Raw genomic sequence first — 57,140 nt, 5'->3', positions numbered from 1 at the left:
GCTCGCTGTCCGGGCCGCGGTCGGTCAGAGCGCGGCCGAGTAGCTCTCGCGCAGCCGCCAGGCGTGGGAGGCGAAGCGCAGGTCGCCGGTGATGGAGCCGATCAGGTCCAGCTGACCGGCGTTGACGCCGTGGTACTTGTCCGTGCCGATCTCGGGATAGAGCAGCCCGTAGCTCGACGGCTTGCCTGTCCGCTCGAGGCGGGGGGCGACCGACAGCGTGGTCGTCAAGGCGCCGTCGAGGAGGCGCTTGGCCTCCGCGCTGCCGGTGAGCCGGGCGTAGGAGTCGATACCGAACGCGGCGAAGTTGTGGCCGTTGAAGGTGAGGTCGCTCGTGCCGCCGGGCAGCGGGTACTCCGCGAGCCACAGGTCGCCCTCGTGCACGTGCACGACCCACGGGCGGGAGTCCGACGGCGGCAGCACGAAGCTCGCGAACGTCGCGTCGGCCGCCTCCCGCCAGCGCGCGTCCTGGGTGGCGCGGTGCAGCCGGACGAAGAGCCCGAGCGCCATGCCCTGCGCCATCGCGCTGAACCACGGCGCGTGCATGGTCTCGTCGACCTTGCCGGCGTGGAGCGGGAAGTCGTAGTCGAAGGGGAAGAAGAGGGCATCTCCCGACGGGCGCGCCCGGGTCAGGATGCGCTCCGCCTGCGCCGATGCCCGGTGCAGGAACCGCACGTCACCCGTCCGGGAGTGCGCCGCGAGGTTCGCCTGCCCCCAGCTGGCCTGGGCGGTCGGGTGCTCGCGCAGCTCGCCGTGGACGCGGACCAGCCGCACGCCGTGCTCGTCGTGCGGCTTCGGGTCCTCCCACGCGGCCGGCCCGATGACCGGGCCCTCCGGGGCGCCCGGGACCGAGCCCAGCCCTGACGTGCGGAAGGCCAGCGGCAGCGCCGGCGGGGGAGCGTCCGCCACCGGTCCCGGCCCGCCCGGCGCGGCAGCCGCGTCGGCGGCGCGCCGGACAGCGACGGCCAGCGGGACGCCCGTCAGCGTGAGCGCCGACGCCCCCGCCAGCGCCAGCCACCGCCGTCGGGTGGTGCGGAGGGCAGGGCCCTCCTGCGGGTCGGTCACCGAGCCGGCGCCGTCGGGAAGCGGGGTCACACCTGATGGACGTCCGGGCGGCCGGGAAGGTTGCGCCGGCCCGTTCGCCGTGGCCGCGGAGTCATCCGGCCCAGCCGAGCAGCCGCGCGCCGACCGCCGCGGTCTGCAGGGCGTACCGCTGCACCGGGTCGTCCAGCGAGTACGCGGTGAGCGCCTCGATGCGCTCGAGCCGATAGAGCAGTGCCCGGTTCGACAGGTGCAGCGAGCGGGCCGCCTCGGCCTGGTTGCCGCCGGCGTCCGAGAGCGCGAGGAGCGTCTCGACGAGCGGGCCGGCCCCGCCCCGCGCGGCGCGCAGCGGGGCCAGCACGTGCTCCACGAGGTCGGACAGGGCCTCGCGATCACGGAGCAGGGCGCGGTGGGCGAGCAGGTCGTCCGCGTGGACGAGCCCGGGCTCGAGGCCGAGCCGGCCCGCCACGTCGAGCGTCTCCAGTGCCTCCTGCCAGCCGTCGCGTACGCCGGTCACTCCCGGCCGCGCCCGGGTGGCGACGATCTGCCACGGCGTCCCTGGCTCGCCGGCGCGCAGCCGCTCGAGCAGCACCCGGGCGGACGAGCCGTCCTCGACGGCCGGCACGACGCAGGCCAGCAGCCCGTCCTTGCTGGTGACGAGCACGTCCCCGGCCCCCGGCCGCAGCCGCAGGGCCGTCTCGGCCAGCCGGGCGACGCGGCCCCCGTCCACGAGCGGGGCGTCGCCGCGCACGGCCAGGACGCGGTGCGGGGTCACGAGCCGCAGCCCGAGCACCTCGATGCGCTCGGCCAGCACGGTGGCGTCCCCGCTGCCTCCGAGCAGGTCGTCGACGAGCTCGCGGCGCAGCGCCTCCTCACGACGCGCGGCCTGACGCCGCGCCTCGTCGTAGCCGAGCGCCACGGCCTGGACCACGTCGTCGGATGCGCGCAGCACGCCGAGGGCGACGCCCTGCACCGCGGCGGCGTTGCCCGTGGAGACCGCGGCCTGCAACGGCGGCAGCAGCGGCCACACCCGCCAGGCGGCGGACAGGTAGAGGTCGACCAGGTCGCGCAGCGGCGCGCCCTCCTCGGCAGCGCGTGCCCCGAGCCCGCGGAACGGCTCGATCTCCTGCGGCGTGGGCCGCCGCGCCTCGCGGGCGGCCGTGACCAGCAGCGGCAGGAAGTCGCCCAACAGCCCGACCCGGAGGGACGCGTCGTCGCCCGCCGCGGCCAGGGCGGCGGCCAGCTCGGCGGCGGTCGTGCCGTCCTCGCTCATGGCGCCCCTCCCGAATCGCGCAGGCGTGGCGCCGGTCGGCTGCGCACTCCACGCAGTCTATCCGTCGGCTGCGCGATCAGCGCAGCGAAACTCCACCACCTCGTCGTGATCACGCCCGTGGCTGCGCGGTCCGCGCTGGCGAATATGGATGCAGACGCCGTTCCCGAACTATCTGGAGGATCGAGTGGACGTCCCCACCTGGGCGTGGGCAGCTTTCGGGCTCTTCGTCCTGGCGATGCTCGCCATCGACCTGCTCGCACACCGCAAGGCGCACGTCATCGAGTTCAAGGAGGCCGCGCGCTGGAGCATCCTCTGGGTGTCGATCGGGCTCGGCTTCGCGCTCGTCGTCTGGGCGTCCTTCGGCGCGACCGCCGCCGGTGAGTACACCGCCGCGTACCTGCTCGAGAAGAGCCTGTCGGTCGACAACCTGTTCGTCTTCGCGCTGATCTTCGCCTACTTCAAGGTGCCGGCGCAGTACCAGCACCGCGTGTTGTTCTACGGCGTCATCGGCGCTCTCGTCATGCGCGCGGTCCTGCTGGGCGTCGGCGTCCAGCTGCTCGACACCTTCCACTGGCTGCTCTACGTCTTCGGCGCCTTCCTCATCTACACCGCGATCAAGATGGCGCGCGACGGCGGCGAGCCCGACGCCGACCCGGGCAAGAGCTTCGCCGTCCGGATGCTGCGCAAGCTGACGCCGGTCAGCGACGAGTACGACGGCCAGAAGTTCTGGACCCGCAGGAACGGCATCCGGATGGCCACCCCGCTGCTCGCGGTGCTGGTAGCGGTCGAGGCGGCAGACCTCGTCTTCGCGGTCGACTCGATCCCCGCGGTCCTGGCGATCAGTGACGAGACGTTCATCGTCTACACCTCGAACGCCTTCGCCATCCTCGGTCTGCGTGCCCTCTACTTCCTGCTCTCCGGGATGATGGGCAAGTTCCACTACCTGGGCATGGGCCTGGCGGTCATCCTCGGCTTCATCGGCGTCAAGATGCTCATCACCGACATCTGGCACATGCCGATCTGGCTCTCGCTGAGCGTCATCGCCGTCGTCCTCGCCACCGCCGTGGTGGCCAGCATCAAGCGCCCGCTGCCGGAGGACGAGGCCAAGGACCCGGCCACCCTGGCGGCCGAGAAGGAGCTCGACCCGTCGAAGGAGCACACGGGCGCCTAGTCTCGGTCCCATGACCGCCCGCCGCGTCATGGGGACCGAGACCGAGTACGGCATCAGCGTGCCGGGTCATCCGACCGCCAACGCCACGCTCACGTCGTCCCAGATCGTCAACGCGTACGCCGCGTACCTCGCCGCAGGAGCGAGGGCGCGGCGTGCGCGTTGGGACTTCGAGGAGGAGAGCCCGCTGCGCGACGCGCGCGGGTTCGACCTCTCCCGGGAGGCCGCCGACGCCTCCCAGCTGACCGACGAGGACTCCGGGCTGGCGAACCTCATCCTGCCGAACGGCGCCCGGTTCTACGTCGACCACGCCCATCCCGAGTACTCCGGCCCCGAGGTCACCGGCCCGCGCGACGCGGTGCTGTGGGACAAGGCCGGAGAGCGCGTCGTGGCGGCCGCCGCCCGGCTCGCGGCGACCGTGCCGGGCACGCAGCCCGTCACGCTCTACAAGAACAACACCGACAACAAGGGCGCGTCCTACGGCGCCCACGAGAACTACCTGATGCCGCGATCGACGCCGTTCGCGGACATCGTCCGCCACCTGACCCCGTTCTTCGTCTCCCGCCAGGTCGTCTGCGGTGCCGGCCGCGTGGGGATCGGCCAGGACGGGCGGGGCAGCGGGTTCCAGGTGAGCCAGCGGGCGGACTACTTCGAGGTCGAGGTCGGCCTGGAGACCACCCTCAAGCGCCCGATCATCAACACCCGGGACGAGCCGCACGCCGTGGCGGAGAAGTACCGCCGGCTGCACGTGATCATCGGTGACGCCAACCTCTCGGAGATCTCGACCTTCCTCAAGGTCGGCACGACGTCGGTGGTGCTCGCCATGATCGAGGCGGGCTATCTGGAGGGGTCCGACCTCGCGGTCGCGCGGCCGGTCACCGAGCTGCACGAGGTCTCCCACGACCCCTCCCTGCGCCACCTGGTCACCCTGAGGTCCGGGCGCCGGCTGACCGCCGTGCAGCTGCAGATGGAGTACGCGGAGCAGGCCCGCAAGTTCGTCGAGGACCGTTTCGGCTCCGACGTGGACGACGACACGCGCGAGGTGCTCGAGCGCTGGGAGTCCGCGCTCACCCGGCTCGAGGCGGACCCGATGTCGCTGTCGCGCGAGCTCGACTGGGTCGCCAAGCTGACGCTGCTCGAGGGCTACCGCTCCCGGGACGGGCTGGCGTGGGAGTCCCCCCGGCTGGAGGCGGTCGACCTGCAGTACGCCGACGTCCGCCCCGAGCGCGGCCTCTACAACGTCCTGGTGGCCAAGGGCCGGTTCGAGCGCCTGCTCGACGAGGCCGAGGTCGAGCGGGCGGTGGCCGAGCCGCCCTCCGACACCCGGGCGTACTTCCGCGGGCGCTGCATCGCCAAGTACTCCGAGTCGGTCGCCGCCGCCTCGTGGGACTCGGTGGTGTTCGACCTGCCCGGCCGCGACTCGCTGCAGCGGGTGCCGACCCTGGAGCCGCTGCGGGGGACCCGGGCGCACGTCGGCGGGCTGCTCGACCGCTGCGACACCGCGGAGGAGCTCGTCGAGGCCCTCACCGGCGGCTGAGCCGCGGCGCCGCGCGAACGCGTCGGTTCCTCTGCGGGTGAACGCCCGTGTCTTCGGGCAGGCACCGGCGGACGACCTGCCTAGGATTCGGGCAGGGACGCAACTCGGGAGGGTCCATGAGCACGCGGGACACGGGTGGTCAGCGCCGGGAGGCCCGGCGCAGCGACGACGACGAGCAGGTCGAGGAGACGGCTGAGGCAACGGCGTCGGTCGCCGAGCGCAAGGCCAAGCTCGACGACGACATCGACGCGATCCTCGACGAGATCGACGAGGTCGTGGAGTCCAACGCCGAGGACTTCGTCCGCGGGTTCGTGCAGAAGGGCGGGCAGTAGCCCCGATGGCCGACCCGATCACCACGGCCGGCGCCGGCCGGCTCCCTGCTGCCTTCCTCACGCCCGGCAGCTCCTCCTTCACGGACTTCCTCGGGTCGTACGCGCCGGAGCTGCTGCCCGGCCGGCGGACGCCGCCGGCGGTGCCCGTCTCCTCCGAGGCGCCGCACGGCACCACGATCGTGGCGGTGACCTTCGCCGACGGCGTGGTCATGGCGGGCGACCGGCGCGCGACGATGGGCAACCTCATCGCCCAGCGCGACATCGAGAAGGTCTTCCACGCCGACGAGTACTCCGCGGTGGGCATCGCGGGCGCAGCCGGCCTGGCCGTCGAGATGGTCCGGCTCTTCCAGGTCGAGCTCGAGCACTACGAGAAGCTCGAGGGCACCACGCTCTCGCTGGACGGCAAGGCCAACCGGCTCGCGACGATGATCCGCGGCAACCTCGCGCTCGCCATGCAGGGCCTGGCCGTGGTGCCGATGCTCGCCGGCTACGACCTCGAGTCGGGCCTGGGGCGCATCTTCAGCTACGACGTCACCGGCGGGCGCTACGAGGAGCACCGTTACCACTCGGTGGGCTCGGGCTCGCTGTTCGCGCGCGGGTCGCTGAAGAAGCTGTTCCGCGACGCGCTCTCCGCCGACGAGGCCGTGACCTGCACGGTCCAGGCGCTCTACGACGCGGCCGACGACGACACCGCCACCGGCGGGCCGGACGTCACCCGCCGGATCTTCCCGGTGGTGGCCCTGGTCACGGCCGAGGGCTACCGCAGGCTGTCCGACGACGAGGTCGGTGAGGTCGTCGACCGCGTCGTCTCGGCCCGGATGGAGCGGCCCGGAGGGCCGCAGGCCCCGCTGACCTGACACAGCTGATCCGCGTCTCGCGAATCCCACTGCACCCCTGACGCACGCGACATTTCGAGGACGAGGAGCCCGGTGAGCACGCCGTTCTACGTATCTCCCGAGCAGGTCATGAAGGACAAGGCGGACTACGCCCGCAAGGGCATCGCCCGCGGCCGCAGCGTCCTCGTGCTCGCGTACGCCGACGGCATCCTGTTCGTCGCGGAGAACCCCTCCCGCGCCCTGCACAAGATCAGTGAGATCTACGACCGCATCGCCTTCGCCGCGGTCGGCAAGTACAACGAGTTCGAGAACCTCCGGATCGCCGGCGTGCGCATCGCCGACTTCCGCGGCTACGCCTACGACCGGCGCGACGTGACCGGCCGCGGGCTGGCCAACGTGTACGCCCAGACACTGGGCACGATCTTCACCGAGACCTCCAAGCCGTACGAGGTCGAGCTGGCGGTCGCCGAGGTGGGGGACACCGCCGAGGAGGACCAGCTGTACCGGCTGACCTATGACGGCTCGGTCGCCGACGAGCAAGGCTACGTCGTGATGGGCGGCCAGGCCGACTCGATCACCTCGACGCTGCAGTCGCGCTACACGCCGGGCCTGCCGCTGCGCGACGCCCTCCGCCTGGCCGTCGAGATGCTCGCTCGCGACCCCGCCGGCGGGCAGTCCCGCGAGCTGCCGCCGGCCCAGCTCGAGGTCGCCGTGCTCGACCGCAACCGGCCCCGCCGCAAGTTCCGCCGGGTCGTCGGCGCGGCGCTCGCGGCGCTGCTGAACGGCGAGGTGAGCGACGTGACCGTCGCCGCGGACGACCCTTCCCTGCGCGAGACGCCCGGGCCGACGAAGCTCGCCGGCGGCGCGCACGAGCCGCCGGGGCCGGCGGCGGGGGAGTAGCCCTGTCCCTTCGGGGATAGTCGGACGTCCCACGGGTAGACGGCTGCTTCCGGCCCGGTGCGGAAGGGGTTGCCCATGGCGCAGCCGAGCCCGGCGACGGCCGGCGCAGGGCCGATCTTCCTGGTCGGGACGATGCGGTCGGGGACCACCCTGCTCCGGCTCGTCCTGGACTCCCACGAACGTCTCGCGATCGCCGACGAGTCCGGCTTCCTGCGCGCTGTGGCGGCGGCCAAGTGCATTCCCGACCAGCACGACGGGGACGGGTGGTACCGACGGCTCGGGCTCTCCGACGAGGAGATGAACGAGCGCCTGCGGGCCTTCTACGACGATCTCTTCTCCGGCTTCGCCGCGCGGCAGGGGAAGCCGCGGTGGGGCGACAAGACCCCGTTCCACATCAACAGCATCGCCCTGCTGGCCGAGGTCTTCCCCGACGCCGCCGTCATCGGGATCGTGCGGCACCCCGGCGCCGTGGTGGCCTCGCAGCTGCGCCGGGGCATCGGCTTCGACGCCGCGCTGCACGGGTGGCTCACGCAGAACGCCCGGCTGCTGCGTGCGGTCAAGCGCGGCGAGCCGGCAGCGGTCACGGTGCTGCGGTACGAGGACCTCGTCGCCGCCCCCGAGCCGACGCTGCGCGCGCTGCTGGGCTTCCTCCACGAGACCTGGTCGCCGCGCCTGCTCGCCCACCACGAGGTCCAGCGCAGGCAGGGCGCGCCCCGCGTCGTCGAGGGCGGCACGCGGGCATGGGACCCGATCAGCACCGGGCGCAACGACCGCTGGCGCGGCGAGCTCACCCCCGCCCAGCTGTCCGAGCTGCTCGAGTCCACGGCGGCGCTGCGCACGCTGCTGCGCTACGAGGAGTCCGGTGCCGCCGCGCTACCCGGCCCGCTGCTGCGCGGGGCCGACCTGACCGGCCGCGGGCTGCCCGCGATCGGGCGGGGCGGCGACCACGCGCGCACGCCTGCCGCGGCCCGCGCCGCCGCCCCGCGTACCTATGCCGGCGCGGTCAGCCACTTCCTGCGCATGGCGCGCACCGACCCGGCCTACACCGCCCGTCGGCTCCCCGTCGTCCTGCGCTCCCGGCTCCGCCGGCTCTGACCCGCGCAGCTGGTGGGAGAGTGGTGCCATGGCATCGCGACGCTTCGTCATCGCCGGTGGGCACGGCCAGGTCGCCCTGCGGCTGGGCCGGCTGCTGGCGCAGGGCGGCGACTCCGTGGTCGGGCTGGTCCGCAACGCCGCCCACGCCGATGACCTGCGCGCCGCCGGCGTCGAGCCGGTCGTGCTCGACCTGGAGCAGGCCCGGGCGCACGAGGTCGCCGAGGTGCTGGCGGGGGCCGATGCGGCCGTCTTCGCCGCCGGGGCCGGGCCGGGCAGCGGGACCGCACGCAAGGACACCGTCGACCGGGGCGCCGCGGTGCTCCTCGCCGACGCCGCCGAGCAAGCGGGCGTCCGCCGCTACCTGCTGGTCTCGTCGGTCGGGGTGGAGGCGGTGCGGGACGGGGCGACGCCGGACGGGGTCGACGAGGCCTTCGTGGCGTACCTGCGGGCCAAGCTCGCCGCCGAGGAGGACCTGCGCCGGCGGGACCTGGACTGGACGATCCTGCGCCCGGGACGCTTGACCGACGACGCCGGCTCCGGGCACGTCCGCCTCGAGCCCTCGGTGCCTCGCGGCGACGTCCCCCGCGACGACGTCGCCGCCGTTCTCGCCGCCCTGCTGGACGACCGCGCCACCGCGCGAGCGGTCCTGGAGCTGGTGAGCGGGGAGCTTCCGGTCGAGGAGGCCGTCCGCCGCGTCGTCCTCTGACGGCCGCCCTGCGCGGGTAGCCCGGTCGCCAGCGGGAAGGCTCCGCTGCGACGAGACGGAGGCCGCCATGCCCGCACGTGAAGAGCTGCCCTCGACCCTGGAGCGGTCGTCGAGGAAGGCGCAGGACACCTGGCTCAAGACGCACGACTCCGCCGTGGAGACCTACGGCGAGGGCGAGCGCGCCCATCGCACCGCCTTCGCCTCGCTCAAGCATTCCTTCGAGAAGGTGGGCGACCACTGGGAGGAGAAGGAGTCCAAGGGCCCGAGCGACGACCAGGCCGCGCGCTCGGTGCAGCAGGGCTCGCGCGAGAGCCGCGGGACCGCCGGTGGCGTCGACGCCAACGCCTCGAAGCGCCACCTGATGGACGTGGCCAGGCGGCTCGAGATCTCCGGCCGGTCGACGATGACCAAGGACGAGCTGGTCGAGGCCATCGGCAAGGCGAACGACCGGGAGACGCGCCAGGCACGGGAGCGGGGAGACTAGCCCGGCGCGCCCGTGCCGCGACCCCGGCCGGTCGACCGGCGCTCAGCCCTCGACGGGCCGCGCCTCGTGGCCGGGCAGCCCGTGCGTGCGCCGGTCCTCCTTCATCTCCGCCTCGTAGATGTGCCGCTGGCCACCGAGCAGGGCCTCCCGCACCTCGCGCTCCAGCCGCCGGGCGGTCGACCAGTAGCCGTCGTCGTAGTCCTCCACGATCTGGAAGGTCCAGCGGCCGGAGATCACGTTGCGGCCGACGAGCTCGGTGTCGACCCGCTCGGCCAGCTCGACGTGGCCTGCCTTGCGCAGCAGCTCGACCGCGTCACCGGCCTTGATGTCCGCCTCGCCGGTCAGCTGGTGGAAGTCGAACAGGCGCCCGCGGGCCCGCTCGACGGTCTCCAGTGCCTCGGTCAGCCGGCCGACCGCCTCCACCGTGGCGTCGTCGACGCCCTCGGGGCGGCGGTGGTCGTCGAGCATGCGCTCGGAGCGGGGCAGCGCGTCGGTCACGGTGCTTCCTTTCGCGGGACGGCGGTTCGGGCCGCTTCCTACCCCGCGATCGACGCCATGCCTCCCACCGGCGCAGCACGGCTCACGGGCGCTGCGCCACCCAGCCGGCCGGCGAACTCGTCGGGCGGGAGCGGGCGGCTCCACAGGAAGCCCTGCGCCCGCTCGCAGCCCAGCCGGCCCAGCGCCTCGGCCTGCTCGGCCGTCTCGATGCCCTCGGCCACGACGAGGAGCCCCAGCGCCCGGCCCAGCCCGGTGATCGCGGACACGATCGTCTCGGACCTGTCGCCCGTGCCCAGCGCCCGGACGAACGAGCGGTCGACCTTCAGGACGTCCACCGGCAGCCGGCTCAGCCGGCTGAGGGAGGAGTAGCCCGTCCCGAAGTCGTCGATGGCCACCCGTGCCCCCAGCTCGCGCAGCGCGTGCAGGGAGCGGGTCAGCTGCGGGTCGTCGGACTCGGTGCTGCTCTCGGTGACCTCGACGACGAGCGACGACGCCGGCAGCCCGGTCTCTCCGAGCACCTGGGCGACGCGGTCGGCGTAGCCCGGGTCGGCCAGCTCGCGTGCCGACACGTTGACCGCGACCGGCCGCGGGCCGTCCGGGCCGGGGGCCCAGCCGGCTGCGGCCACGCAGGCGCTGTGCAGGACGTGGAGGCCGAGGTCGGTGATGAGCGAGCGCTCCTCGGCGTACGGGATGAAGTGCAGCGGCGGGACGAGCCCTCGGGTCGGGTGCTGCCAGCGGACGAGCGCCTCCGCCCCGGTCACGGTGCCGGGGTCGACGACGCTCCCCGCGAGCGGTGCGCTCCGCAGCCCCAGGTGCAGGGCCCGTTGCAGGTCGATGAGCGGCTGGTAGTGCACCACGATCTCCCCGGCCGCCATCGCGCGGAGCAGCTCACGCCCCCGGCCGTCCTCGCCCGCGTGCCGGTGGGCGCGGTTGCGCCCGGCGCGCTTGGCGGCGTACAGGGCGACATCCGCGCGGTTGACGAGCATCGACGCCGAGTCTCCCGGCTCCCACTCGGCGAGCCCCGCCGAGCAGGTCCGGCCGGCCGGCAACGCTGCCCGCAGGCCCGCGACGAGCGCCTCGGCCCCCTCGGGCGGGCAGCCGGGCAGCAGGACCGCGAACTCGTCCCCGCCGAAGCGGGCGAGCACCTGTCCCGGGCGGAGCCGCTCGCGCCAGGCCTGCGCGGTGACCCGCAGCAGCCGGTCCCCCGAGGCGTGGCCGTCGGTGTCGTTCACGGACTTGAAGCGGTCGAGGTCGAGCAGGGCGAGGGTCAGCGGCGCCGACGAGCGTTCGGCGTCGGCCATGGCGGCGGCAAGCCGGCGGTCGAACCCCCGACGGTTCAGCAGGCCGGTGAGGCTGTCGACACCCGCCCCCGCCGCGGCCCGGCTGAGGCAGGCCGTCATGACCGATACCGCGAGGAACATCCCGTCCAGCACGATGGCCTGGGCCACGCTGGCCCCCGGCAGGACGGCGAAGGCGCAGACGCACGCCAGAAGGACGACCGCGAGGTGTGCCGCAGCTGCGCGCCACGCGAAGATGAGGAACACGTCCACCGCGATGAAGCCGAACAGCGACGCGTACGCGACCGAGGCCACGCCGCCACCGGCGAGCAGCACGGCCGCGGTGATGTACGCCGTGGCCCCGAGCCCGATGGCGTGATGCACCCAGCCCGCCCGGCGCGGCAGGACCGTCGCGTTCGCGACCCCGAGCACGATGACGGCGACCGCCATCGCGCGGAGCGCGCCGACGTGGACCTCCGGCGCCTGGGGGAAGGCGAGCGCGGCAAGGGAGATGATGCCCCCGGCCGCCATCAGCGCCCCGGTCAGGAGCGCGAAGGCCTCCGGCCCGGCGATGGCCGGCACGTCGGTGGCCGCCAGCAGCGCGCGCAGCCGGGCCCGCCTCCTGCCGCCGATCACCCGTGTCCCGTGCACTGCCAGAGCCCTTCCCCGTGAGGCCGCCGGCGTCGCCCGGGCGGAGTCGTCCGGCCTGCCATTCGTCAATTCGGCGCCGGAGCTGAGCCGGATCGGCGGGTGTGCGGATGTCGTGACCGCGAGCGCCGTCGGCGCGAGGCGCCCGCGGGTACGCTGGCGGCGGGTACCGCAGCAGGACGCGCAGCGCCCTCGCACGGCGCCCCGGGCGCCCGGCCTGACCTGCGACGATGGAGACCGACATCGACCGGCGGATCTTCGGCATCGAGAACGAGTACGGCGTCACGTGCACCTTCCGCGGGCAACGGCGCCTCTCCCCGGACGAGGTGGCCCGCTACCTGTTCCGGCGGGTCGTCTCGTGGGGCCGCAGCAGCAACGTCTTCCTCGCCAACGGCGCCCGGCTCTACCTCGACGTGGGCAGCCACCCGGAGTACGCCACTCCCGAGTGCGACTCCATCGACGACCTCGTCACCCACGACAAGGCCGGCGAGCGCGTGCTCGAGGGGCTGCTGGTCGACGCCGAGCGGCGGCTCCGCGAGGAGGGCATCGCCGGTGACGTCTACCTGTTCAAGAACAACACCGACTCGGCCGGAAACTCCTACGGCTGCCACGAGAACTACCTCGTCGGGCGGCACGGCGAGTTCAGCCGGCTGGCCGACGTGCTCATCCCGTTCCTCGTCACGCGGCAGATCGTCTGCGGCGCGGGCAAGGTGCTGCAGACCCCGCGCGGCGCGGTCTACTGCGTGAGCCAGCGGGCCGAGCACATCTGGGAGGGCGTCTCGTCGGCCACCACCCGCAGCCGCCCGATCATCAACACCCGCGACGAGCCGCACGCGGACGCCGAGCGCTTCCGCCGGCTGCACGTCATCGTCGGCGACGCCAACATGAGCGAGACCACGACGATGCTCAAGGTCGGCGCCACCGACCTGGTGCTGCGGATGATCGAGGCCGGCGTCGTCATGCGCGACCTCACGCTGGAGAACCCGATCCGCGCGATCCGCGAGGTCAGCCACGACCTGACCGGCCGGCGCAAGGTCCGGCTGGCCAACGGCCGCGAGGCCAGCGCCCTGGAGATCCAGGAAGAGTACTTCACCCGTGCCCGTGACTTCGCCGCGCGGCGGGGGCTGGACGACCCGGTCGTCAAGCGGGTGCTCGACCTGTGGGAGCGCACGCTCGAGGCCGTGCGCACCGAGGACCTCGACCTCGTGGGACGCGAGATCGACTGGGTGATCAAGCTCAAGCTCATCGAGCGCTACCGGGCCAAGCACGGCCTGGGGCTCTCCAGCCCGCGCGTCGCGCACCTTGACCTGGCGTACCACGACATCCGCCGCGGCCGGGGCCTCTACTACCTGCTGGACGCCAAGGGGCTGGTGGAGCGGGTCACCCGCGACCTGGACGTCTTCGAGGCGAAGTCCCGGCCGCCGCAGACCACCCGGGCGCGGCTGCGCGGGGAGTTCATCAAGCGCGCCCAGGAGCGCCGCCGGGACTTCACCGTGGACTGGGTGCACCTCAAGCTGAACGACCAGGCGCAGCGAACGGTCCTGTGCAAGGACCCGTTCCGCAGCGTCGACGAGCGGGTGGACAAGCTCATCGCCAGCATGTGACCGGTCAGGGGCCGAGCAGCAGCGCGGCCGCGTGCCGTCCGGCGGCGGCCGGGGAGAGGAACGCGGCCGGGTCCGCCGCGTATCCGCGCCCCATGGACGACAGCGGGGCGGGGGAGGCCGCGAGGGCCTCCGGCAGCCCGGTGCAGGGGACCTCGACGAGCCGGTGCCGTGCCCCGAGGGCCGTGGCGTCGGCGAGGACCCGGTCGGCGAGCCCGCCGGGCCGCGTGTCGGCCAGCACGTCGCCCAGTCGGGGCACCACGACGTCCGCAGGGGCGAGGGCCACCCGGCCGTACGCCGTCAGGCTGTGGTGGGACACCCCGCGGTGGCGCTCGCGCGGGTCCGCGCCCGAGACGCGTAGCGCGGCCACCGGGCGGCCGCCGAGTACCGCGACGGCGTTCACCGCCTCGCCGGCGGCCACTCCGGAGAAGCCCCAGCGGGTTCCCGTCCCGAGGTTCCCCGGCCCCTGCGCGACCACGGCCACCTCGGCGCCGAGGACGTGGCGGGCCGCGAGCAGGCCGGTGTGCAGGGTGACCGCCTCCACGTCGCCGCCGTAGGCCTGCCCGACGGTGACCGAGGCACCCAGCCAGCCCGCCGCGCGCAGCGCCGCGACGGCGCGTGAGAACCACAGCGGCAGCGCCCCGCCGTCGGTCATGACGTACGCCACCGCCGGCGCCGCGCCTCCGGCCCGCAGCCCGGCGAGCACGGCCGGCAGCGCCGAGTGCAGGTCGGCCACGACGACGGGCATCCCCCCGAGGTCGTCCGCGTCGGCGAGCAGCGCGTGGTGGGGGCTGTCCTGCTCGTCCACCCCGAGGACCACCGCCTGCGTGGGGGAGTAGCGCGCCTTGACCAGGTGCCCGGGGCCGGGCGGGGGGTCGACCGGCAGCCGGTCGGGCAGCGCGACCACGAGGGCGTAGCCGCCGGTGCCCAGCCCCAGCTCCAGGGCGGAGACGTTGAGCAGCACCCGGTCCCCCGGCAGGGGGTCCCCGACGAGCTGCGGGTACGCCAGGGCGCGCACCGTGCCGGCGCCGCCCTCGAGCGCCACCTGCAGCTCGACCGCCCCCGGCCACGCGCGGCCGCGGGACACCACCTCACCCGCGCGCCACCGGATCACGGTCGGCACCCTATGCAGTCGGGGGCCGGCGGGCGCAGCCAGTAATCTCGCCGGAGCCGGCCGCAGCTGCGCCCGGCGCCGTCCCGCCCGACCCTGGGCGGGCATGACGAGGAGGCGTACGTGAGCGAGAAGCCCGAGGTCGACTTCCCCGGCGGCGAGCCACCGGCGGACCTCGTCATCGAGGACATCACGGTCGGCGATGGCGACGAGGCCCAGCCGGGCCAGGACGTCACCGTCCACTACGTCGGCGTCGCCTTCTCCTCCGGCGAGGAGTTCGACGCGTCGTGGAACCGCGGCGAGGCGTTCACCTTCCCGCTGGGCAAGGGCCGTGTCATCGCCGGATGGGACCGCGGCGTCGCCGGCATGAAGGTCGGCGGGCGACGCCGGCTGGTGATCCCGCCGCACCTGGGCTACGGCAACCGGGGCGCCGGCGCGGTCATCAAGCCGGGCGAGACGCTGATCTTCGTGGTGGACCTGCTCCGGGTGGGCTGAGGCACGGACGTCACCCCCGCCCCGACACCGGCCGCCGGGCCCGGCGAGGACGCCATCGAGGAGCTTCCCGCCGCCCCGGCCCAGACGGTGTCCCGGCGCAAGACCGAGCGCCTGCTCAACCTGCTGCTGGCGCTGCTCGCCACCCGGCGCCCCCTGGCCAAGCAGGAGCTGCGCGGGCTGGTCCCGGGCTACCCGGACGCCGACGAGGCGTTCGACCGTGCCTTCGAGCGCGACAAGGACGAGCTGCGCGAGATGGGTGTGCCCATCGAGACCGGCGCCGTGAGCGGCAGCTCGCTCTTCGAGGACGAGGTGGGCTACCGCGTGCGCCGCGAGGCGTACGCGCTGCCCGAGGCGTCCTTCACCCCGGACGAGATGGCCGTGCTGGCCCTGGCCGCGCGCGCCTGGCAGTCGGCGGCGCTGTCCGGGGCCGCGTCACGGGCGCTGCTCAAGCTGCAGGCCAGCGGCGCCCAGGTCGACGAGGTCGCGGTGGCCGGGCTCGAGCCGAGGGTGGAGGCGAGCGAGCCGGCGTTCCTGCCGCTGGTGCGGGCCGTCCGCGACCGGCGGGTGGTGCGGTTCGCCTACCGCACCCGCGGCGACGCCGAGCCCCAGCGCCGGGAGGTCGAGCCGTGGGGCGTCGTGTCCTGGCACGGCCGGTGGTACCTCGTCGGCCACGACCGGGGCCGGGCGGCGACCAGGGTCTTCCGGCTCGGCCGCGTGGTGGGGGACGTGTCCCTGACCGGGCGCCCAGGCGCCGTCAGGGTGCCCGACGGTGTCGACCTGCGCGAGGAGGTCGCCTCGCGGGCCGCCGCGCGCTTGCCGGGCGGCACGGCGGTGGTCCGCCTGCGGGCGGGGCACGGCGGCTGGCTGCGCCGGCAGGCCGAGCCGGTCACCGGCCATCCCGCACAGGCCGAGGGCTGGGACGTCGTGCGGCTCGCGTACTCCGACGTCGAGATGCTGGCCGACGACGTCGCCGGGCTGGGGCCGGACGCGGTGGCGCTCGAGCCGGAGGAGCTGCGGGCCGTCGTCGTACGCCGGCTGGAGGCCGCGTTCGCGGCCGCCCCACCGGGCCAGGAAGAGGTGCCGTCATGAGCGCGCAGAGCGCGTCCACCCGTCTCGCGCGGCTGCTCGCCCTCGTGCCGTACCTGCTGTCCCGGCCGGGGTCGCGGGTGGAGGACGTCGCGCAGGCCTTCGACATCGCCGAGGAGCAGCTCCTCGACGACCTGCAGCTGCTCTTCGTCTGCGGGCTGCCCGGCCACATGCCCGACGACCTCATCGAGGCCAGCTTCGAGGGCGGCGTCATCCACGTCGGCAACGCCGACGCGATCGCCCGCCCGCTGCGGCTCGGGGCCGACGAGGCGCTGGCCCTGCTGGTCGGGCTGCGCACGCTCGCCTCGGTCCCCGGGCTCGTGCCGGGGCTGCAGGACCGCGACGCGCTGGACCGCGCGCTGGCCAAGCTCGAGCAGGCGGCGGGGGACGCGGCGGCCGCCGCCGAGAACGTCGCGGTGGACGTCGAGCCCGCCCCGGGGGCGCTGCCCGTCGCGCGCGCGGCGCTGGAGCGCGGGCGACGGCTGCACCTGCGCTACTACGTGCCTGCGCGCGACGAGGTGACCGAGCGCGACGTCGACCCGATGCGCCTGCTCGTCGTCGACGGCCGCACGTACCTCGAGGGGTGGTGCCGGCGGGTGGAGGACGTCCGGCTCTTCCGGCTGGACCGCGTCGTGGAGGCCGTGGAGCTGGACGCGGCAGCGCAGGTCCCGGCGCAGGCCGAGCCGCGCGACGTGGGCGCCGGGCTCTTCCAGCCCGGGGAGGCCGACGTCGCGGTCACGCTCGAGCTCGAGCCGGCCGGGCGGTGGGTCGCGGAGTACTACCCGTGCGAGGACGTGGAGGAGCTGCCGGGCCGGCGGTTGCGCGCCCGGCTGCGGACGGCCGAGACGGCGTGGGTCGTCCGGCTGGCGTTGCGGCTCGGGGGCTCGGGCCGCGTGGTGGACCCGCCCGAGCTGGCCGAAGCGGTACGCAACCGGGCGAAGGCGGCGCTGGACGCGTACGTCTGAGGGCGGCAAACCCTCCAGAGGAGTGACGGCGAAGCCGGGGCGTCAAGTCGTCGCGGGCGATGCCGAAGCACTGGGTGTCGCTCCCGCACCACGGCGGGGCTCCACCCCTCCGGAGGATCGGATGACCACGATCAAGGCCTCGTGTCCCGTCTGCGGGGACGTCGAGCTCAAGCCCGCGCAGCTGCGTCTCGTCGTCTGCTCGCGCGCTGACTGGTCCTACTACGCGTTCACCTGCCCGGGCTGCCGGGACGAGGTCCGCAAGCCGGCCGACGAGGAGATCGTCGCGCTGCTGGTCTCCGGCGGCGTTCCCGCGGAGCGCTGGCACGTGCCGGCCGAGGCGTTCGAGGAGAAGGCCGGCGCGGCGATCTCCTACGACGACGTCCTGGACTTCGTGCTCAACCTCGACCAGCTGGACGTCGAGGCCTCGACCCTGTTCGGGTGACCTCCGGCCGCGTTCGCCTGCTCCTGTCGCTGCCGAGGCTCCGCCGCCCGGAGCGCCCGCCCCGCACCCGGCTAGGGTGATGCCCCGTGTGGGCATGGGTGGCGCTCTGGGCGGTGCTGTTGGTGGGCGCCGCCGTCGTGCTGGGGCTGCTCGCGCTCTCGCTCTGGGGCAAGTCCAGGGCGCTGCTGCGCGAGGCCTCCGCGGCGAGCCGCCAGCTGTCGGCCATCCGGGCGTCGGCAACCGGCAACGTCACGGACCGGCCTCGTTCCTACCCCTGAGGCGGTTCCTCGTCGTAGCATGGCCGAGTCAGTACGCGTCGAACTGAGTGGGTCTCAACATGAGGAATCTGCAGGGCTGGGAGATCTTCGTTCTCCTCGCTGTCGTGGTGCTGCTCTTCGGCGCCAAGCGTCTTCCCGACACCGCGCGCGGCCTGGGTCGCTCGCTGCGCATCTTCAAGGCCGAGACCAAGGGCCTGCGCGAGGACGACGCCAAGGACAAGGACGCCACCGTGACGACCGCGGCCGCCGAGCCCGCCGTCGTGGTCGAGCCGCGTCCGATCGAGAGCGGCGTCGTCCAGACGACGCCCGCCGCGGGTGCGCACGCCGCGCAGCGCGACGCAGCCGACCGCTGATCTCTCCTCCTCACTTCTAGGGACGGCGCCTCGTGCCCAGTGTCGACGAGGCGGTCAGGGTGAACGGCGCGGCCCGCCGCGGGCCGCGCCTTCGCCGCAAACCGCGAAAGCCCCGTGAGCCGCAGCTCACCCAGGGGCAGATGACGCTCGTGGAGCACCTGCGGGAGCTCCGCTCGCGTCTGGTCAAGTCGCTCATCGCCGTCGTCCCCGGCGTCGTGCTCGGCCTGGTCTTCTACCGGCCGATCTCGGACTTCCTCGTCGAGCCGATGTGCAAGGCCGACGTGGACCGGTTGGACGCGGACAGCTGTGGCGTGCTGGTGGCCAACGGGCTCACCGCACCGTTCAACACGGCGATCGCGATCGCCTGCGTGACCGGGCTGCTCATCGCCTCGCCGGTCTGGCTCTACCAGCTGTGGGCGTTCATCACCCCCGGGCTGCACAAGAACGAGCGCCGCTGGAGCATCGCGTTCCTGTGCACCTCGTTCCCGCTGTTCCTCGCCGGCGCGGTGGTCTGCTACCTCGTGCTGCCCAAGGCGATCGACGTCCTGCTCAGCTTCACGATCAACGACGCGCAGAACCTCGTCGACGTCAACGAGTACCTCAACATCCTGTTGCGGCTCATCCTCGTCTTCGGGATCGCGTTCGAGATCCCGGTCTTCGTCGCGATGCTCAACGCGGTGGGCATCCTGCCGGCCAAGAAGCTCACCCAGTGGTGGCGGGGGATCGTCCTCGGCGTCTTCGTGTTCGCGGCGGTCGCGACCCCGACCGGCGACCCGTTCACGATGCTGGCCCTGGCCACACCGATGCTCGTCCTGTTCGTCCTGGCCTACTTCTTCTGCCGGTGGAACGACCGACGGCGGCTGCGCAGCCGAGGCGAGCCGGACTACGACAACCTCGACGACGACGAGGTGTCTCCCCTGGACATGCGTCCCAGCACCATCGACGACTGACCCGCCAGCGCGTACCGAAGGCCGGCCCCTCCGGGGGACCGGCCTTCGGCTCGTCCGGAACGTGACACGTAGGCTGATTGCATGAGCTCTCCGGCCGAGCGGTACGCCGCGGCCCGGCGCAGGCAGGCGGACGAGCGCACCGAGCTCGGCCGCTTCCAGGCCGGCTATCCCTTCGGCCTCGACCCGTTCCAGCTCGAGGCGTGTCGCGCCCTGGAGGCCGGTCACGGCGTGCTCGTCGCGGCGCCGACGGGGTCCGGCAAGACGATCGTCGGCGAGTTCGCGGTGCACCTCGCGCTCGCCGAGGGGCGCAAGTGCTTCTACACGACCCCGATCAAGGCACTGTCGAACCAGAAGTTCCACGACCTGGTCGAGCGCTACGGCGCGGGCAGCGTCGGGCTGCTGACCGGCGACAACACGATCAACGGCGAGGCGCCGGTCGTCGTCATGACGACCGAGGTCCTGCGCAACATGCTCTACGCCGGCAGCGCCACGCTCGCCGGGCTCGGGTTCGTGGTCATGGACGAGGTGCACTACCTGGCCGACCGATTCCGCGGTGCGGTGTGGGAGGAGGTCATCCTCCACCTGCCCGAGTCGGTCCGGCTGGTCTCGCTGTCCGCGACGGTGAGCAACGCCGAGGAGTTCGGCGACTGGCTGGTCACCGTACGCGGGGACACGACCGTCGTGCTCGAGGAGCACCGGCCGGTACCGCTCTGGCAGCACGTCATGCTCGGCGACCGGCTCTACGACCTCTTCGTCGACGACGAGCAGCGCAAGGTCAACCCCGAGGTGGCCCGGGTCGCCCGCGAGCAGCAGCAGCGCCTGTCCGAGCGCGGCTGGTCCCGCGGCGGCCGAGGCGGCGGCCCGGGACGCGGGCGCGGAGCCTCGCCGCCGTCCCGGGTCGAGGTCATCGAGCGGCTGCGCGCCGAGGGCCTGCTGCCAGCGATCACCTTCATCTTCAGCCGCGCCGGCTGCGACGCGGCGGTGCAGCAGTGCCTGCACGCCGGCCTGCGGCTCAACACGCCGGCCGAGGCGCTCGAGGTGCGCACGATCGTCGAGGCGCGCAGCTCGATCATCCCGGACGAGGACCTCAACGTGCTCGGTTACGCCGACTTCGTCGAGGCAGCCGAGCGGGGGATCGCCGCTCACCACGCGGGACTGCTGCCGACGTTCAAGGAGATCGTCGAGGAGCTCTTCGTCCGCGGGCTGGTGAAGGCCGTCTTCGCGACCGAGACGCTCGCACTCGGGATCAACATGCCGGCGCGGTCGGTGGTGCTGGAGAAGCTCGTCAAGTGGAACGGCGAGGCGCACGTCGACGTGACCCCGGGGGAGTACACCCAGCTCACCGGCCGGGCGGGGCGCCGCGGGATCGACGTCGAGGGCCACGCGGTCGTGCTCTTCACCCCGGGGCTCGACCCGGCGGCCGTCGCCGGGCTGGCCTCGACGCGCACCTACCCGCTCCGGTCGAGCTTCCGCCCGTCGTACAACATGGCCGTCAACCTGGTCCGGCAGTTCGGCCGCGCCCGCTCCCGCGAGCTGCTCGAGACCTCGTTCGCACAGTTCCAGGCCGACCGCGCGGTCGTCGGCCTGGCCCGCCAGGTGCAGCGCAACGAGGCCGCGTTGGAGGGCTACCGCGCCGCGATGACCTGCGACCTGGGCGACTTCGGCGAGTACGCGGCGCTGCGCCGCGCTCTGAGCGACCGGGAGGCGGAGCTCGCCCGCCGCGGCGCCGCCAACCGGCGCGCGCAGGCGGCCGACGCGCTGGAGAAGCTCAAGCCCGGGGACGTGATCCTCGTGCCGAGCGGGCGGCGCGCCGGGCTCGCGGTCGTGCTCGACCCGGGGCTGGTGGGGGGCTTCGAGGGACCGCGCCCCACGGTGCTCACCCTCGACCGGCAGGTCCGCAAGCTGTCCGCCGCGGACTTCCCGGTGCCGGTCGAGGCGCTCGACCGGGTGCGCATCCCCAAGGGGTTCAACCCGCGCAGCCCCCAGGCGCGCCGTGACCTCGCCTCGACGTTGCGCAACTCAGGCGTCGCGAGCGAGGGCGGCCGCCCCGTCCGGTCCCGGTCGCTCGCGGCCGACGACCCGGAGATCGCGCGGCTACGGACGGCGATCCGGGAGCACCCGTGCCACCGCTGCCCCGACCGGGAGGAGCACGCCCGGTGGGCGGAGCGCGCCACCCGGCTCGAGCGCGACACCTCAGCCCTGCAGCGCCGGGTCTCCTCGCGCACGCACACGATCGCGCGGACGTTCGACCGGGTCTGCGACCTGCTGGAGAGCCTCGGCTACCTGGAGGCGGAGCGGGTCACGCCGGCCGGCGAGCGGCTCGGCCGCCTCTACACCGAGCTCGACCTGCTGGCCGCAGAGTGCCTGCGCGCCAAGGTCTGGGAGGGGCTCTCGGCCCCGGAGCTGGCCGCCTGCGCCGCGGCGCTCGTCTACGAGTCGCGCTCGTCCGACGACCTGGGCGCGCCCCGGTTGCCCGAGGGCGGCGCCCGGCACGCCCTGGAGGAGACCGTGCGGCTGGCCGCCGAGCTCGACGCGATCGAGGACCAGCACAAGCTGGACTTCACGTCCGAGCCCGACCTGGGCTTCTCCTGGGCGGCCTATCGCTGGGCCTCCGGCGCGCGGCTGGAGACCGTGCTGTCCGACAGCGGCCTTGCCGCCGGCGACTTCGTCCGCTGGTGCAAGCAGCTGATGGACCTGCTCGGCCAGCTGGCGGACGCCGCGCCGGACGGCTCGTCGGTGCGGGGGACGGCGCGGCAGGCGATCGACAAGGTGCGCCGCGGAGTGGTGGCCTACTCCAGCGTGGCCTGAGCCCGGCACCGTCGCCGACACAGCGCGACGAGCCGTGGGCGGCCGCTCGCGTCCGCTCGGGCGGGCGGCGGCCGGCGTCCACGATTGCCTCGTGCGCGATGCGATGGCGGGCGGTGCGTCGTGGATAGAGTCGTCCCATGACGAGCTCGGCAGCGACGCTGGGGCGGGACCCCGACGATGCCGCGCCACCGGCGGGCGGCCCCGGGAGCCCGCAGCAGGCCGCGGTCCTCGACGAGCTGCTCTGCTTCGGCCTCTACGCCGCGTCGCGGGCCGTGACCGCCGTCTACCGCCCGCTGCTCGAGCCGCTCGGTCTGACCTATCCGCAGTACCTCGTCATGGTGCTGCTGTGGCAGCGCGGCAGCGCCACCGTGCGCGAGGTCCTCGAAGGGCTGCAGCTGGACTACGGGACGGTCTCACCGCTGCTCAAGCGGCTCGAGGCGCGCGGCCTGCTGCGCCGGGAGCGGCGGGCCGACGACGAGCGGGGCGTCTCGGTCGTGCTGACCGAGGAAGGGCAGGCGCTGCGCGCCCGAGCCGCTGCCGTGCCGAGCGCGATCCGGCGAGCGATGGGCCTGCGCGAGGACGAGGTCCCGGCCGTGCACGAGGTGCTCCGGCGCATCGCCCGGACTGCGGGCGGGGCCGTCGAACGCTGAGGACGGGCCGTCGCCCGGTGTCAGCGAGCCTCGGCCAGCGCGGCGAGCAGCCGGTCCGCGGCGCCGCCCAGGCCCCAGCGCTCGACGAGAGCTGCGAAGCCGTCGGGATCGCGCGGCGCTGGGGGCAGGGTGTCGTCGTGCTCCGGCAGCGGCACGTCGCGGGCCACCTGGACCACGACCGGGGCCACGGCGAGGTAGTCCCGGGCGGCGGTCAGCTTGCTGCGTACCGAGCCGGCGATCGCGGGGTCGCCGGAGTCGAGCGCGGCCAGGAGCGCGTCGAGCGTCTTGAACCTCGTGATGAGGGTGGCAGCGGTCTTCTCACCGACCCCCGGCACTCCTGGCAGCCCGTCGGACGGGTCGCCGCGCAGCGTGGCGAAGTCGGCGTACGCACGACCCGGGATTCCGTACTTCGCGCTCACCTTCGCCTCGTCCCACGGCTCGGCCGCGCCGACGCCCTTCGGCACCGTGTAGAAGATGCGCACCTGGCGGGCGTCGTCGACGAGCTGGAGCAGGTCGCGGTCCCCGGTCACCACGTCGACCGGGCAGCTCGCGCGCTCGACGACGGTGCCCAGCACGTCGTCGGCCTCGTACCCCTGAACTCCGATGCGTGCAATTCCGAGCAGGTCGAGAGCCTGCTCGATGACGGGCACCTGCGGCACGATGCCCGGCGGCACCTGCTCGGCGTCACCCTCGCCCATGCGGTGCGCCTTGTACGACGGGATCGCCGCGGTGCGGAAGGCCGGCCGCCAGGTTGCGTCCATCGCGGCGACCAGACGGGTGGGCTGGCGGTCCTTGACCAGCCGGGCGATGAAGTCGAGGAACCCGCGGACCGCGTTCACCGGGGTGCCGTCGGGGGCCGTCACCGTCTCCGGGATGCCGTGGAAGGCCCGGAAGTACAACGACGGCGCGTCGAGGGCCAGAAGCCGTTGCGCCACGCCCCGACCCTCGCACATCCGCTCGCTACCGTGTGCCCATGAGCGCATCCGGTACGCCCGTGTCGTCGTCCGGCTCCGAGCCCAGCGGCGGCCGGGGCCGCTCCGACGCGCTGCACGAGCGCCTCGAGCGGGCGCGTGCGGCCACCATGGCCGCCGGCCTGGACGCGTTGCTCGTGACGCCCGGGCCGGACCTGCGCTACCTCACCGGCTACGACGCCGTGGCCCTGGAGCGGCTGACCTGCCTGGTGGTCCGCGCCGTCGGCGACCCGGTCGTCGTCGTCCCGCAGCTGGAGGTGGCCGCAGCCCTGGCCTCGCCGATCGGCGAGCTCGGCCTGGGAATGCTCGCGTGGGGGGAGACGGACGACCCCTACGCCCTCACGGCCGCGACGCTGCCCGGCGTCAACCGCGTGGCGGTCGACGACCGGATGTGGGCCGTGAAGGCGCTGGCCTTCCGGCACGCGCTGCCGGACGCCGAGCAGGAGGCAGCAGGCACCGTGCTGCGGGAGCTGCGCATGCGCAAGGACGCCGCCGAGCTCGAGGCGCTGCGCGTCGCTGCTGCGGCCATCGACCGGGTGCACGCGCGGATGGGGGAGTGGCTGCGGGCCGGCCGGACCGAGCGGGAAGTCGCCAAGGACATCGTCGACGCGATCCTGGCCGAGGGGCACGTGCGCGCCGACTTCGCCATCGTGGCGTCCGGCCCGAACGGGGCGTCGCCGCACCACGAGGTGTCCGACCGGGTCATCGCGGCCGGCGACCCGGTCGTGGTGGACATCGGCGGCACGACCGCGCAGGGCTACTGCTCCGACAGCACCCGGACGTACGCCGTGGGCGAGCCGCCCGAGGACTTCCTGGCCTACTACGGCGCGCTGCAGCAGGCCCAGGAGGCCGCCTGCGCTGCGGCCGGGCCGGGCATGCCGTGCGAGGAGGTCGACCGTGCTTCGCGTGAGGTGCTCGAGGAGGCCGGCTGGGGTGACCTGTTCATCCACCGGACCGGGCACGGCATCGGCCTGGAGACGCACGAGGACCCGTACATCGTCGCGGGCAACCGGCAGCTGCTCGAGCCGGGGATGGCGTTCTCGGTCGAGCCGGGGGTCTACGTCGCGGGCCGGCACGGCGCGCGGATCGAGGACATTGTGGTGTGCACCACGGACGGCGCCGAGCGGCTCAACATCCAACCGCGCGATCTGGCGGTCCTGGGCGGGTGAGAGCAGGGCGGCCGGGGCGCAGCGCCGCAGGTCAGAGCGGCGCGGTCGACGCAGCAGGTGGGGAATCGGGGCAAGGCGCTCAGGTCGGGGCAGACACGCAACGACAACTTCCATGTCACCCGGCGTAACTCGGGTGTGTAAGGATCCGAACGCTTCCTGCCCGCAACTGTGAGGACGTGACCGTGAACCGGCCCGCCCCCCGCGCTCGCCTGCGCTCTTTCGTCGTCGCCGTCGTGGCCGCGGCAACTGCCGTCGTTCCCGTCGCCGGCCTGGCGCAAACAGCGTCCGCCGCCCCCGTCAAGCGGAGCAACGCCGCGCTCGCCCAGGAAGTGCTCCAGGACCTGAACGCCACGCGCAGGGCCCACGGCCTCGCCCCGCTGAAGGCTCGCACCGACCTCACCCGCTACGCCGCCAAGCACTCCCAGGCGATGGCCGGGCCGCGCAAGCTCCACCACTCCAGCGGCCTCTCGACGCTCTGCTGCTGGAACCGGATCGGTGAGAACGTCGCCTACGCCGGCTCCGCCGCCCAGGCCTCGCAGACCCTCTTCAAGTCGGCGCCGCACCGGGCGAACATCCTCGACGGCCGCTACGACGAGATCGGCGTCGCCGTCGTCCAGTCCGGCGGGCTCGTCTGGGTCACCGAGGTGTTCCGCGACCGCCGCTGACCCGCGGGCGGCGGCCCCAGCAGGCGTGCCTGCGGCGGCGCAGGGCCGCCGAGGCCCGGCGCCGGGTACCGCAGTCCGGGCAGGCAGGATGCCTGCGTGCCCGCGTACCCGCCACCCCTGCCCGTCGAGCCCGTTCCACGGGCGGTTCTGCTGTTCAACGGGACGGTCCACAGCCCGGCCGACCCCTTCGCCACCGCGATGCTCGTCGTCGACGGGCACGTCGCGTGGGTGGGCCAGGACGCGGCCGGTCGGGCGTCCGCCCCGCAGGGCGCCCACCTCGTCGACCTCGACGGCGCGCTCGTCACGCCCGCGTTCGTCGACGCCCACGTGCACACCACGGGCACCGGCCTCTCGCTGATCGGCCTCGACGTCCGCCCCGCCCGCAGCGCCGCCGAGCTGCTCGAGGCCGTCCGCCGGGAGGCGCGCGAGGGCACCGGCCCGCGCGCCACCGGGCCGCTGCTCGGCTCCGGCTGGGACGAGACGGCCTGGGCCGACCCGGCCCTACCCGGCGCGGACGACCTGGACGCCGCCGCGCAGGGCCGCCCCGTGCTCCTGACCCGGGTGGACGCGCATGCCTCCCTGGCGTCCTCCGCGGCGCTGCGCGAGCTCGCCGCGGCGTACCCGCACCGCGGGCCGTGGGACACGGCCCACCTCACCGGCAGCGCGCACGCGGCCGCCGCCCGCTGGGCCCACGACGCCCTGCCGCCGGCCCATCGCGCCCTCGCCCAGCGCGAGGCGCTCCGTCACGCCGCCTCCCTGGGCATCGGCTCGGTGCACGAGATGGCCGGCCCCGCCTTCAGCAGCCTCGAGGACCTCACCGCGCTGCTCGAGCTCTCCGCGCAGGAGACGTCGCTGCCGGACGTCCTGGGCTACTGGGGGGAGCTCGGCGGCGCGGAGGCGGCCGAGGGCGTAGGCGCCATCGGCGCTGCGGGCGACATCCTCGTCGACGGCACGATCGGGTCGCGGACCGCCGCGCTGCGCGAGGCGTACGCCGACGGCTCCCGGCCCGCGGCGTACCTCACGGCGGCGCAGGTGCGCGATCACGTGGTCGGGTGCACCCGCCACGGGCTGCAGGCCGGGTTCCACGTCATCGGGGACGGCGCGCTCGACGTCGCGCTGGCCGGGCTCGAGGAGGCGGCGCAGGCCCTCGGGGACGCGGCGCTGCGGGGGGCACGCCACCGGCTCGAGCACGTCGAGCTGGCCGACGCGGAGGCGATCGGCCGGCTCGCCCGCCTCGGGGTCACGGCGTCGGTGCAGCCGGCCTTCGACGCCCTGTGGGGCGGCGCTGACGGCATGTACGCCCGCCGGCTGGGGGCCGGCCGCGCGCAGGCGCTGAACCCGTTCGCCGCCATGGCAGCGGCCGGCGTGGTGCTCGCGCTCGGCAGCGACGCGCCCGTCACGCCGCTGGCCCCGTGGGAGGCGGTCCGGGCCGCGTCCCACCACTCGGCCCCGGGCTCGGGCCTGTCGGCGCGGGCGGCCTTCACCGCGCACACCCGGGGCGGCTGGCGGGCGGCGCGCCGCGACGACGCCGGTGTGCTCGCGCCGGGCGCGCCCGCCACCTACGCGGTGTGGGAGGCGGGCGAGCTGCTGGTCCAGGCGCCGGACCTGCGCGTCGCGAACTGGTCGACCGACCCGCGGTCCGGGGTGCCCGGGCTGCCCGACCTCACTCCCGGCGTTCCCGCCCCGCGCTGCCTGCAGACGGTCGTCCGCGGCCGCGCGGTCTACGTCGCGGCCTGACCCCCTGACCCGGCGAGCCGGGCCAGGAGGTCAGCAGGGCCGGTCGGTCAGGGGCTGACCCGCGGCAGCGACGGGGCGACCGGGCCGACCGGGCCCAGCGGGCGCAGGCGGACGGCGGAGCCGGCCGAGGCCCGGGCGAGCTGCGCCTTCGTCATGAGCGGCAGCACCGGGTACGGGCGGGTGTCGCGGGTGTCGATCGGCAGCCAGCCGTCGAGGTAGATCCCCAGCCAGGCCATCGCCACCATGCTCGAGGCGTACTCCTCGCGGCCCGGGTAGTTGTCCTCGCCCGGCTGGAAGGTGCGCCCGTCGGAGTTGCGCGCCTGCAGGGCGAGCTGCCCGTCCAGGTGCATCGAGAGGTAGTCCCAGGCCTCCTCGCGCTCGGCCGGGTCCTGCGTCGTCAAGAGCCGGAACGCGTCCAGGCTGGCGAACTGCGCCCGCCGGATCGTCCCCCAGCGGGAGCCCTGGGGGAAGAAGACCTGGCCGTCCGGGCGGTAGATCGTGCTCGTCGTGACCGTGCCGTCGGCGTCGGCGCGGGTGTAGGCCTCCGTGGTGAAGGCGTCCCACACGAGGTCGGCGTTGACGTAGGCCGCCTCGGGGGCGTCGGCGTCGGCGAGCCTCGCGAAGGCCGCGTTCCACCAGTTCTGCTGGACCGTTGAGATGTAGTCCGGGCTGACCAGGCTCTGGTTGACGACCGTGCCGTTGGGCTCGGCGTTCCAGCCCGCGAGCCGCCGCGAGACCGGCACGCCGTTGACCCGCCGGCTGGACTGCGCGTCCCACTGGGTGGCGAACGAGGAGACCTGGTAGTCGACCGCCTTGCGCTGCCACAGCACGGCGTGCGGGTGGTCCGGCATCATCGCCGCGGCCAGGCCGAGCAGCGCCCCGTTCCAGGAGTTCTCCTCCGCCTTGGTGTCGCCGGGGGAGACCTCGGCGCCGCTGCGGTCCCTCCAGTAGGGGACCGCGACGGTGAGCTGCTGGTCGGCCTCGGCGACGAGCATGGTGGCGGTGTACTCGCGGACCTGGGGCGGCAGCTCGTCCCAGGTGAGCCAGGCCGCCAGGCCGGCGAGCATGGCCCAGTGCGCGGTCTGCCAGCCGTACCCCCAGCCACCCGGGGTGAACGCGGCGTGCTCGCAGGAGATGGAGCGGACGAGCCAGGAGACGTAGTCCTGCGCCCGCTCGGCGGGAGCGCCGACGAGCCCCTCGTCGTAGCCGTTGGTGGACAACCCGACGGCGAGCGTCAGCGCGCGCATCGCGGGGATCCGGACGGCGTACTCGATCTGGTTGGGCTGCCAGGGGGCGAAGAGGTCGGCGTAGGGCTGGCGGACCACGGTCTGGGACATGTAGCCGGCCCCGAGCAGGTAGCGCTCGGAGGTGAGCAGGGCCGCGCGCGCCTTGCCGGCCGCGTCGAGCTCGCCCACGTCCTGGCGCAGCCCGACCGCGGGGACGACCAGGGCCGCGTTGACGTCGTTGCGGCGCAGCACCCGCTTGGCCGCCGCCCACGGGCACGACGAGGCCGTCTCGCCGGCGGGGGTACGCCAGGGCAGCGGCACCATGCCGGCCAGTCGCGGCACGATCTGGGTGCGGGTCGGCTTGGCGCCGAGGAAGTCGTCGCGCAGCTGCCAGGTGCGGCCGCGCACCGTCCCCACGGTGTCGCGGCCGTCGCCGTTCCAGTCCCCGACGACCGGCTCGTCGCCTGCGGAGCCGAACCGCAGCACGACGCCCCCCCGCGGGATGCCCGGGATCGGCGGGGGCGGCGGCGGAACGGGCGTGGCGGACGGGGAGGCGCCCGGCGAGGGCGTGGGGGCAGGGGTGGGCTTCGGCGCCGGCTGCAGCAGGTCGGCCGGCCCGCGCAGGTAGAAGGTGTCCCCGCGGCGCACGCCGACGTCGTCGGCCCCGTCCCCGTCCCAGTCGCCGACCACGGGGACGTCCCCCGGCTGGCCGTAGCGGACGCGGTCGGTGCGGGCCACCGACCCGTCGAGCCGCAGCACCTGGCGGGTGAAGACGCCGTCGCGGAAGACGGCGACGTCGCTGCGGCCGTCGCCGTCCCAGTCGCCCACGACGGGGACGTCGCCGGTGCCTCCGAACAGGACCGTGCGCTGCGGTGCCGGGGCCTTGCCCACGGCGACCGCCCAGAGCGTCCAGGTCCCGTTGAGGTACGTCGCCGGGGTCCAGGCGCCGTCGCCCTCCCAGTCCCCCCAGAGGGCGGTGCCACCCTCGGGCGTCCCGACGCGCACGACGACGTCGTACCCGCTCTGGTCCCGGGTGGTCTTCGCCACCCGCTGGTCCCCGGCGGCGTAGCCCGGGACGCTGCGCTCGGGGGCGACCTCGGGCCCGTCGCCGACGGTGGCCGGCCGGGCGGGCGCCGCGCCGGCGGGGGCGGCGTCCGGCAGCGTGGTGAGCAGGCTGAGGCCGAGCGCCCCGGCGAGGGCCGGCACGAGGAGGCGCGCGTGGCGCGACGGTGCGGACGCGAAGAGCACTGCGGAGGTCCCTAAGGGTCGGGCGGCGGGGTCGGGGACGACGCGTTCGGCGCTACCGCGCCGTCCCGGAAGGGTACGCGGCGTGTCGGGTTCGACACGCCGCCACGACGGTGACGACAGCCTTGCCGGCACATGTCCGGCACGGGCCGTTGACCTGCGTGTTCCCCCATCTGCGCAGGTCAGGCGCGGGTTGACACCCGTTCCAGCATGAGTACCGTTCTGGCCAGTCCAGCGCGAGGACAACCGAGGGAAAGCCCCGCGCACGGCGCGTCGAAGCCCGGGTCAGGGGCGGCGGGACGATCCCCGCCCAGCTCTTGCGCCAGGCCCGGCGTCGGCGACGCGCCCCGTGGAGGCGCGTCACCTCGGGGGACGGGACACGCGTGTCCGGGCAGGCCCAGTAGACAACGGCTCGGGAGCTCGCATCCGGCGGGTCCGAGTCGGTCCGAAGGGCTTGCCCGACCGCGTGTCCCGTCCCGCAGCGCTGGCTGCGCCGGCCCGTCCACGGGCCCGGCGGTTCCCGTACCCTCGGCCTTCGAGCACGTGGCCGTTCCGAGCCGCGGCGGGGACGGACAGCGGAGGCGCGGGGTGGTCGAGGCGCAGGCTCCGGCGGCCGTGACCCCGGCCGGCGGCTGGCTCGCCCGCCTGCTGGCCCCCCTGCTGCCCCTGTCGCCGGCCCGAGCGGTGCCCGGCGCGTCCTCCCCGGCACGCGCCGCGCAGGCCGGCCAGGAGCCGGCCTCCCGCACCACCGCGCGGGTGGTCGCCGCCGCCTCGTCCGGGCTCCTCGTGCTGCTGGCCTTCGCGCCCTACTCCGTGTGGCTCGCGGCCCCGGTCGGGGTCGCCCTGCTGTCGCTGGCGACCCGGGGCGTCCGCCCGCGGCGCGGCGCCGCGCTCGGGCTGCTCGCGGGCACGACGTTCATGGTCCCGCTGCTGCAGTGGAGCGGGGTGTACGTGGGCCCGGTGCCGTGGCTCATCCTGGCCGCGAGCCAGGCCGCCTTCTTCGCCGGGCTCGGCGCCCTGCTGGCCCTGCTCGGCCAGCTCCGCCCGTCGTCGTGGGCCGTGGGCACGGGGGCGGCGTGGGTGCTGCAGGAGGCCCTGCGCGGCCGGCTGCCGTACGGCGGCTTCCCCTGGGGCCGGCTCGGCCTCGCCACCGGTGACGCCGCGTACACCCGCCTGGCGCCGCTGGGCGGGGTCCCGCTGGTCACGTTCGGCGTGGCCCTCGCCGGCGGCTGCCTGGCGGCCGCCCTGCTCGCCGCCGCCCGCCGCCGGGCGGTCGGGGCGGCCATCGCCGCTGCCCTCGCCGCAGCCGTCACCCTCGCCCCGCTGGCGGTCCCGTTCGCCACCCCGTCCGGCCGCTCGGCCGTGGTCGCGGTGGTCCAGGGGGACGTCCCCCGGGAGGGGCTGGACTTCAACGCCCAGCGCCAGGCCGTGCTGCGCAACCACGTGGCCCGTACGCACGAGCTGGCCAACCGCGTGCGCGTCGGTGACGTGCCGGCCCCGGAGATCGTGCTGTGGCCGGAGAACAGCTCCGACATCGACCCGTTCCGCGACCCGTCGGCGTACGCGCTGATCGAGGGCGCCGTGCGTGACGTCGGCGTGCCGGTGCTGGTGGGCGCGGTGCTGCGCGGCCCGGGGGACAGGTCGTCGAACAGCGGCATCCTCTGGGACCCCGAGACCGGGCCGGGGGAGTCGTACGTCAAGCGGCACCCGGTGCCGTTCGCCGAGTACATCCCGATGCGCAGCATCGCCCGCACGGTCTCCTCCGCGGTCGACCGCGTCACCCGCGACTTCGCGGCCGGGGACCGGGTCGGGGTGTTCGACAGCCCGGCGGCGAGCCCGACGCTGCGGCTCGGGGACGTCATCTGCTTCGAGGTCGGCTACGACGGGCTGGTCCGGGACACCGTCGCCGCCGGCGCCCAGGTGCTCGTCGTGCAGACCAACAACGCGACCTTCGGCCGGACGCCGCAGACCGAGCAGCAGCTGCAGATGTCGCGGCTGCGGGCGCAGGAGACCGGGCGCTGGGTGCTCGTCGCCGCGACGAGCGGGGTGAGCGCCGTCGTCGCGCCGGACGGGAGCGTGCGCCAGCGGACCGAGCTCTTCGAGCCCGACGTGCTCGTCCAGCGGATCGCCCTCGCCGAGCCGGAGAGCCGGACGCTGGCCTCCCGGGTGGGCCTGCTGCCCGAGCTGGCCCTCGCGCTGGGGGCGGTGCTCCTGGGCGCGGCCGGAACCAGCCGGGGCCGTCGGCTCGTCCAAGCTGTACGCCGGGGCGGCCCGTCCCGGCCGGGAAGCGCCGCGTGAGCTCGCGACGCCTGCACGAGGGAGTCCTGTGAGCGGGGCGTACGAGCCCACTGCGGCGCCGACGACGTCGACGACATCGGCGCCCGAGCCCATCGGGCGGGTACTGGTCGTCGTCCCGACCTACAACGAGGCCGTGAACGTGGCCCGCACGGTCGGCCGCGTCCGGGCCGCGGTGCCCGACGCCGACGTGCTCGTCGTCGACGACAACAGCCCCGACGGCACGGGCAAGATCGCCGACGGGATGGCCGCCGAGGACTCGTGCGTCCACGTGCTGCACCGCGCGGGCAAGGAGGGGCTCGGTGCGGCATACCTCGCCGGGTTCTCCTGGGCCCTGGAGCGTGACTACGGGTCGGTGGTGGAGCTCGACGCCGACGGCAGCCACCAGCCCGAGCAGCTGCCGCTGCTGCTCGAGCGGCTGGAGACCGCCGATCTCGTGCTGGGCTCGCGCTACGTGCGCGGCGGCAAGGTGGTCAACTGGCCACGCTCGCGGGAGGTGCTCTCGCGCGGCGGGAACATCTACACCCGCCTCGTGCTCGGGATGCCGCTGCAGGACGCCACGGGCGGCTACCGCGCCTTCCGCCGCCGCACGCTGGAGGCGCTCGACCTGCCCACCGTGGACTCGCAGGGCTACTGCTTCCAGGTCGACCTGGCGTGGCGGGCCGTGCGGCGGGGCTTCCGGGTGGCGGAGGTCCCCATCACCTTCGTCGAGCGGGAGCACGGCGAGTCGAAGATGAGCGGGCCGATCGTGCGGGAGGCGTTGCTCCGGGTGACGCTGTGGGGGGCGAAGGACCTGCCGTCCCGAGCGCGGAGGCTGCTGCAGCGGCCGGCCGGCCGCTGACGACGAAGGAGAGCCCGGTGCCCGTCCTCGTGCTGCTCGTCCTCGTCGGCCTGCCGGTCGCGGAGGTCTTCACCCTCGTGCAGGTGGCGCAGGAGGTCGGCGCCGCGCCGGCGCTCCTGCTCCTGCTCGCCACGTCCCTGCTCGGGCTCTGGCTGCTGCGCCGGGAGGGGACGCGGGCGTGGCGGGGGCTGCGCGGCTCGATGGCCGGCGGGCAGCTGCCCGGCGGCGAGCTGGCCGACGCCGCCCTGGTCCTGCTGGGCGCGGCGCTGCTCGCCGTGCCGGGGTTCCTCAGCGACGTCGTGGGCCTGGCCCTGCTCTTCCCGCCCACCAGGGCGCTCGCACGCGGGGCGCTCGTCCTGCTGCTGACCCGTCGGGTGGCGCGGCAGCTGGGGATCTCGCCGACCGCGCTGCGTGCGGCGGCCGCGGCCGGCGGGGGCTGGCCGGAGGGCATGCAGGTGCCGGGCGGCGCGCGGGGCGGCGGCGCGGGGCCGGCGGGCCGCGGTGGTGGCCAGGGGGCGGGCCGCGTCATCCCCGGAGTGGTCGTCGAGCCGGAGGACGGGCGCGACGGGCGCCACGGGCACTGACGGCCGGCACGAGCGGCGTGCTCCCGGGGGCGCCGTGACGGGCAGCCCTGAGGCCGAGCCCGGGCACGACGAAGCCCCGGAGGCCTCGCCTCCGGGGCTTCGGGTGCGTCAGCGGTCGGTCAGGCCGACTTGCGCGTGGACTCACCACGCCGGGCGCGCAGCAGCTCCAGCCGCTCGGCCAGCAGCTCCTCGAGCTCGGCGACCGTGCGCCGCTCCATGAGCATGTCCCAGTGGGTCCGCGGCGGCTTGGTCTTCTTCGCCTCGGGCTTGGAGGCGTCCACCCGGAGCGCCTCCTGGCCACAGACCCGGCACTCCCAGACCAGCGGCACCTCGGCCTCGGTCGAGAACGGGACGGCCGTCCGGTGTCCTGCCGCGCAGTCGTACTCCACGCGCTGTCGGGGGGCAGCGTCCACGCCCGTGTCCGACTCATAGCTCTGCGCGCCGAGACGCGAGCCGCGTAGCGCTCGCTCAGCCATCGGATGCCTCCTCGCTCAACATCGGGGACCGGGACTCTCCCCAGCACCAGGTCCAACGCATCACCGTCGGAGCCGATTCCCTGTTATGTAGAGTGCCCCACGGGACGGCTGTCGACGCGCTGGCGTGACGAACCGCACTGCTGCAACGCGCGCAGCCCCGGTGAGGTTTCAGACCGCCAGACACCCGCTGAGCACCTGACGAGCACCTGACGGGCACCGGGCAGGCCTACCCGAGCGCGGCCCGGCCGAGCATCCGGGCGCCGGCGGGGGAGAGCGCCCGGGCCAGCACGCGCCGCCGCAGCCGGGGCGGAAGGGCGACGAACGTGCGGGTCATGGCGGCCGCCACACCCTGCGGCGTCGCCTCGGCCGCCGCATAGCCCGCCCACGCCCGCTCCGGCAGGGTGAAGAACGCGCTGAAGAAGTCGTCCAGCCCGTCGGCGTCGAGCGCGAGCAGCACGTCGAGACCCAGCCGGAGCAGCGGCCAGGCCCGGCGGCGGGAGGTCGGCCACACGGCCTCGCCGACGACGGAGCGGTCCGCGCCGCCCGTGACGACCGCGCACGCCGCGACCGCGAGCCGGGGGGCGAGCAGGAGGGACGCCGCCACGCTGTAGCCGGTCGCCGGATGGACGAGCCCGGCGGCCGCTCCGAGCGGGACGGCTCCGCCGGACCGCTGCCGGGGAGGCGCCCCGAGCGGGATCGAGACCCGCTCCGCCGGCAGGCCCACCGGCTCCAGCCCGTGGCGCTCCAGGACCTGCTGCAGCACGCCCCGCAGCGCGGGCAGCGACACCGGCGGCCCTGCGGCGAGCGATGTCGCCTCGACCAGCGCGGTCCCGTCCCCCCGGTCCAGCGCGTAGAGGAACCACGGGAAGTCAGCAGCAGTCTGCTTCGGCGTAGCCCAGTCCATGAATAGCGCTTCGCCCTCGCCGACGAGGGGCGCCGCGCCCCGCACGACCTCACCCCACGCCCGCTGCGCCGGCAGCCCGGCGGCCCGTCCCGGGCCGGTCGCGTCGAGCGTGAGGGCCGCGAGCACGCGGCGTCCGGACGCGAGCCGGACGGCCCCGTCGCCCCGGGTGTCGACCACCCGGTCCGGCACGAAGGTCGCGCCATGTGCGGACGCGACGTCCTGCAGCGCCCCACGTGTGGCCGTGTTGTCGAGCACCGCGTAGCGGCGGGCGAGAGCGAGCTGCCCACGCCCGGTGCGCACCAGGGCTCGGTCGAAGGCCGAGCAGATGTCCTCCGCAGCCCCAAGCCCGAGCGCTGCGGCCGCCTGCTGCGCCTCGTCGTGCCAGAGGCAGTACGTCGGCCGCCAGGCGCCGAACGAGGGGGCGACGACAGTGACCCGCAGCCCGGCGCGGGCACAGGCGGCCGCTGCGGCCATCCCCGCGGGGCCGGCCCCCGCGACGAGGACGTCCGGGCGGTCCCACCCCTGCCGTGGGCCCGCGGACGCCGTGCTCACCGGGATCACCGGCGCGAACCTACCGGCCGTCGCCCGCCCGCTGCCGCCCAGGCGGCACATGCCACCGCTGCCGCAGCACACGCCGCCCACGCCGCCGCGGGGCCGGAGAGCGGGCCGTACGGCCCGCCCGCGGCGAGCAGCACCGCGGCGGCCACCCCGAGCGCGGTGCCCAACTGCGCCCCGGTGTTGACCACCCCCGTCGCGCTGCCCGTGAGGGCGTCGTCCACGTCGGTGCCGACGGCGTTCGCCGCGACGGAGGAGGCCCCGAGCCCGAGGCCCGAGACCGCCATTCCCACCACGAGCGGCGCCCACGCGCCACCGGTGACCGCGAGCACGGCGCAGCCCGTCCCGACGAGGAGCAGCCCGACCGCTGCCAGGGCCCGCATCGACAGCCGGCGGGCGAGCGGCCCGCAGGCGGCCGAGCCGGGGATGACGGCGAGGCTGAGCGCCATCAGGCTCAGCCCCGCCTCGACCGGGCTCGCCCCTTCCTCCTCCTGCAGCCACAGCGTGGCCAGGACCGCCGTCGAGCTGGTGGTCGCGGTGTTGACGAAGGAGATGCCGGTGCCGCTGCGCAGGTTGCGCGACGTGAACGCCGCCGGCGGGATCAGCGGGACCGCCGCCGCCCGCTGACGGGCGACGAAGCCTGCGGCCAGCGCCAGCCCCAGCGTGACCAGGGCCGCGCCGCGCAGCCGCCGCTCGGGCGTCTCCGCCAGCGCGGCGCCCGCGACGACGCTCATCACTGCGGCGGTCAGCAGCGCCGCGCCCGGCAGGTCCAGCCGGGTGCTGCGGTCCTCCGGGGGCAGCGAGCGCACCGTGACGAGCACACCGCCCGCGAGCAGGGCACTGATCGGCACGTTCACCCACAGCACCGCTCGCCACCCGAGGGCCTCGGTCAGCACGCCGCCCACGAGGAAGCCCCCGGCGCCGGCGGCGGCCCCCGCCGCGCTCCAGGCCGCGAGCGGGCCGGTCCGGGACCCCTGTGCGGCGGCGAGGAGCAGGCGCAGCGCCGCCGGGACCGAGACGGCGGCGGCCGCGCCCTGCAGGCCGCGGACGGCCACCACCTGGACGACGTCCTGGGCGAGGGCCCCGGCCAGGGACACCCCGCCGTACCCGGTGATGCCGGCCAGCAGCACCCGGCGGTGGCCGACCCTGTCACCGAGACGCGCGCCGAGCACCAGCAGGCCGCCGAACACCATCGCGTACGCCGTGGCGAGGGGCCCGGCGGCCGACGCCGGCGCGTCCAGGCCGCGCAGGACGGCAGGGATGGCCGTGGTCGCGCTCGTGACCCCGAGGACGTCCACGAACTGGACCAGGCAGAGCACGGCGACCGCCCTGTGGCGCACCTGGCCTCCTCGTCGTCGCCCGCACGGCGTGGCAGGCGTCCGGGTCCGGGAACCCTGCGTCCATGACGCTGTATGCCGACGACCCTTCCCACCGCCTGCGCCAGGCACTCGGGGACGGCCTCGTCCTGGCGTGGGCCCTGCTGTGGGCACGCCTCGCCGTCCTGACCCACGAGCAAGTGGTGCGGTTGGGCGCCCCGGGCCGCGGGCTGGAGCAGGCCGGGTCCGAGCTGACGCGCCGGCTCACCGCTGCAGGCGACTCGGCCGACGGCCTGCCCCTGGTCGGGGACCGGCTGCGCGACGCGCTCGCCGGGGCGAGCGGGGCCGGGACGTACCTCACCGACGCCGGCCGCGCCCAGCAGGATGCGGTGGACGGGCTGGCCCTCCTGCTCGCGCTGCTCGTCCTCCTGCTCCCGGTCGCGGTCGTGGTGTCGCGGTGGCTGCGGCGCCGCCTCCGGTGGCTGCGGGAGTCCGCCACCGCGCGCTCCCTGGCCGTCGGGGCCGACGGCCTGGAGGTGCTGGCCGTCCGGGCCCTCGCCCAGCGGCCGCTCGCGGACCTCGCCGCCCTGCCGGCAGGCACGGTGCGTGCCTGGCGGCACGGCGACCCCGCCGCCACCCGGGCCCTGGCCGCGCTGCAGCTGGGCTCGCTCGGGCTCGCGGTGGGGCAGGCACCCGCGCAGGAGCGGGGTCACCGCCCTTGACAGCCGACGGCTGCGCCGGTGACGCGGCCCCGCGCCGCCCGGGCCCGCAAATCTTCCCGACCAGGGCGTATCTGCAGGCGGGGGTCGTCCTTCCTAACCGTCGGCAAGGGCGGCGGGGCGGACCGGGACACCGGCCCCGGCACCGCGGGCCCGCCGTCCGACCGACGACCCCCACGTCCCGGCACCGCGGAGACCGACGAGCGACCCCAGCGGCTCGCGCTTCGCCACCGGGAGAACCTCCAGGGAGAAGAACAGTGAACGCACGTTCCCGCATGCTCCTCGCCGGCACCGCCGCGGCCATCGCCGTCGGCACGCTCGGGGCCGCCCCCGCCTCGGCCGCCGACGAGGCGAGCACGGTGCGGCCCGAGACCAAGGTCGCCGAGCGCACGAACCCGGCCGTGCAGGCCGTGGTGACGACGTACTCGGCGACGGTCGCCCAGCGCGAGTGGACGCTCGCCCCCGCGTTCAACGACCTGGTCACCCTCGCCGTGCAGAAGGCGCTGACGGGTGGCATCGGCGCGGACGAGTCCGCGATGTGGGACTACATCACCACGCGCTTCGCGCGGGACCCGGACAGCTATATCAAGACGACGGGCAAGAGCCGCTCGAAGAGCTACGAGCTGCAGGCCGTCGGCAGCGCCTTCGTCCTGACGCCGGACGGCGTGCTCGGCACCGCGGCCCACGTGGTCACCGCCGACGAGGCGACCAAGGAGCAGTTCGCGTCGATGGCGGCGGAGGAGTTCTCCACCGCGGACATGGCCTCCCTCGAGCTCGAGGAGCTCGACCTCTCCGACGAGGCCATCACCGCCATGCAGAAGGCGGTCGCCACCTACAACAGCACCCACGTCAAGGTCTCGATGAAGACCCCGAAGGTGGAGGTGCTGATGGGGGTCGCCGCCAGCGGCGGCACCCGGGAGGGCAAGCCGGTGCCGGCGACCGTGCTCGCCTCCTCGGCGCAGGACTCGGGCGAGGACACTGCGCTGCTGCGCATCCGGGGCTACGAGAACCTGCCGACCGTCGCCATGGGCGACAGCAACACCATGGCCGTCGGCAGCAAGGTGTACGTCAGCGGCTTCCCGGCGGACGCGACCTACATCCAGGGGATGAGCGAGGCCGCGACCCTGCAGCCCACGATCTCGGCCGGCACCATCACCGCGACCAAGAGCACCGATTCCGGAGTCCCGCTGCTGCAGACCGACGCCAAGGCCTCGCCCGGCAGCTCGGGCGGCGCCTGCCTCGACGAGAGCGGCGCGGTCATCGGCGTGCTCGTCTCCGGCGCGATCGACGACCGCGGGGTCTCCGTCGGCCAGCAGTTCTGCCAGCAGGGCCAGGTCCTGCAGGACCAGCTGCGGGCCAACAACGTCACGCCGTCCACGAGCATCACCACGACCAAGTACAACGCCGCGCTGGACGACTACTTCAACCACTACTACAAGCGGGCGCTCCCGGCCTTCCGCGAGGTCAAGGACCTCTTCCCCTCGCACGCCTACGCGGACCGCTACATCAGTGACAGCCAGACGGCCATCACCGCCGGCAAGGACGAGACGCCGTCCTCGAGCTCGCTGCCCCTGATCCTCGGTGGCGCCGGTGCCGCCCTCCTCGTGCTGCTGGGCGCCGTGCTCGCCGTCGTCCTGCGCCGCCGCCGCAAGCGCACCGCGCCCGCCGCCCAGGTCTTCCCGGCCGGAGCACCCGGCAACACCTACGCGGGCGCCCCGAGCACGGCGTACGCCGGTGGCTACCCGAACGCGCCGCAGGACGCCCACTTCCCGCAGCAGCAGCCGGCCCCCCAGGACGGCCACTTCCCGCAGCAGCAGCCGGCCCCGTACGCCCCGGCCTACCAGCCCGCCCCGGCCTACCAGGCGGCGCCGGGCCCCGAGGCGCAGCCCGCGCCCGTGGCGCCGGACCACCTGACGGCCCCGGTCCCGGCGCAGCCGATGCACCAGGCGTACCCCCAGGCCCCGCACGCACCGCAGGTCCCGGCCCAGCCTGGGCAGGAGCGGCCGGCGCAGCCCGAGCAGCCGGTGAACGCGCCCTTCGGGTTCGGCCCCCGCGGGCAGGGCGGGGTGCGGGACCTCTGAGCCCGGGCCCTGAGGACAGCGCTCCACGACAGGCGCTGACCACAGGCGCTGACCACAGCGCGTAGCACCCGGAGGGCCGGGTGCCGGCGAGAGCCGGCACCCGGCCCTCGACGCATCCGCGGAGCCTTTCATTGTCTCCCGGCCCTCACCCGGTCAAACCCGCGTCTTCGCGTAAGAGATCCGTAACAGAAATGGGTGGAAGCGCTGCACGCTCATTGGCCCTAGAGTGCGCCTCGATCACATTGTCCGGAGGAGCCGCCCAGCAGAACGGGCGGCCAGGCGGGAGGTCGCAGATGACCACAGGGCCGGCGGACGACGCCGCCGACATCGGCTCGCACGACGTGGAGGAGCCCGGTGGGCTCAGCCGACGTCAGCTCCTGCAGGGAGCCGGAGCCGCAGCGGGCGCCATCGCGGTGGGGGCGGCCATGACCGGGGGAGAGGCGGCAGCAGCGGCCCCGACGGCCGCAGCCCCGACGGCCGCGGCTCCCGCGGCGGGCCCGCCGGTCGCGAGCGGGCGGTTCCTGACCACGAACCAGGGCGTCCGGATCTCGGACAACCAGAACACGCTGCGCGCGGGGACCCGTGGCCCCTCCTTGCTCGAGGACTTCGCCTTCCGCGAGAAGATCATGCACTTCGACCACGAGCGCATCCCCGAGCGCGCGGTGCACGCCCGCGGCTCCGGGGCCCACGGCGTCTTCCGCGTCTACCGCTCGCTGTCGCAGTACACGACGGCCGCATTCCTGACCGACCCGTCGGCGGCCACGCCGGTCTTCGTGCGCTTCTCCACGGTCAACGGCTCGCGCGGGTCGGCCGACACCGCCCGCGACGCCCGCGGGTTCGCGACGAAGTTCTACACCAGCGAGGGCGTGTTCGACCTCGTCGGCAACAACATCCCGGTCTTCTTCATCCAGGACGCCATCAAGTTCCCGGACCTCGTCCACTCGTTCAAGCCCGAGCCGCACAACGAGATCCCGCAGGCGTCGACCGCGCACGACAATTTCTGGGACTTCATCTCCCTCACCCCCGAGTCCATGCACATGGTCATGTGGACCATGTCCGACCGCGCGATCCCGCGCAGCTACCGCACCATGGAGGGGTTCGGCGTCCACACCTTCCGGCTGGTCAACGCGCGCGGTGAGTCGACGCTGGTCAAGTGGCACTGGAAGCCGCTCCTCGGCATCAGCTCGCTGGTGTGGCCGGAGGCGCACAAGCTCATGGGCATCGACGCGGACTACCACCGCCGCGACCTGTGGGACGCCATCGCGACGCGCAACTATCCCGAGTACGAGCTCGCGCTGCAGCTGCTGCCCGAGGCCGAGGCGGACAGGGCGCCGTTCGACGTGCTCGACTCGACCAAGATCTGGCCCGAGGAGCTCATCCCGGCCCAGCGGGTCGGGCGGCTCACGCTCAACCGCAACCCGGACAACTTCTTCGAGGAGACCGAGCAGTCGGCGTTCCACATCGGGCACCTCGTGCCCGGAATCGACGCCACCGAGGACCCGCTGTTTCAGGGGCGCCTCTTCTCCTACCTCGACACCCAGCTCAACCGCTTCGGCACGCCGAACTTCTCCCAGCTGCCGATCAACCAGCCCCGGTCCGCCGTGAACACGTTCAACCAGGACGGGTTCATGCGCTACGACAACCGTCCGGGCAAGGTGAACTACGAGCCCAACTCGCTCGGGGACCGGCCCCGCGAGGCCAACGCCGCCCAGGGCGGCTTCGTGTCGTACGCGGCGCCCGTGTCGGGCCGCAAGGTGCGCTCGCGGGCCGAGTCGTTCGGGGACCACTACAGCCAGGCCACGCTGTTCTTCCAGAGCCAGACCGAGCGCGAGAAGAAGCACATCGTGATGGCGCTGCAGTTCGAGCTGAGCAAGGTCCAGTCGACGGCGGTGCGTCAGCGCATGCTCGGGCACCTGGCGAACATCGACGCGCGGCTCGTGCGCGAGGTCGCCACGGCCCTCGGCATGCCGGTGCCGAGCGGTCGGCCGAACACCGCTGTGGGGACGTCGCCGGCGCTGAGCGAGGAGAGCCTGCCCCGACCCTCGGCGAAGGGCCGGCTGGTGGCCATCCTGGCAGCCGACGGCGTCGACGGGGCCGACGTGACGGCCATCAAGGCGGCCATCACCAAGGCGAAGGCCGCTTCGCACGTCATCGCACCGCACCTGGGCGCCATCACGGCGGCCGGCGGCAGCGAGATCGCCGTGAACGCGACCTTCTTCAACAGCGAGTCCGTGCAGTACGACGCGGTGTACGTCCCGAGCGGCGGCACGAGCGTCGCGGCCCTGCGTGGCAACGCCGAGGCGCTCCACTTCGTCCGCGAGGCGTTCAAGCACTACAAGCCGATCGGCGCCGACGGCGACGGGGAGGGCCTGCTGAGCGCCGCCCTCGGCAGCCGTACGGGCGAGGCCGGCGTCGTCGTCGGCCGCACGGCCTCCTCGACCGCGTCCGCCTTCGTCGAGGCGCTGACGGCCCACCGGCACTGGGCGCGTTCCGGGGCGGGCGACGTGCCTGCCTGAGCCCGGGCGGACACCCCCGGGGGGCCCGGCGCAGCAGGCGTCCGGGCCCCCGCCGGTCGTCCTGGGCAGCGCGGCCTCGTCCTGGCCGACGGCGTCAAGCCGGGTGCCGAGCTCCCCGGCCAGGACCATCGAGACCAACAGCAGAGCCTTGCTTTGGCGAATCGAGCCTCGTCCGTCGACGCACGCTCCACGCCAGGCCGGGACGGGCCGGGACGGGCCGGGACGGGCCGGGACGGCATGGCGAAGCGGAGGCACCAGGTGAACGGCGTGATGTCCGCGGCAGCCTTCGCCCTCGAGGCCGCGGCACTGGCCTGCGCCGCCCGCTGGGGCTGGTGGGCCGGCTCCGGCGGGGCCACGGGAGCGCTGGCTGCGCTCGGGTCGGCGGCCCTCTGGGCGACCACATGGGGAGTCTTCGTCTCCCCCCGCGCCCGCGTCCGCCTCTCGCCGGCGGCGACGACCTTCGGCAGGGCGTTGCTGGTGGCTGTCGCCGCCGTCGGCGGGCTGATCGCGGGATGGGGGACGTTCGGCGCCGCGCTGGTCATCGCGTGGCTGGTCGTGGCGGTCGCCGAGGCCGCACGCTGACCCTGCCGTCCATGGCACGATCAGCGGGGTGAGCAGCAACTCGGCCGAGCAGGCGCGGCTGCGGGACCTGGCGCGGCTCCGGCGGGTCCGGGACCGCATCGACCGTGAGTACGCCCAGCCCCTCGACGTCGAGGCGCTGGCGCGCGGGGCCAACATGTCCAGCGGCCACCTCAGCCGGGAGTTCCGCGCGGCGTACGGGGAGTCGCCGTACGCCTATCTGATGACGCGCCGCATCGAGCGCGCGATGGCGCTGCTGCGGCGCGACGACCTGAGCGTCACCGAGGTCTGCTTCGCCGTCGGCTGCTCGTCGCTGGGGACCTTCAGCACGCGCTTCACCGAGCTGGTCGGGGTGCCTCCCAGCGTCTACCGGCGCAAGGCGCGCGAGCGCACCGGCGAGATGCCCTCGTGCCTCACCCGGCAGGTCATGAGACCGATCAGGAATCGAGAAGCCCCGGCCGCGATGCCGCAGCTAGCGTGCCCGACATGAACATCACCATTCACTACACGTTCCTCCCGCACACCGACCCGGACGCCTCGCTCGCGTTCTACCGCGACACCCTCGGGTTCGAGGTGCGCAACGACGTCGGCTACGAGGACATGCGCTGGATCACGGTCGGGCCGAAGGGGCAGCCCGACACCTCCATCGTCCTGACACCGCCGGCCGCGGACCCCGGGATCACGGAGGAGGAGCGCCGCGTGATCGCCGAGCTCATGGCCAAGGGCAGCTACGGGGCGCTCACGTTGGCCACCGACGACCTCGACGGGCTCTTCGACCGGCTGCAGGGCAGCGGTGCCGAGGTCGTGCAGGAGCCGACCGAGCAGCCGTACGGCGTCCGGGATTGCGCCTTCCGGGACCCGGCGGGCAACCTGCTGCGCATCAACGAGACGCGCTGACCTCGCGGCGCCCCTCCCCGAGCAGAACAGGACCAGCATGGCCACGACGGCGGCAACGACGACGCCGGAACCCCACGTCGCAGACACCCATGGGCTCATCCGCGTGCACGGCGCGCGGGTGAACAACCTCAAGGACGTCAGCGTCGAGATCCCGAAGCGCCGGCTCACCGTCTTCACCGGTGTCTCCGGGTCCGGCAAGAGCTCGCTCGTCTTCGGCACCATCGCGGCGGAGTCCCAACGGCTCATCAACGAGACCTACAGCGCGTTCGTGCAGGGCTTCATGCCGACGCTGGCGCGCCCCGAGGTCGACGTCCTCGAGGGGCTGACCACGGCCATCATCGTCGACCAGGAGCGGATGGGGGCCAGCCCGCGCTCCACCGTCGGCACCGCGACGGACGCCAACGCGATGCTGCGCATCCTGTTCAGCCGGCTTGGCCAGCCGCACATCGGCCCGCCGAACGCCTTCTCCTTCAACGTGCCGTCCGTGCGGGCCAGCGGCGCCATCACCGTGGAGCGCGGGGCGGGGAAGACCAAGACCGAGAAGGCGACGTTCAACCGGCTCGGCGGCATGTGCCCGCGGTGCGAGGGCATGGGCGCGGTCACCGACTTCGACCTGACCGCGATCTACGACGAGGCCAAGAGCCTCAACGAGGGCGCCATCACGATTCCCGGCTACAGCATGGAGGGCTGGTACGGCCGGATCTTCCGCGGCTCCGGGTTCTTCGACCCGGACAAGCCGATCGGGAAGTTCACCAAGGGCGAGCTGCACGACCTGCTGCACAAGGAGCCGACCAAGATCAAGGTCGACGGGATCAACATCACCTACTCGGGGTTGATCCCGTCGATCCAGAAGTCCTTGCTGTCCAAGGACGTCGAGGCGATGCAGCCGCACATCCGGGCGTTCGTCGAGCGGGCGGTGACGTTCACGACGTGCCCGGAGTGCGACGGCACCCGGCTGGCGGCCGAGGCCCGGTCGTCGAAGATCCGCGGGATCAACATCGCCGACGCCTGCGCGATGCAGATCAACGACCTCGCCGAGTGGGTGCGCGCGCTCGACGAGCCGTCCGTCGCGCCGCTGCTGGCCGCGTTGCAGCACACGCTCGACTCGTTCGCGCAGATCGGCCTCGGCTACCTCAGCCTCGACCGGCCGTCCGGCACGCTGTCCGGCGGCGAGGCGCAGCGCACGAAGATGATCCGCCACCTGGGCTCCTCGCTCACCGACGTGACGTACGTCTTCGACGAGCCCACCGTCGGGCTGCACCCGCACGACATCGCGCGCATGAACGACCTGCTCCTGCAGTTGCGGGACAAGGGCAACACCGTCCTGGTCGTCGAGCACAAGCCCGAGGCGATCGCCATCGCCGACCACGTGGTCGACCTCGGGCCGCGCGCCGGGTCGGCCGGCGGCGAGGTGGTCTTCGAGGGCACGGTCGAGGGGCTGCGCGCGAGCGACACGCTCACCGGCCGCCACCTCGACGACCGGGCCCGGCTCAAGCCGTCGGTGCGGACGCCCACCGGCGCGCTCGAGGTCCGCGGGGCCGACGCGCACAACCTGCGCGACGTCGACGTCGACATCCCGCTCGGGGTGCTGGTGGTCGTGACCGGCGTCGCGGGCTCGGGGAAGAGCTCGCTCATCCACGGCTCGGTCTCCGGGCGGGAGGGCGTCGTGGCGGTCGACCAGTCGGCGATCAAGGGGTCGCGGCGCAGCAACCCGGCCACCTACACGGGCCTGCTCGAGCCGATCCGCAAGGCGTTCGCGAAGGAGAACGGCGTCAAGCCCGCGCTGTTCAGCGCCAACTCCGAGGGCGCCTGCCCCACCTGCAACGGCGCGGGCGTGATCTACACCGACCTCGGGATGATGGCCGGTGTCGCCACGACCTGCGAGGACTGCGAGGGCAAGCGCTTCCAGGCAGCGGTCCTGGACTACCGGCTCGGCGGCCGCGACATCAGCGAGGTGCTGGCGATGTCCGTCACCGAGGCCGAGGAGTTCTTCGGCGACGGACCCGCCAGGACGCCGGCGGCGCACAGGATCCTCGCCGCGCTGGTGGACGTCGGGCTGGGCTACCTCACGATCGGGCAGCCGCTGACCACCCTGTCCGGGGGCGAGCGCCAACGGCTCAAGCTGGCGACGCACATGGGGGAGAAGGGCGGTGTGTACGTGCTGGACGAGCCGACCACCGGCCTGCACCTCGCGGACGTCCAGCAGTTGCTCGGGCTGCTCGACCGACTCGTCGACAGCGGCAAGTCGGTCATCGTCATCGAGCACCACCAGGCGGTCATGGCCCACGCCGACTGGATCCTCGACCTCGGCCCGGGCGCCGGGCACGACGGCGGCCGCGTCGTGTTCGAGGGCACGCCGGCCGACCTGGTGGCGGCCCGGTCGACGCTGACCGGGCAGCACCTCGCCGCGTACGTCGAGGCGTGAGGCGGCTGCGGTCCTCCTGGAGGTCAGGAGGACCGCAGCCACTCCAGCAGGTCGGCGTTGATGGTCTCGGCCTGCGTGGTCGGCATGCCGTGCGGGAACCCGGCGTACGTCTTCAACGTGCCGTTCGGCAGCAGGGCCGCGGACAGCGGCGCCGAGTCGGCGTACGGCACGATCTGGTCGTCGTCGCCGTGCATGACCAGGACGGGCACCGTGATCTTCTTCAGGTCCTCGGTGAAGTCGGTCTGGGAGAACGCGACGATGCCGTCGTAGTGCGCCTTGGCCCCGCCCATCATCCCCTGACGCCACCAGTTCTGGATGACGGCCTCAGAAGCCTCCACCCCGGGGCGGTTGAAGCCGTAGAACGGCCCGGCGGCGAGCGTCCGGTAGAACTCGGACCGATTGGCCGCCACCTGGGCCTGCAGGTCGTCGAAGAAGGACTTGGGGAGCCCACCGGGGTTGCTCTCGGTCTGCACCATGATCGGCGGGACCGCGCTGATGAGCACGGCCCGCGCGACGCGCTCCTCACCGTGCTGGGCGATGTAGTGCGCGACCTCCCCGCCGCCGGTGGAGTGACCCACGTGGATGGCGTCGCGCAGGTCCAGGTGCTCGGTCAGGGCAGCGAGGTCGGCCGCGTAGTGGTCCATGTCGTGCCCGTCGGCCGTCTGGCTGGAGCGGCCGTGCCCGCGCCGGTCGTGCGCGATGACGCGGTAGCCGTGGCCCAGGAAGAACAGCATCTGCGCGTCCCAGTCGTCGGCCGACAGCGGCCAGCCGTGGCTGAAGACGATGGGCTGACCCGAGCCCCAGTCCTTGTAGAAGATCTCCGTGCCGTCTGCGGTGGTGATCGTGCCCATGACCCCTCCTGAGGTCTCTCGGTGCGATGACGCCGGACGTGGACCGCTAGTGATCCACCGGCCACGCTAGGGGCGCAGGGGCCGGGGTGTCGAGATGCCCGGCGCCGGTTGTGCGAGGGCCGTGGCGGGTGCGCTGCGTGACACCGGGCGGGGGCGGTCAGGGGAGCAGGACGCCGCGCACGACACCGTCCTGGTCCCCGGCCACGAGCACGTCGCCCATCAGCGCGGGGCTGCTGAAGCAGTAGGCGGTCCCGAGCTGGCGCTGGGCATCGACCTGCCCGTCGGCCAGGCCGAGGCGGGCCAGCTGGCCGTTGACACCGAGCACCCAGGCCGCCCCGCCGCGCCGCACCGCCCCGGAGTTGAAGGTGGGGAAGGGCAGCGTGGCGCGCCACACGGCCGCGCCGCCCGCCGCGTCCACGAGAGTGGTGGCCCCGCGCTCCTGGATCAGCAGTACGCGCTGGCGCGCGCCCTCGACGACGAGGGCCGGCGGGTACATCGAGCTGCCGGTGGACCGCCAACGCTCTTCGCCGGTTGCACGGTCCAGGGCGTAGGACGCCGCGACGGTCGAGCAGAGGACCAGCCCGTGGTCCAGCAGCTCGACCCGGTCGTCCCAGGGGCCGTACAGCTGGAGGGCGTTCGCCGTCCCGGTACGCGTGGTGTAGGTCCAGAGGCGAAGCCCGGTTCGTGCGTCGAACGCGTGCATCGCGCCGTCGCCGCTGCCGGCGTAGACCCGGGCGCCGTCGCAGGCAGCGCGGCCCGTGAAGTTGCCGCCGAGGCCCGCCTCCCACAGCGGGCTGCCGTCCGCAGCGGCGACGGCGTACAGCGTGCTGGCGGCCGCGAAGAAGACGGCTTCCCGCCCGTCGACCACCGCGCTCGTGGGGGTGGCGAAGACGGGGTCGGCCCGGTCGACGCGCCAGCGTGTGACGCCGGTGGCGGCGTCCAGGGCCACCAGGCCCCAGTCGGTGGCGGGCACGAACAGCGTGCGGCCGGCCAGGTCGACCCCGGGCTGCCGGTAGACCGGCCCGAGCAGCCGGCGCCACGGGCGGTGCCGGCGCTTCGCGTCCACGTCGAGGGCGACGACCTCGCCCGACGTCGTGGCGACGACCGCGTAGCCCGCCGCTTGTGCGACCCCCGCCTGCACGGGGTCCTTCAGCTCGAGGTCCCACACCAGGCGGGCACCCTGGCCGTTGTCAGGGACCGTGAGGACCCGGACGTCCTCGTGCCACGCGCCGTCGGCGTACAGCGAGCGCACCTGGACCTTGTGCGGGCCCGGCGTCAGGGCGCTCACGTCCGCCTCCGCCGCCCACAGCCCTGCCCCCGCCGCAGCCAGCGGCCGCCAGGAGCCCGTCCCCGTCTGCCCGAAGAGCGCTTCGGGGTACGGCTGGAACTCCGCCCTGACGAGCGGCGCGCCGCCGGCGCGCACCTCGAGCCTTGCGCGGCCGGCGCCGGTGTGGCCCACCTGCACGCCGGCGGGGGAGTGCGCGCCGGGACGCGAGCCGGTCAAGGGGACGTCCGCGTACCTGACCCGGGTGACGGTGCCGCCCGCGGAGCCCGTCACGGCCGTGAAGCGCAGCACCCACCCGGTGGCCGGGAGGTCCACCACTTCACCGAGGTAGTACGTGGGGCTGTTGCGCACCGCCTGGAAGGTGAGCTCGGTGACCCCGTTGAAGCGGCTCACCCGCTCGGCGTGGACGTGCCCGGCGAGCAGCGCCCGGACGTCGTAGCCCTCGATCGTCTCGAGCAGGCGGTGCTGGTTGTCGGCGTAGTAGTTGATGCCCCCCACGGGGTGGTGCAGGTAGAGGACAACCGGTGTGCCCGCGCGCTCGGCCCGCTCGAGCTCCCGCTCCAGGCCGCGCAGGACGTCCGGGGTGAAGTGCGCCGGCTCCTGCGTGACCATCGTCGGGTCGAGGCCGAGGAAGCGCAGGCCGCCGGCGACGAACGGCTCGGCGACCCCGAGGTAGTCCTCCACCAGACGCTTCGCCGACGCGTCCCAGCGCGTCTCGTGGTTGCCGGGGACGTGGTGCACCTTGCCCTGCAGGGCGGGAGGGATCGTTGCGAGGTACGCCTCGTACTCCGCCGCCTGGCCGGTGTCCGTCACGTCGCCGCAGTGCAGCGCGAACTCCACGCCCTCGGCCGCGACCGCCGCGTAGACCGCCGCCATCGTCGTCTGCCGGGCGGGCACGTCGACGTTGATGTGCGTGTCGGTGACGAGAGCGAAGCGGAGCGGGCGCAGGGGACGGGGAGCCGCGGCCGCCGGCTGCGCTGCGAGCGGTCCCGCCCCGAGGGCGACCGTGCCGGCGGCGGCCAGGCCGAGGAACCCTCGACGGCTCAGCCCGGACGTGGCGGGGACGGGAAGGCGGGGATCGGTCGACATGCAGGCTCCAGGTGTCGTACGCGGCACCCACGCAGGCTGACGCCGCGGCCGTGGGCGCCTCCGAACCTGTCGCCTCCGCCTTGCGAGGACGTGGAGCCCCACCGACTCGCGCGTGAACGGCGGCCTACCGTGCGGTACCCAGCCGGGCAGCGGGGCTGCGGGGGCGCGTCAGGACGCGACGCGTTGGCGCGTCCCGCGCCTGGAGCCCTGTGGCTTCGCGGCCTCCACGGGCCGGTTGATCTCGGCCCACACGAGGTCGAGCGAGAGGCCCAGGACCTCGGCGATCGCCGCGATGGTCGGGAAGGCCGGCGTGGCCACGCGCCCCGACTCGATCTTGCGCAGGGTCTCCGGGGAGACGCCGGCTTCGAGCGCGGTGTCGAGCATGGAGCGCTCACCCCTGGCCCGGCGCAGCAGGGCGCCGAGGCGCTGCCCGCGTGCGACCTCGGCGGGCGACAACGGCAACCTCACCATGACCCAACACTAATACCGGGATAGCATGCCCGGGATAGTTATTGGGCGGACGAGGAAGGCCTGCCGTGATCGAGATCCTGAGCCCCACCGAGCTGTCGCGAGCGAGGGACACGGGCGCCCTCGTCGCGCACATCCTGCAGACGCTCAAGAGCCGGAGCGCGGTCGGCACGAACCTGCTGGACATCGACCGGTGGGCGCGGGACATGATCGTGGAGGCCGGCGCCGACTCCTGCTACGTCGACTACGCGCCGTCCTTCGGGCGCGGGCCGTTCGGGCACTACATCTGCACGTCGGTCAACGACGCCGTGCTGCACGGCCTGCCGCACGACTACGCGCTCGCCGACGGCGACCTGCTCTCCCTCGACCTCGCCGTCTCCCTCGGCGGCGTGGTGACGGACTCCGCCATCAGCTTCGTGGTGGGGGAGCCCGCCGCCCCGGGGGACCTTGCGATGATCGACGCGACCGAGCGGGCGCTGCGGGCGGGGATCGCCGCGGCCGGGCCGGGAGCGCGTCTCGGCGACGTCTCCCACGCGATCGGCTCGGTCCTGGATGCCGCGGGCTACCCGGTCAACACCGAGTTCGGCGGCCACGGCGTCGGCTCGACGATGCACCAGGACCCGCACGTGCCCAACGCCGGCCGGCCGAGCCGGGGCTACAAGCTGCGGCCGGGGCTGCTGCTCGCGCTCGAGCCGTGGGTGATGGCGGACACGGACGTCCTGGTCACCGACGCCGACGGCTGGACCCTGCGCAGCGCGACCGGCTGCCGTACCGCGCACAGCGAGCACACCATCGCCATCACCGACGACGGTGCCGAGATCATGACGCTGGTGCGGTGAGCTCCCGGATCAGGCCCTCGACACGGGCGCGGATCTCGTCGCGGATCGGACGGACGGCCTCGACCCCCTTGCCCGCGGGGTCGTCGAGATCCCAGTCGAGGTAGCGCTTGCCCGGGAACACCGGGCAGGCGTCCCCGCAGCCCATCGTGATGACGACGTCGGAAGCCCGGACGGCGTCGGTGGTGAGGATCTTCGGCTTCTGACCGGCGATGTCGATGCCGACCTCGGCCATGGCCTCGACGGCAGCGGGGTTGACCTGGTCCTTGGGGGCGGAGCCGGCGGAGCGGACCTCGATGGCGTCGCCGGCCAGAGCCGCGAGCCATCCGGCGGCCATCTGGGAGCGGCCGGCGTTGTGCACGCACACGAAGAGGACGCTGGGCTTGTCGGACACGGACGGGCCTTTCTCGGCGGCGGAGTGTCGGGGAGCGGGGCGCGACGCCGTGGCGGTCAGCGCGTGGCGGATGGGGCAGGCGGGAAGAAGCGACGCGCCCAGAGCGAGACGTACACCAGGGCGACGAGCACGGGGACCTCGATCAGCGGCCCCACGACCCCCGCGAGCGCCTGGCCCGACGTGGCCCCGAAGACGCCGATGGCGACTGCGATCGCCAGCTCGAAGTTGTTGCCGGCGGCGGTGAACGCGAGGGTGGCGGAGCGGGCGTAGCCGAGGCCGATCCCGCGGCCGAGTGCCATGGAGCCGGCCCACATCACGGCGAAGTAGACCAGCAGCGGGACCGCGATGAGGGCGACGTCGCCGGGCTCGCTGGTGATGGCGTCCCCCTGCAGGGCGAAGAGCACCACGATGGTGAACAGCAGCCCGTAGAGGGCGAACGGCCCGATGCGGGGCAGCACTCGGGACTCGTAGCCGGCCCGGCCGAGCCGCCGCTCGCCCACGAGCCGGGTCAGGAAGCCGGCGACCAGTGGGATGCCGAGAAAGACCAGGACGGACTCGGCGATGTCCCACACCGACACCTCCAGCGCGGTCTGCTCCAGCGCGAGCCACCCGGGCAGGACCTCCAGATAGAACCAGCCGAGCGCGGCGAAGGCCACGATCTGGAAGACCGAGTTGACCGCGACCAGGACGGCCGCAGCCTCGCGGTCACCGCACGACAGCTCGTTCCAGATCAGGACCATGGCGATGCAGCGCGCCAGCCCGACGATGATGAGGCCGGTGCGATAGGCCGGGTGGTCGTGCAGGAAGACCCACGCCAGAGCGAACATGACGGCCGGGCCGACCAGCCAGTTGAGCACCAGCGAGGAGACGAGGAGCCGGCGGTCGCCGGTCACGCTGTGCAGCTCGCCGTAGCGCACCTTGGCCAGCACCGGGTACATCATGAGCAGCAGCCCGAGCGCGATCGGAAGGCTCACGGAGCCGAGCCGAACGGCGTCGAGCGCCTCGTCGAGCCCGTCGACGAGACGGCCGAGCAACAGGCCGGCCCCCATCGCGGCGATGATCCAGACCGGCAGGAACCGGTCCAGCGTCGACAGCCGGGCCAGTACCGGCGCACCGTCCGTCCCTACGGGCGCTTCACGCACCAGGTCGCTCACGGGCGTCGCCCGATCTGACCTGCCGGCACGTTTGGCCCGGGGCTCGGCAGCGCCGGGAGGGAGCCGCCGCTCAGCACGCGCCGGGGTTCTGGGTCGAGCAGGCAGGGGCGGTCGCGAGGACGGTGAGCGTGGGAGCGGTCGTCGTCGAGCCGTCCCGAGCAGCCGCAGGCCCGGCCGGCTTCCTGGCACGGATGATCGCGCCGTGCAGGCCGGGGGCGGCTTCGCTGGTGAACTCGACGTCGGCGTCCACGAATCCCGCCGCTGCCAGGCCTTCGAGGTACTCGCTGCGCGACAGGGCGCCCGCGATGCAGCCCACATAGCTGCCGCGCTCGGCACGCTCGGCAGGGGTGACGGAGTCCTCGGCCACGACGTCGGAGACCCCGATGCGGCCGCCCGGCACCAGGACCCGGAACATCTCCGCGAGCACCGCCGGTTTGTCGGTCGACAGGTTGATGACGCAGTTGGAGATCACGACGTCGACCGAGGAGGCCGGCAGCGGGATGGCCTCGATCTGGCCCTTGAGGAACTCCACGTTCGTGGCGCCGGCCTTCGCCGCGTTGGACATCGCCAGCGCGAGCATCTCCTCGGTCATGTCCAGCCCGAACGCCTTGCCCGTGGGCCCGACCCGCTTGGCCGACAGGAGCACGTCGATCCCTCCGCCGGAGCCGAGGTCGAGCACCCGCTCACCCGGCTGCAGCGCCGCGACGGCGAACGGGTTGCCGCAGCCCAGCGACGCGGCGACCGCCTCGGCCGGCAGCTCGTCCAGCTCACCGTCGCCGTAGACCTGCGCGCCGGACCAGTCGTCGGCGTCGAACGCTGCGGCGGACGGCGCGCAGCAGCCGACGTCGCCCTCGCTGACCGCGCGGGCCGCCTCGGCGTAGCGCTCGCGAACCTGATCCCGCAGCCCCTGATCGCTCATGCTTCCTCCTCGAGGGCATCGATACCTGTCGATCCGTCGAGCCCAGCCTGCACCACATATCGACAGCCGTCAATGTGTGCGGCATCCTGGGGGAGTGACGACGACCCTGCCCGTGGCGAGTGGCACTGCCTGCTGCTCCGCAGTGACGGGCGACCTCCTGTCACCCACCGAGGCCGAGCGGCTGGCGGTGCTGCTCAAGGCGGTCGCCGAGCCGACACGGCTGCGCCTGCTGTCACTGGTGGCCGCCCACGAGGGCCAGGAGGCATGCGTGTGCGACCTGACCGAGCCGGTCGGCCTGTCGCAGCCGACCGTGTCCCATCACCTCAAGGTCCTCGTCGACGCCGGCCTGCTCGAGCGCGAGAAGCGCGGGGTGTGGGCGTACTACCGACTGGTGCCCGCACGGCTGGACGAGCTCAGCGCGGCACTGCTGCCGTTCTCGCGCCGCCGCTGACCGATGACTCTCGCGCACCACGCAGGTCTGCACATCCCGGGGACCGGTGCACAGGAAGGCTGACGAGGTGCGGAGGCTGACCTTCGGGATGAGCGTGAGCCTGAACGGCTACGTCGCCGCACCCGGTGGCGACCTCAGCTGAAGCGTGCCGAGCGACGAGCCCTTCCAGTGGTGGTCCGACCGGGTCGCGGGAACGGGCCTGGCTCTCTACGGGCGCCGGCTCTGGCAGGCCATGAGCTCCCACCGGCCGACCGCCGACCACGAGGTCGAGCGCTGAGCGCGCCTATCCGTGTTGCTTCGCCGCCGATAACGTACCTTATGTCAACTCGTCCAGTGCGGATGTCATCTGATGGGTCTCCCGCATCCCTTGGGGACGCCGAAGGAGCGAGAAGGGGAAGGGGAAGTGGCGACACCGTGACCTATTGAGCGTCGGTGTCCTCGAACAGGCTGGTCTCGGGGTCCTCGACAAGTAGCGACCACCGCACACCATCAGTCGTCTCCACCGTGACCGACGCCTGTCGCGCGTCCACGGAAACGTACTCGGACGGCGTCCCGTCGCACTGGCCCTCGGACGTCGCGACCTGCCCGGAGCTTTCCAACTCCAGCTTGATACTGCCGCCTCCCCCTACACACGCGATGCGAGCGGCAAGCTCTCGGGTCGGACCAGAAGCGCGCACCCGGTAGGTTCGCGACCCGCTCTGTCCAGCCAGGTCCAACACCGGTCGGGTGTCCGACCAGACCTGCTCGAGCGGGGCAAGAGTTCCAACAGGGCGGCTCTCCGGCGCGGGCGAGACAAGCCTCGTGGACGTTGGGGATGTCGAGGGGGCAGGAGCAGCGTCCGATGACGGCCCGGCATCTCCCGAAGTGCAACCTGCGAGCGCAAACAGGACAACTGGCACGGCCAGATGGAGCCGACAAGTTCGAGACACGGCCGGAGTGTTTCACCCACACAGCCGCGGCCAGGCCACAGATAGGCTGATTCCCTCTTCCGGCAGCAGCGGCCGGCGGCCAGGTGCACACACCACGGCTCCCACGACCCACCGTCCGACCTCGGCGCATCTCCGAGTCGGGCGAAGCCGACGGCGACTCCCCTGCACACCTACCCACGCGCGGCTGCCGCGGCGACCACGTCTGGATTGGCGCTAGTCGAGTACGCACTGCCGCCAGTTGATCGCGAGTGGCCCGCGCTGACGGCGCCGGCCTCGTCCCCCCGGCTCTCAACGAGCGGCGAGCCGGCCGCGCAGGACGGGGGCCCCGTCGCCGGTGAGGGGGGCGAGGGCCGCAGTCCGGCCGGTGGCGGCCAGCAGCAGCGTCCCGGCTCTGCCCCTGACCACCGGTCCGCTTCCGTGCGCCCAGTCGATGTCCTCCGCCTCCAACCGCAGACCGGTCAGCGCACCCCTGGGCACCAGGCCCGCAGGCGCCGTCATGAGGAACGTCAGCGCCTCACGCAGCCGCGGCGCGGGGATGTCGTGGTGCAGTCGCAGAGGCCAGCGAATGTCCAGGCCATGCACGAGCACGTCGACCAAGGGACTCTCCGGGCCCGAGCCCGGTGGGGTGAACCGGATGTCGGCCTTACGGCGCAACACCTCCACGAGCTCTGCGAAGGGGCGCTGCGCCAGCTGGCGGGTCACCCGCTCACTGGCCCGATCGAACTTCCCGCCCGCCAGGAGCACGGCCAGGACGAGCCTTGAGGTGCTCACCTCCAGAGGCATGACGAGGTGCGCGAGGACGTCGTGAACGCTCCAGGCGTGGCACAGGCTCCTGGTCGTCTGCTGCTCCAAGGTCAGGGTGGCGAGCTGATCGGCCAGGGCCCGCCGCTCGTCGGCGATCTCCTCGAACACGTCCACGGGTCGATCCTGGCACCGGAATCCACGCCACGGGCCTGTAGGCGACGCAGGCTTCTCGGGCCGCGCGCGGTCCGCGCGGACAACGGCACCCGCCTGAGTGAATCGCGAGCCATCGCCTCATCCACGGGATCTGCGGGGCGAATGGGCGGCATGGGCAGGATCAGGCACGATTGGACACCGGCCGCGTCAGGGACGACTCGGTGGATTCTATGGTCCCGCGACCAGGACTCTGCCCTCGGCGGCACAGTGGCGCGCGAGAGGGTGAGCGCCGGCGAAGGTGAGCGGCACGAAGCAGGCTCGCACGCAAGGCCGCATGGCGGCGAGGACGAGCTTCCTCGTCCCACTTCTACGGCGCTACCCGGACGGCGACGCGAAGAGCACGTGGCCCGGACGCCGACAGGCTTCGACCACGAGATCGCTCGGATCATCAGGGAGCAGGACGTCGAGGTCGCTTACCAGCCGATCACGGACGCGGTGACGGGTCAGGTGGTCGCCTTCGAAGCTCTCACCCGGGGGCCGGAGGGATCACTGCGCTCGCCGCTGCAACTGTTCGCCGCCGCTCGCGCCGCCGGACGTGCCGGCGAGCTGGACTGGGTATGCCGTGCCCTGGCGTTCCGTCAGTTCCTGGACGCGAAGCTGCCGCCCTCCGTGTCCCTGTTCGTGAACGTCGGGCGGGACTCGCTGATCACCCCGTGCCCGGAGCATTTGCTGGAGACCGTCTGGGAGGCAGAGCGGAAGCTGCGCGTCTTCGTCGACATCGAGGGCAGTGCGATCGATCGTTACCCACGGGAGGTCCTGGAAACGGTCCGCCACGCAAGGGCGGCTCGGTGGGGCGTAGCCCTCAACGACCTGGAGGTCAGGTCGTCCGCACTTGCTCTGCTGCCGGCCATCGAGCCAGACGTGATCCGCCTGAGCCACCTCGCTCAATCCCTCGGGCTGCACCATGCGCGCGTGGCCATGTACGCCGCCCTCGCCGAGGCGGAGACCACCGGTGCTTCGATCCTGATGGATCACATCGATGACGAGAACGCGAAGGACTCAGCGGTGGGACGAGGGGCCCGATACCTGCAAGGCCATGGCCTGGGGGCACCCGGCGGGCTGCCGAGGAGCCTTCCGGTGCCCCGCTCACCGTTGCGTCTCTTGCAGACCCCCGCTTCCGCTGCAAGCCCGTTCGAGCTCGCGTCGCAGGGCGGGACAGCTCTCGCGATGCCTGTCTGCATGGAGCGCTTGGCAGGGCTCATCACCGACTTCGCGGGGGTGGTCGACGCTTCGTTGCAACCCATGTTTGTGGCAGTCATAGTGCCTGATCTGCCGGCGCCTCCGGCTGGCCAGGCTCTCGCCCGCGCGGTCGTGGACAAAGCGGCTCTGCATCTCACCTTCGGGCGCGACGTGTCGATGTTCAGCGACTGGGCGATGCGCAACGCCGACCTGCCGGACGGGCACCCCTTGCTGCAGGAGGTCTGTTTCCTGGCACTGTCACCGCAGCAGGCGCTGCTTCTTGCCTTTCGCCACCGCGGTGAGGGACGTGTCGCGCCTACATCGAAGTGGGACGTCGTTGTCACGCAGAGTGCTGTCACGTGCCGCGACGTCGCGCGATCGCTGCTAGCGGTCGCCGACACCCTCGAAGGCGGGGTCCTCACACGTTGACCGATCGCCGCGGGCACGCACGGCTGCAAGGTGGAGGAGGCGGGGATGACGAAGGAGGCCCCTACATGAGCGACGAGGAGCCGCCCGTGTGAGGGCGGACGAGGGCCTCGTGGCGGCTTACGCAGTTCGAGCGCTCTGGCGTACGCAGCCGTCTGCACTGCCTGCGCCGGCGTGCCGATCGACACGTTGAGCACCACCTGGCCACCGAGGTGCGGCGCAACGGGGTACACCGCCGGTCAAGCCTCCCCCGGCCAGCAGGCCATCCCGCGCCTCCACCGCGACGACCAGCGTCCTCACCTGGTGGGACACCGCCAGGTGAGGCCCGGGCGAGCGCGCTAGGGACCGGAGCCACGACGAGCGCGCCGCCACCGTGGAAGGCTCTCCGCGAGTGCGACGAACACCCCGAAGGACAGGCCCCACGGGGCTTCCCGGAGGGTGTCAAGCTCGGTGAGACAAGACTGCTTCAG

Annotated in this window: 51 protein-coding genes and 1 pseudogene; 35 read left to right on the top strand and 17 right to left on the bottom strand. The window is 73.8% G+C overall.

What is annotated here, in order from left to right:
- Nucleotides 1–24 precede the first annotated feature (24 nt).
- Together G9H72_RS23230 and G9H72_RS18985 are read right to left on the bottom strand one after the other, a co-directional pair.
- A complete protein-coding gene (locus G9H72_RS23230) occupies nt 25–1,092 on the bottom strand; it encodes a D-glucuronyl C5-epimerase family protein (RefSeq protein ID WP_166174089.1) in 1,068 nt (355 codons plus the stop codon).
- A 61-nt stretch (nt 1,093–1,153) separates the two neighbouring features.
- A complete protein-coding gene (locus tag G9H72_RS18985) occupies nt 1,154–2,311 on the bottom strand; it encodes a PucR family transcriptional regulator (protein ID WP_166174086.1) in 1,158 nt (385 codons plus the stop codon).
- Between the two features lie 184 nt (nt 2,312–2,495).
- On the opposite strand from G9H72_RS18985, the gene G9H72_RS18980 reads away from it, so the two are divergent.
- From G9H72_RS18980 to G9H72_RS18945, 8 genes are all read left to right on the top strand, one after another.
- Nucleotides 2,496–3,482: a TerC family protein gene (locus G9H72_RS18980; RefSeq protein ID WP_166174084.1), complete on the top strand. Its 987-nt coding sequence runs from the start codon at nt 2,496–2,498 to the stop codon at nt 3,480–3,482.
- Between the two features lie 10 nt (nt 3,483–3,492).
- Nucleotides 3,493–5,016, top strand: coding sequence for a depupylase/deamidase Dop (dop, locus tag G9H72_RS18975; protein ID WP_166174082.1), 1,524 nt, complete (start codon nt 3,493–3,495; stop codon nt 5,014–5,016).
- A 116-nt stretch (nt 5,017–5,132) separates the two neighbouring features.
- Nucleotides 5,133–5,348, top strand: a complete 216-nt coding sequence (locus G9H72_RS18970; RefSeq protein WP_166174080.1) for a ubiquitin-like protein Pup — start codon at nt 5,133–5,135, stop codon at nt 5,346–5,348.
- Nucleotides 5,349–5,353: 5 nt separating this feature from the next.
- On the top strand, nt 5,354–6,205 hold the full coding sequence (gene prcB, locus G9H72_RS18965; protein ID WP_166174078.1) for a proteasome subunit beta: 852 nt from the start codon (nt 5,354–5,356) through the stop codon (nt 6,203–6,205).
- Nucleotides 6,206–6,277: 72 nt separating this feature from the next.
- Entirely contained in the window at nt 6,278–7,084 is an 807-nt protein-coding gene (gene prcA / locus G9H72_RS18960; protein ID WP_166174076.1) for a proteasome subunit alpha, read from the top strand.
- A 75-nt stretch (nt 7,085–7,159) separates the two neighbouring features.
- On the top strand, nt 7,160–8,179 hold the full coding sequence (locus G9H72_RS18955; RefSeq protein ID WP_166174074.1) for a sulfotransferase family protein: 1,020 nt from the start codon (nt 7,160–7,162) through the stop codon (nt 8,177–8,179).
- Between the two features lie 28 nt (nt 8,180–8,207).
- Nucleotides 8,208–8,885 (top strand): NAD(P)H-binding protein, encoded by a 678-nt coding sequence (locus G9H72_RS18950; protein WP_166174072.1) that lies wholly within the window; start codon nt 8,208–8,210, stop codon nt 8,883–8,885.
- A gap of 67 nt (nt 8,886–8,952) precedes the next feature.
- On the top strand, nt 8,953–9,369 hold the full coding sequence (locus G9H72_RS18945; protein WP_166174070.1) for a ChaB family protein: 417 nt from the start codon (nt 8,953–8,955) through the stop codon (nt 9,367–9,369).
- A 42-nt stretch (nt 9,370–9,411) separates the two neighbouring features.
- On the opposite strand, the gene G9H72_RS18940 is transcribed toward G9H72_RS18945, so the two are convergent.
- Nucleotides 9,412–9,837 (bottom strand): hypothetical protein, encoded by a 426-nt coding sequence (locus G9H72_RS18940; protein WP_166174105.1) that lies wholly within the window; start codon nt 9,835–9,837, stop codon nt 9,412–9,414.
- A gap of 68 nt (nt 9,838–9,905) precedes the next feature.
- Complete coding sequence (locus G9H72_RS18935; protein ID WP_166174068.1) at nt 9,906–11,795, bottom strand: putative bifunctional diguanylate cyclase/phosphodiesterase; 1,890 nt, start codon at nt 11,793–11,795, stop codon at nt 9,906–9,908.
- Nucleotides 11,796–12,034: 239 nt separating this feature from the next.
- Between G9H72_RS18935 and pafA the strand changes: the two genes are divergently transcribed.
- Nucleotides 12,035–13,396, top strand: coding sequence for a Pup--protein ligase (gene pafA / locus G9H72_RS18930; protein WP_166174103.1), 1,362 nt, complete (start codon nt 12,035–12,037; stop codon nt 13,394–13,396).
- Between the two features lie 4 nt (nt 13,397–13,400).
- On the opposite strand, the gene G9H72_RS18925 is transcribed toward pafA, so the two are convergent.
- The gene (locus G9H72_RS18925; protein ID WP_166174066.1) at nt 13,401–14,507 is read right to left on the bottom strand and encodes a DUF3866 family protein; all 1,107 of its coding nucleotides are present in this window, start codon (nt 14,505–14,507) and stop codon (nt 13,401–13,403) included.
- A gap of 120 nt (nt 14,508–14,627) precedes the next feature.
- On the opposite strand from G9H72_RS18925, the gene G9H72_RS18920 reads away from it, so the two are divergent.
- The 9 genes from G9H72_RS18920 to G9H72_RS18880 all read left to right on the top strand — a co-directional run bounded on the left by G9H72_RS18920 (nt 14,628) and on the right by G9H72_RS18880 (nt 22,531).
- On the top strand, nt 14,628–14,999 hold the full coding sequence (locus G9H72_RS18920) for an FKBP-type peptidyl-prolyl cis-trans isomerase (protein WP_166174064.1): 372 nt from the start codon (nt 14,628–14,630) through the stop codon (nt 14,997–14,999).
- Between the two features lie 87 nt (nt 15,000–15,086).
- Complete coding sequence (locus G9H72_RS18915; protein ID WP_166174062.1) at nt 15,087–16,088, top strand: helix-turn-helix transcriptional regulator; 1,002 nt, start codon at nt 15,087–15,089, stop codon at nt 16,086–16,088.
- Nucleotides 16,085–17,050, top strand: a complete 966-nt coding sequence (locus tag G9H72_RS18910; RefSeq protein WP_166174060.1) for a helix-turn-helix transcriptional regulator — start codon at nt 16,085–16,087, stop codon at nt 17,048–17,050. The genes G9H72_RS18915 and G9H72_RS18910 overlap by 4 nt, the downstream gene beginning before the upstream one ends.
- Nucleotides 17,051–17,171: 121 nt before the next feature.
- Nucleotides 17,172–17,492: a hypothetical protein gene (locus tag G9H72_RS18905; protein WP_166174058.1), complete on the top strand. Its 321-nt coding sequence runs from the start codon at nt 17,172–17,174 to the stop codon at nt 17,490–17,492.
- Between the two features lie 86 nt (nt 17,493–17,578).
- Complete coding sequence (locus G9H72_RS18900) at nt 17,579–17,770, top strand: hypothetical protein (RefSeq protein WP_166174056.1); 192 nt, start codon at nt 17,579–17,581, stop codon at nt 17,768–17,770.
- 59 nt (nt 17,771–17,829) lie between these two features.
- The gene (tatA, locus tag G9H72_RS18895; RefSeq protein WP_166174054.1) at nt 17,830–18,123 is read left to right on the top strand and encodes a Sec-independent protein translocase subunit TatA; all 294 of its coding nucleotides are present in this window, start codon (nt 17,830–17,832) and stop codon (nt 18,121–18,123) included.
- Nucleotides 18,124–18,263: 140 nt separating this feature from the next.
- Nucleotides 18,264–19,073, top strand: coding sequence for a twin-arginine translocase subunit TatC (gene tatC / locus G9H72_RS18890; RefSeq protein WP_166174052.1), 810 nt, complete (start codon nt 18,264–18,266; stop codon nt 19,071–19,073).
- 81 nt (nt 19,074–19,154) lie between these two features.
- A complete protein-coding gene (locus G9H72_RS18885; RefSeq protein WP_166174050.1) occupies nt 19,155–21,881 on the top strand; it encodes a DEAD/DEAH box helicase in 2,727 nt (908 codons plus the stop codon).
- Nucleotides 21,882–22,018: 137 nt separating this feature from the next.
- On the top strand, nt 22,019–22,531 hold the full coding sequence (locus G9H72_RS18880) for a MarR family winged helix-turn-helix transcriptional regulator (RefSeq protein WP_166174048.1): 513 nt from the start codon (nt 22,019–22,021) through the stop codon (nt 22,529–22,531).
- Nucleotides 22,532–22,551: 20 nt separating this feature from the next.
- On the opposite strand, the gene G9H72_RS18875 is transcribed toward G9H72_RS18880, so the two are convergent.
- Nucleotides 22,552–23,466, bottom strand: a complete 915-nt coding sequence (locus G9H72_RS18875; protein ID WP_166174046.1) for a 5'-3' exonuclease — start codon at nt 23,464–23,466, stop codon at nt 22,552–22,554.
- A 146-nt stretch (nt 23,467–23,612) separates the two neighbouring features.
- On the opposite strand from G9H72_RS18875, the gene G9H72_RS18870 reads away from it, so the two are divergent.
- The 3 genes from G9H72_RS18870 (at nt 23,613) to G9H72_RS18860 (ending at nt 27,073) form a co-directional block, all read left to right on the top strand.
- Nucleotides 23,613–24,671 carry a M24 family metallopeptidase gene (locus G9H72_RS18870; protein ID WP_407939606.1) on the top strand — a complete coding sequence of 353 codons (1,059 nt, stop codon included), beginning with the start codon at nt 23,613–23,615 and terminating at the stop codon, nt 24,669–24,671.
- Between the two features lie 182 nt (nt 24,672–24,853).
- Nucleotides 24,854–25,336, top strand: a complete 483-nt coding sequence (locus G9H72_RS22010) for a CAP domain-containing protein (RefSeq protein WP_166174042.1) — start codon at nt 24,854–24,856, stop codon at nt 25,334–25,336.
- Between the two features lie 198 nt (nt 25,337–25,534).
- Nucleotides 25,535–27,073 carry an amidohydrolase gene (locus tag G9H72_RS18860; protein WP_166174101.1) on the top strand — a complete coding sequence of 513 codons (1,539 nt, stop codon included), beginning with the start codon at nt 25,535–25,537 and terminating at the stop codon, nt 27,071–27,073.
- Between the two features lie 47 nt (nt 27,074–27,120).
- Here G9H72_RS18860 and G9H72_RS18855 read toward each other — a convergent pair whose 3' ends face one another.
- The gene (locus G9H72_RS18855; protein ID WP_166174040.1) at nt 27,121–29,547 is read right to left on the bottom strand and encodes a hypothetical protein; all 2,427 of its coding nucleotides are present in this window, start codon (nt 29,545–29,547) and stop codon (nt 27,121–27,123) included.
- Nucleotides 29,548–30,087: 540 nt separating this feature from the next.
- Here G9H72_RS18855 and lnt point away from each other — a divergent pair.
- Genes lnt through G9H72_RS18840 form a run of 3 tightly spaced genes read left to right on the top strand, consistent with a single transcriptional unit; the run spans nt 30,088 to nt 33,264 of the window.
- The gene (gene lnt, locus G9H72_RS18850; protein WP_331272423.1) at nt 30,088–31,842 is read left to right on the top strand and encodes an apolipoprotein N-acyltransferase; all 1,755 of its coding nucleotides are present in this window, start codon (nt 30,088–30,090) and stop codon (nt 31,840–31,842) included.
- 28 nt (nt 31,843–31,870) lie between these two features.
- Nucleotides 31,871–32,680: a polyprenol monophosphomannose synthase gene (locus G9H72_RS18845; protein WP_166174036.1), complete on the top strand. Its 810-nt coding sequence runs from the start codon at nt 31,871–31,873 to the stop codon at nt 32,678–32,680.
- Nucleotides 32,681–32,697: 17 nt separating this feature from the next.
- Nucleotides 32,698–33,264: an FxsA family protein gene (locus G9H72_RS18840; protein ID WP_166174034.1), complete on the top strand. Its 567-nt coding sequence runs from the start codon at nt 32,698–32,700 to the stop codon at nt 33,262–33,264.
- Between the two features lie 119 nt (nt 33,265–33,383).
- On the opposite strand, the gene G9H72_RS18835 is transcribed toward G9H72_RS18840, so the two are convergent.
- The 3 genes from G9H72_RS18835 to G9H72_RS18825 form a co-directional block, all read right to left on the bottom strand.
- The gene (locus G9H72_RS18835; RefSeq protein ID WP_166174032.1) at nt 33,384–33,740 is read right to left on the bottom strand and encodes an RNA polymerase-binding protein RbpA; all 357 of its coding nucleotides are present in this window, start codon (nt 33,738–33,740) and stop codon (nt 33,384–33,386) included.
- A gap of 226 nt (nt 33,741–33,966) precedes the next feature.
- On the bottom strand, nt 33,967–35,205 hold the full coding sequence (locus tag G9H72_RS18830; RefSeq protein WP_166174030.1) for a lycopene cyclase family protein: 1,239 nt from the start codon (nt 35,203–35,205) through the stop codon (nt 33,967–33,969).
- The gene (locus tag G9H72_RS18825) at nt 35,202–36,539 is read right to left on the bottom strand and encodes an MFS transporter (protein WP_166174028.1); all 1,338 of its coding nucleotides are present in this window, start codon (nt 36,537–36,539) and stop codon (nt 35,202–35,204) included. The genes G9H72_RS18830 and G9H72_RS18825 overlap by 4 nt, the downstream gene beginning before the upstream one ends.
- Before the next feature lie 62 nt (nt 36,540–36,601).
- On the opposite strand from G9H72_RS18825, the gene G9H72_RS18820 reads away from it, so the two are divergent.
- From G9H72_RS18820 to G9H72_RS18790, 7 genes are all read left to right on the top strand, one after another.
- Nucleotides 36,602–37,237, top strand: coding sequence for a hypothetical protein (locus G9H72_RS18820; RefSeq protein ID WP_166174026.1), 636 nt, complete (start codon nt 36,602–36,604; stop codon nt 37,235–37,237).
- Between the two features lie 254 nt (nt 37,238–37,491).
- A complete protein-coding gene (locus G9H72_RS18815) occupies nt 37,492–39,315 on the top strand; it encodes a trypsin-like peptidase domain-containing protein (protein ID WP_166174024.1) in 1,824 nt (607 codons plus the stop codon).
- A 293-nt stretch (nt 39,316–39,608) separates the two neighbouring features.
- Complete coding sequence (locus G9H72_RS18810) at nt 39,609–41,831, top strand: catalase (RefSeq protein WP_231127498.1); 2,223 nt, start codon at nt 39,609–39,611, stop codon at nt 41,829–41,831.
- A 270-nt stretch (nt 41,832–42,101) separates the two neighbouring features.
- The gene (locus G9H72_RS18805) at nt 42,102–42,413 is read left to right on the top strand and encodes a DUF2568 domain-containing protein (protein ID WP_231127507.1); all 312 of its coding nucleotides are present in this window, start codon (nt 42,102–42,104) and stop codon (nt 42,411–42,413) included.
- Nucleotides 42,414–42,441: 28 nt separating this feature from the next.
- On the top strand, nt 42,442–42,900 hold the full coding sequence (locus tag G9H72_RS18800; protein WP_166174018.1) for a helix-turn-helix transcriptional regulator: 459 nt from the start codon (nt 42,442–42,444) through the stop codon (nt 42,898–42,900).
- Complete coding sequence (locus G9H72_RS18795) at nt 42,897–43,307, top strand: VOC family protein (RefSeq protein WP_166174016.1); 411 nt, start codon at nt 42,897–42,899, stop codon at nt 43,305–43,307. The genes G9H72_RS18800 and G9H72_RS18795 overlap by 4 nt, the downstream gene beginning before the upstream one ends.
- 37 nt (nt 43,308–43,344) lie before the next feature.
- Nucleotides 43,345–45,732: an ATP-binding cassette domain-containing protein gene (locus G9H72_RS18790; RefSeq protein ID WP_166174014.1), complete on the top strand. Its 2,388-nt coding sequence runs from the start codon at nt 43,345–43,347 to the stop codon at nt 45,730–45,732.
- 23 nt (nt 45,733–45,755) lie between these two features.
- Here the strand turns inward: G9H72_RS18790 and G9H72_RS18785 are convergent, their stop codons facing one another.
- The 3 genes from G9H72_RS18785 to G9H72_RS18775 form a co-directional block, all read right to left on the bottom strand.
- Nucleotides 45,756–46,583, bottom strand: coding sequence for an alpha/beta fold hydrolase (locus G9H72_RS18785; RefSeq protein WP_166174012.1), 828 nt, complete (start codon nt 46,581–46,583; stop codon nt 45,756–45,758).
- Nucleotides 46,584–46,740: 157 nt separating this feature from the next.
- Nucleotides 46,741–48,957 carry an outer membrane protein assembly factor BamB family protein gene (locus tag G9H72_RS18780; protein ID WP_166174010.1) on the bottom strand — a complete coding sequence of 739 codons (2,217 nt, stop codon included), beginning with the start codon at nt 48,955–48,957 and terminating at the stop codon, nt 46,741–46,743.
- 168 nt (nt 48,958–49,125) lie between these two features.
- Nucleotides 49,126–49,428, bottom strand: a complete 303-nt coding sequence (locus tag G9H72_RS18775) for a helix-turn-helix transcriptional regulator (protein WP_166174008.1) — start codon at nt 49,426–49,428, stop codon at nt 49,126–49,128.
- Nucleotides 49,429–49,493: 65 nt separating this feature from the next.
- On the opposite strand from G9H72_RS18775, the gene map reads away from it, so the two are divergent.
- Nucleotides 49,494–50,264: a type I methionyl aminopeptidase gene (gene map / locus G9H72_RS18770; protein WP_166174006.1), complete on the top strand. Its 771-nt coding sequence runs from the start codon at nt 49,494–49,496 to the stop codon at nt 50,262–50,264.
- Here the strand turns inward: map and G9H72_RS18765 are convergent.
- From G9H72_RS18765 to arsM, 3 genes are all read right to left on the bottom strand, one after another.
- Complete coding sequence (locus tag G9H72_RS18765) at nt 50,245–50,655, bottom strand: arsenate reductase ArsC (protein WP_166174004.1); 411 nt, start codon at nt 50,653–50,655, stop codon at nt 50,245–50,247. The genes map and G9H72_RS18765 overlap by 20 nt on opposite strands.
- A 56-nt stretch (nt 50,656–50,711) precedes the next feature.
- Nucleotides 50,712–51,809 (bottom strand): ACR3 family arsenite efflux transporter, encoded by a 1,098-nt coding sequence (arsB, locus tag G9H72_RS18760; RefSeq protein WP_331272422.1) that lies wholly within the window; start codon nt 51,807–51,809, stop codon nt 50,712–50,714.
- Between the two features lie 70 nt (nt 51,810–51,879).
- On the bottom strand, nt 51,880–52,728 hold the full coding sequence (gene arsM / locus G9H72_RS18755) for an arsenite methyltransferase (RefSeq protein ID WP_166174002.1): 849 nt from the start codon (nt 52,726–52,728) through the stop codon (nt 51,880–51,882).
- A 94-nt stretch (nt 52,729–52,822) separates the two neighbouring features.
- Between arsM and G9H72_RS18750 the strand changes: the two genes are divergently transcribed.
- Both G9H72_RS18750 and G9H72_RS23500 read left to right on the top strand, forming a co-directional pair.
- Nucleotides 52,823–53,179, top strand: a complete 357-nt coding sequence (locus G9H72_RS18750; RefSeq protein ID WP_331272421.1) for an ArsR/SmtB family transcription factor — start codon at nt 52,823–52,825, stop codon at nt 53,177–53,179.
- Nucleotides 53,180–53,246: 67 nt separating this feature from the next.
- Nucleotides 53,247–53,444 (top strand): annotated as a pseudogene (locus G9H72_RS23500) (dihydrofolate reductase family protein); the annotation flags it as partial.
- Nucleotides 53,445–54,396: 952 nt separating this feature from the next.
- Here the strand turns inward: G9H72_RS23500 and G9H72_RS18740 are convergent.
- Nucleotides 54,397–55,026: a maleylpyruvate isomerase family mycothiol-dependent enzyme gene (locus G9H72_RS18740; RefSeq protein WP_166173998.1), complete on the bottom strand. Its 630-nt coding sequence runs from the start codon at nt 55,024–55,026 to the stop codon at nt 54,397–54,399.
- 381 nt (nt 55,027–55,407) lie between these two features.
- Between G9H72_RS18740 and G9H72_RS18735 the strand changes: the two genes are divergently transcribed.
- Nucleotides 55,408–56,673 carry an EAL domain-containing protein gene (locus G9H72_RS18735; protein ID WP_166173996.1) on the top strand — a complete coding sequence of 422 codons (1,266 nt, stop codon included), beginning with the start codon at nt 55,408–55,410 and terminating at the stop codon, nt 56,671–56,673.
- Nucleotides 56,674–57,140 lie beyond the last annotated feature (467 nt).

It is taken from the genome of Motilibacter aurantiacus (assembly GCF_011250645.1).
Classification (GTDB): Bacteria; Actinomycetota; Actinomycetes; order Motilibacterales; family Motilibacteraceae; genus Motilibacter_A; species Motilibacter_A aurantiacus.
Note: the sequence above shows the minus strand (reverse complement) of the source record. Positions and strands in the feature narration are given on the sequence as shown.

What these genes read in the sequence shown, in the direction of transcription:
- G9H72_RS18905 (WP_166174058.1), top strand. Translation starts at nt 17,172, where the DNA reads ATGACCACGATCAAGGCCTCGTGTCCCGTCTGCGGGGACGTCGAGCTC.
- G9H72_RS18945 (WP_166174070.1), top strand. Translation starts at nt 8,953, where the DNA reads ATGCCCGCACGTGAAGAGCTGCCCTCGACCCTGGAGCGGTCGTCGAGG.
- G9H72_RS18820 (WP_166174026.1), top strand. Translation starts at nt 36,602, where the DNA reads ATGACGCTGTATGCCGACGACCCTTCCCACCGCCTGCGCCAGGCACTC.
- G9H72_RS18985 (WP_166174086.1), bottom strand. Translation starts at nt 2,311, where the DNA reads ATGAGCGAGGACGGCACGACCGCCGCCGAGCTGGCCGCCGCCCTGGCC.
- G9H72_RS18835 (WP_166174032.1), bottom strand. Translation starts at nt 33,740, where the DNA reads ATGGCTGAGCGAGCGCTACGCGGCTCGCGTCTCGGCGCGCAGAGCTAT.
- G9H72_RS18795 (WP_166174016.1), top strand. Translation starts at nt 42,897, where the DNA reads ATGAACATCACCATTCACTACACGTTCCTCCCGCACACCGACCCGGAC.
- G9H72_RS18860 (WP_166174101.1), top strand. Translation starts at nt 25,535, where the DNA reads ATGCTCGTCGTCGACGGGCACGTCGCGTGGGTGGGCCAGGACGCGGCC.
- G9H72_RS18950 (WP_166174072.1), top strand. Translation starts at nt 8,208, where the DNA reads ATGGCATCGCGACGCTTCGTCATCGCCGGTGGGCACGGCCAGGTCGCC.
- prcB (WP_166174078.1), top strand. Translation starts at nt 5,354, where the DNA reads ATGGCCGACCCGATCACCACGGCCGGCGCCGGCCGGCTCCCTGCTGCC.
- dop (WP_166174082.1), top strand. Translation starts at nt 3,493, where the DNA reads ATGACCGCCCGCCGCGTCATGGGGACCGAGACCGAGTACGGCATCAGC.
- G9H72_RS18880 (WP_166174048.1), top strand. Translation starts at nt 22,019, where the DNA reads ATGACGAGCTCGGCAGCGACGCTGGGGCGGGACCCCGACGATGCCGCG.
- tatA (WP_166174054.1), top strand. Translation starts at nt 17,830, where the DNA reads ATGAGGAATCTGCAGGGCTGGGAGATCTTCGTTCTCCTCGCTGTCGTG.
- G9H72_RS18785 (WP_166174012.1), bottom strand. Translation starts at nt 46,583, where the DNA reads ATGGGCACGATCACCACCGCAGACGGCACGGAGATCTTCTACAAGGAC.
- G9H72_RS18885 (WP_166174050.1), top strand. Translation starts at nt 19,155, where the DNA reads ATGAGCTCTCCGGCCGAGCGGTACGCCGCGGCCCGGCGCAGGCAGGCG.
- G9H72_RS18790 (WP_166174014.1), top strand. Translation starts at nt 43,345, where the DNA reads ATGGCCACGACGGCGGCAACGACGACGCCGGAACCCCACGTCGCAGAC.
- tatC (WP_166174052.1), top strand. Translation starts at nt 18,264, where the DNA reads ATGACGCTCGTGGAGCACCTGCGGGAGCTCCGCTCGCGTCTGGTCAAG.
- arsM (WP_166174002.1), bottom strand. Translation starts at nt 52,728, where the DNA reads ATGAGCGATCAGGGGCTGCGGGATCAGGTTCGCGAGCGCTACGCCGAG.
- G9H72_RS18955 (WP_166174074.1), top strand. Translation starts at nt 7,160, where the DNA reads ATGGCGCAGCCGAGCCCGGCGACGGCCGGCGCAGGGCCGATCTTCCTG.
- G9H72_RS18780 (WP_166174010.1), bottom strand. Translation starts at nt 48,957, where the DNA reads ATGTCGACCGATCCCCGCCTTCCCGTCCCCGCCACGTCCGGGCTGAGC.
- G9H72_RS18805 (WP_231127507.1), top strand. Translation starts at nt 42,102, where the DNA reads ATGTCCGCGGCAGCCTTCGCCCTCGAGGCCGCGGCACTGGCCTGCGCC.
- G9H72_RS18810 (WP_231127498.1), top strand. Translation starts at nt 39,609, where the DNA reads ATGACCACAGGGCCGGCGGACGACGCCGCCGACATCGGCTCGCACGAC.
- G9H72_RS18970 (WP_166174080.1), top strand. Translation starts at nt 5,133, where the DNA reads ATGAGCACGCGGGACACGGGTGGTCAGCGCCGGGAGGCCCGGCGCAGC.
- G9H72_RS18910 (WP_166174060.1), top strand. Translation starts at nt 16,085, where the DNA reads ATGAGCGCGCAGAGCGCGTCCACCCGTCTCGCGCGGCTGCTCGCCCTC.
- G9H72_RS18775 (WP_166174008.1), bottom strand. Translation starts at nt 49,428, where the DNA reads ATGGTGAGGTTGCCGTTGTCGCCCGCCGAGGTCGCACGCGGGCAGCGC.
- G9H72_RS18940 (WP_166174105.1), bottom strand. Translation starts at nt 9,837, where the DNA reads ATGCTCGACGACCACCGCCGCCCCGAGGGCGTCGACGACGCCACGGTG.
- G9H72_RS18870 (WP_407939606.1), top strand. Translation starts at nt 23,613, where the DNA reads ATGGCCGCCGGCCTGGACGCGTTGCTCGTGACGCCCGGGCCGGACCTG.